We start from the raw sequence: 55240 nt of genomic DNA, 5'->3' as shown, positions 1-55240 counted from the left end.
GCCGCAGGCGAACACCACCAGCGGGGTCTTCTTCTCCAGCGCCGTCTCGGCGGCCTTGATGAAGGCCTCGCCGGCGGCCATGCCGAGCGAGCCGCCCATGAAGTGGAAGTCCTGCACCGCGACCGTCATCGGCAGGCCCTGGACTCGGCCGAAGCCGACCTTGAAGGCGTCGCTCGCTCCGGTCTTGGTGCGGGCGTCCTTGATCCGGTCCGTGTAGCGCTTCTCGTCGCGGAACTTCAGCGGATCGGCCACCGCCTCCGGCAGGGCGACGTCGATCCACTTGCCCTCGTCGAAGGTCAGCCGCAGGCGGTCCTGCGCGGTGACGCGCATATGGTGGTCCGAGCCGGGGATGACCCAGCCATTGGCCTCGACATCCTTATGGAAGACCATCTGCCCGGAATCCGGGCACTTGATCCAGAGATTCTCCGGGGTCTCGCGCTTGAACAGCGTCTTGATGCGCGGACGGACGACTTCGGAAATCCAGTTCATCGGATCATCCTTGAATGACGCAAGCGCAGCCGGCTCAGGCGGTAGCTTTTGCGACCGAGTGGACGCCGGCGGCGAGCTCTGCGACCAGCGAGGTGACAGCCGAAACCGTCTTTTCCGTGGCCTTGCCCTCGCCATCGAGCGAGAGCCGGACGCGATCGACCAGGGCCGAGCCGACGACGACGCCGTCGGCGCCCTTGGCGATCGCGATCGCATCCTCCGGCGTCTTGACGCCGAAGCCGACGGCGACGGGCAGCGTGGTGTGCTGCTTGATCCGGGCGACCGCCGCGCCGACCGCGTCATAGTTCGCGATCGCGCCGCCGGTCACGCCGGTCATCGAGACGTAATAGACGAAGCCGGAGGTGTTCTGCAGCACGCGCGGCAGGCGCTTGTCGTCGGTGGTCGGCGTCGCCAGGCGGATGAAGCTGACGCCCGCGGCGAGCGCCGGCAGGCAGAGCTCCTCGTCCTCCTCCGGCGGCAGGTCGACGACGATCAGCCCGTCGATCCCGGCGGCGCGGGCGTCCTTGAGGAAGGCGGCGACGCCATAGGCCCAGATCGGGTTGTAATAGCCCATCAGCACGATCGGCGTGTCGTGGCCGGCCTTGCGGAAGGCGGCGACCATCGCGAGCGTCTTCTTGAGCGTCTGCCCGGCCTTGAGCGCGCGCTGGCCAGCGAGCTGGACCGGCATGCCGTCGGCCATCGGATCGGTGAAGGGCACGCCGAGCTCGATGATGTCGGCGCCGGCCGCCGGCAAGGCGTTCAGGATCGCGCTGCCGGTGTCGAAGTCGGGATCGCCGGCGGTGACATAGGTCACCAGCGCGGCGCGGCCCGCCGCGGCGCAGGCGGCAAAGCGGGCTTCGATGCGGGCTTGTCCAGTCTCGGTCATGCCGGAGCGGTTAGCATGGCCGCGCCCGGCTGGCGAGAGGGCGTCGGTTCTCGCAGGATCAGGCAAAGCTGGCGCCGCGCTCCGCCAGCAACACGCGCAACACCGAGCGATGGCAATGCGCCTCGTCCTCGCAATAGCAGCCGACCGAGAAATCGCTGCCATGCGAGAGGGTCGCGAGCAGGTCGAGCGCATGGCGCGGCGCCGGCTCGGCCATCTCAGCCTTGAAGGCGCGGGTGAAGCCGGCCCAGTCCTTCTCCGTTTCGGCGGCCTTGGCTTGCGCCATCAATTCGAGCGTCGGCGACAGCACCGGAAACCAGACGTCGAACCAGTTCTCGCTGGCATAGCGCTCCTTGGGCACGCCGCGTGGCACGCGCCGGACCGTACCGATGCGCGTGCCTTCGCCGGCTTCGCGTGCACTGCCGAGACGGACGACGCGGACGCTCATGGCTCTGTCCTTCAGCTCGATCGCGCTTGCATTCCCGCCGCGCGCTATCCATAAATGTAGTGACATCACTACATCGGGGGGCCGTCATGGTGAAGACGGTTTCGGCTGCGCAGGCCAATCGCGAATTCTCCAAGCTGATGAAGCTCGCCGAGAGCGGCGAGCGCGTCGTCGTGACCTCGCGCGGCCAGCCGAAGGTGCAGATCACCCGCGTTGAGGAGCCCGACGCCGAAAAGGCGCGGCGGCGCGAGGCGTTCGACAGGCTGACGACCTGGCTGAACAGCCGGCCGGTCCAGAATTTTCCGAAGCTGACGCGCGACGACTTCTACGACTGATGCTCGTCGCCTTCGACACGAATGTCCTGATCCATGCGGGCCGCTTCAACGATGAGCAGCGGGCGGCCAAGGCGAATGCAGTCCGCGACGCTTTGCCGCCGGAGCAGTCGGTCATTCCCACGCAAGTTATCGGCGAATTCTACCATGCGATTGTCGGCAAGTTCCGGATCGACCGGCGGGAGGCGGCTCGTGCCTGCGAATGGCTGCGCCTCAGCGCCCATGTGCGGGCGGCGACCGAGAGGGATTTCACCGAAGCCCTGTCCCTTTCGGCCACCCATAACCTACAATTCTGGGATGCGCTCATCCTCGTCACGGCCGCGGAGGCCGGCTGCGCGCTGCTTCTGTCCGAAGACATGCAGGACGGGTTCGTCCACCGCGGCGTGACGGTCGCCAATCCCTTCGCCGACCCGCTGCATCCGCTTCTCGCGGATGCCTTGAGGCATCACGGCTGACCAGGACTACGCCACCAAGCTCTTCGGCAGCATGCAATGGATGCCCTTGGAGCCGTTGACGGTCTGGGTGACGCGCAGATCGGCGGCGAGGCTGCAGAGCATATAGGCCTCGTCGCGCGTCAGTTTCGTCCGCGAGGTGATCAGGTCGATCATCTCCCGCAGCGCATCTTTCGCGCAGATGTCGAGATCGGGATCGATGCCCATTGTGATGTGGTGGCTTTTCGTCTCCGCCCGCGGCATCGCATGGGACAGATCCTCGCGCAGATGGAACTCGAACGTGCCTTCCAATGCCGTCTCGATCGCGGTGATGCAGACCTCGCCGTCGCCCTGCGCGCCATGGCCGTCGCCGCAGGAGAACAGCGCGCCCTCGACGAAGACCGGCAGATAGAGCGTCGCGCCGGCGCCGAGTTCCTTGTTGTCGAGATTGCCGCCGAAGGCGCGCGGGATTAGCGAGGTCACCCGGCCCCAATGCGCCGGCGGCGCCGTGCCCATTACCCCGAAGAACGGCGCGAGCGGCAATTCCATGCCCCAGGGCAGCTTGGCGATGTTCCGCTCGCGGTCGAGATGGATGTAGCGGAAGGCGTGATAGTCGAACTCGTCCGGCAGCGTGCCGCCGAGCGGGCGGAACATGGTGTAGCCGTAATCGGTGCGCGGGCTGACGCTCCTGATCTGCACCTCGAGCACCTGGCCGGGTTTGGCCCCCCTCACCGCGATCGGGCCAGTGAGGATGTGGCCGGGCAACATGCGCTCGGCCTTGTCATGGATCTCGTGGATCTCCGGCGGGATCGTCGCGTTGCCCTCGGGCTGATGGGTGGCGCCACCGGTGACGGTGCGGATGGTGACGCTGTCGCCACTCTCGATCTCCAGCACCGGCTTCAGACTGGCGTCGAAATAGCCCCAGTGGCAGGTGGCGAGCGAAGCGTCGAGCTGGTGATGCGCCATGGTCTGTCCGTTGGTCGTCAGGGCGGAGAGGAGAGGTCGGAGCCGGGGTGGCCGCGGGCATTGCGGCGCATGGTGTAGAGCGTCGCGCCGATGACGATGGCGGCGCCGGCCAGCGTCGTCAGCGTCGGCACCTCCGAGAAGAAAACGAAGCCGGTGAAGGCCGCAAGGATCAGGCGGCTGAAATCGAGCGGCGCCAGGGCGGCGGCCTCGCCGACCTGATAAGCCTTGGTGATCAGCCATTGCCCGGCCGTGCCGAACAGGCTGAGCAGCACCAGCCAGAACCATTGCTCAGGCGTAGGCCAGACCCAGAAGGCAAAGGCCGGCCAGGCGAGCACGGCCATCAGGACGAGGCCCTGGTAGATCAGGATCGTCTCGGTGCGCTCGCTGGTGCCGAGGATACGCACGCTGACGGTGATGCCGGCGCCGAACAGCGCCCCGCCGACCGCCATCAGCGCCCAGACGTTCAAGCCCTCGCTCGAGGGGTTGAGCATGATCAGCACGCCGGCGAAGCCGAGGATCGTCGCGATCCAGCGCGCCGCATCGACGCGCTCCTTCAGGATCAGCACCGCTGCGACGGTGACGAACAGCACTTGGCTGAAGCTGATCGCCGTCGCCTGGGCGAGCGGGATGTAGAGCAGGGCGCTGAAGCCGCAGAGCATCGAGGCCAGCGTGGTCAGGCCGCGGAAGATCTGCAGGCCGGGCCGGTCGGTCTTGAAGGCCAATGGCAGGCTGCGGCCAGCGATTATGCAGACTACCGCGCTCATGATGATCTGGCGGATCATCAGCGTCTCGACCAACGGGATCGCCTTGCCCAGATGTTTGAAGGCGCCGACCATCACCGCATAAACCAGCAGCGCCGTGATCATGTAGACGGTGCCGCGCAGGTTCGGGCTCGCGCGGCGCCACCACAGGCGCGCGCGATTGCGGCGCGCGGTGAGCCAACCCTCCCGAGACGGGGCGGACAGGACCGGCGGCAGCGGTCGCTCCGGGGGGAGCGATTCGAGAGGGTCTGCTGGACTGCCGTCTTCGTTCGCGGGCGCAGGCAGCGCTTCAGCGAGGCCGAGGCTTTCGCTGCCGCGACCAGTCGCTTCCGAAAGGCGGTCTTCGCTCATGGCTGCCCCGAGCCGGGCGGACGATGCCGACGGCCTATCAGATATCCTGCAGGATTGGACTGTCGCCGATTTTTCTTCCGTTCGTCAGCGGCTTACGGACATGGCAGGGTTGCTCGTCACGGTTGCCGCCACGTCTCTGCGCTCTGCCGCGATGGCAAGGGCGGCATGCCGACAAAGCCCTGTCATCGCCATGCGAATGGCGTATAGCAGCGCCGTGGCTCTGCCATAGGCATGCGTCCGGGGGAGGTGATCGGGGCAATGCGGGATCTGCTGAGGGATGCGATCGACGGCATCAGCGAATTGTCGCCGCGACGCTTTCCCTGGCGCCGTTTTCTGTTCGCCCTCGCGCTCGGCACCGTAGGCGGCTGGCTCTTTGCCTATTACCGCTTGCCATTGCCCTGGATGCTCGGCTCGATGGTGTTCTGCACCGTGGCCGCAATCGCCCGCTCCCCCGTTGCGGCGCCGCCGGTGATTCGCCCGCCCATGTCGGCGGTAATCGGCGTGATGCTCGGCTCCGGCTTCAAGCCGGAGATCATCGCCCAGATGCCGAACTGGCTGCCGACGATCGGCGGGCTGGTGCTGTTCATGGTCGCCTGCGGCCTGTGCTGCGTCACCTATTTCCGCCGCGTCGCCGGCTATGACCGTATCACCGCCTTCTTTTCAGGGATGCCGGGCGGCCTCGTCGAGATGGTGATCACCGGCGAGGAGAAGGGCGGCGATGCCCGCACCATCGCGCTGATCCACTCAGCTCGCATCCTGCTGGTGGTGATGACGCTGCCCTTCATCGTGCAATGGCTCGAAGGCGTCTCGCTCGGCGTCAACCGCAATCCGGGCCCGTCGATGTTCCAGACGCCGGCCTTGGGTTGGTTCTGGCTGGTCGCCAGCGCGATCGCCGGCGTGATGCTCGCCCATGCGCTGCGCATGCCGGCGAAGCAATTGCTCGGGCCGATGCTGGTCTCGGCGATCGTGCACCTCGTCGGCTTCAGCGATTCCGTGCCGCCCTACGAGATCGTCAACGTCGCCCAGCTCATCCTCGGCGTCACCATCGGCTGCCGCTTCGTCGGCACGCCGCCGCAGGCGATCCTGCGCATCCTGCTGATCTCCGTCGGCTCGACCGTGATCCTGGTGGCGCTGACGCTGGTCTTCGCCTTCGCCGTGGCGCATGTCTCGAGCTACAAGCCGGTGCCGCTGATCCTGGCCTATTCGCCGGGCGGCCTCGCCGAGATGAGCCTGATTGCGCTGGCGCTGCACACCGAGGTCGCCTTCGTCGCGGCCCATCACATCATCCGGGTCTTCCTGGTGATGATCGGCGCCGGCCCGCTCTTCGGCTTCGTTGTCAGAAAGAAGCCGTAAGCGCCCTCAGGCGCTCTGCCTGGCCAGCTTTTGACGCAGCACCCGCATGAGGAAGGCCGGGTTGCCGACGACATAGCGCCGCCAAAGCCGGCGCGGCTCGAGCCAGAGGCGGTAGACCCATTCGACACGCAAGCTACGGAAGGCTTCCGGCGCCCGCGCCACCTCGCCGGCGAGGAAATCGAACAGTGCGCCGATGCCGGCCGCGACCGCGCAATGGCGGGCGTCGATATGATCGGCGATCCATTGTTCCTGCCGCGGATTGCCGAAGGCGACCAGCAGCAGGTCGGGCCGCTCATGCGCAAGCCGGGCGAGCAGGGCCGCCTCCTCGTGCGATCCGAAATAGCCGTGGCTCAGCACCGAGAAGCGATGCTGCGGATGGTCGGCCCGCAGCCGTGCCGCCGCGCGCTCGGCGACGCCCGGCCGGCCGCCGAGCAGCATCACGCGCAGCGGCCGCTTGCGGGTGGCGAGCATGGCCGGCGTGAGGTCGGTGCCGTTGAGATTGGCCGGGAAGGGCGCGCCGTGGAGCAGGCGCGAGGCGATGTCGACGCCGATCCCGTCGGGCAGGACCAAGAACCCGGCGAGACGCTCGCGCAGGCCGGCATCGCCAGCGGCGATGTTGACCAGATTGGCATTGCAATAGGCCAGATGCAGGTGCCCGCCACCGTCGAAAGCATGGTCGATCAGCGCGAGCGCCTCGTCGCGCGTCACTGCCGCGACCGGCACGCCGGCGATGTCGCGGCGCGGCGGTTCGGGAGGGGCGGCCAGGGCCGCCGGTCGCTGCGAGGGTTTGAAGAGAACGACGTTCATCTCGATCGCTGCTGGCGCACGCATCGCCATGCTGACGGCGTAGATCATCGTCTTCGTTGGGTTTCTCGCGAGGGTCAAGCTGAACCCCCTGATAGGATGAACATCGCCTTTCCCTGATCCGATAGCTGGCCTGGCCGCGACAGTCTGCGTCTTGTCTCGCGATGTGTTCCGGAATGGGACATGTCTCGGACATGCTCGGCCTTGATCTGGCCGGATCATGCCGATTCCAGCGCATTTCCTCGAGATTTATCCGTCCGCAGTCACGGCACCGCGCTTGCCATCTCGACCGACGAGGCGGCCGCCGGCGCATCTCCTTGTGCCGATCCGAACCGCCTGTGACCGGCCCCCGACGGTCTTGCAAGCGAGCGCGGTATGATGAGCGTCAACGACCTGAACTATGAAGTCGTTACGGCAGCCGACCAGCGCGCCAATGCGCTGCGGCACTGGATCGGACTGATCACCGCACTGGTCGATGCGGTGACCGTCGCGACCGTGGTCGCCGGCACCTCGATCGCCTATCACTTCGTCGCCTATCGCCATCTCGGCAATGACAAGATCACCGTCGAGCTCGCCTCGATGATCGCCGCGATCTTCGTCTTCACCAATCTGATGCGCGGCCGCTATCGGCTGGAGAATTATCTCTCGACCAAGGGTCAGATCGCCTCGGCCTTCACGGTCTGGAACCTGACGATGATCGCCTTCGTCGCCATCGTCTTCATGGTCAAGATCAACGACCAGTATTCGCGCGCGGTGGTGCTCGCCACCTATGTCGCCGGCGCCCCGCTGATCGCGCTCGCCCGCTCGGCGATCGTGCGGACGATCTCAATGGCCTCGAAGACCGGTCGGATCACCTCCGAGCGGGTCTTCCTGATCGGGCGCGAGAGCGAGGTGATGTCCTTCGTCGCCCGCCACCAGCCCTGGAACATCGGCTTCTCGATCGTCGATGTCGCCTTCCTGCGCAGCAACGACCCACGCCGGATCAATGATCCGCAGGCCGCGCTCGCCGCCGACCTCGCCACCGCCTCGGCCCGCGCCCGCGATCTCAAGCCGGATGCCGTCTTCATCGCTTTGCCCTGGTCTGACCAAGAGACGATCGATGCCTGCATCGATGCCTTCATGAACCTGCCGGTCGCGATCCATCTGACTCCGGAGCGGATCATGGACCGCTTCGACAACCCTCATATCGTGCGGATCGGTTCGCTCGCCTCGCTCAGGCTGACGCGCCCCGCGCTGTCGTTCGGCCAGATCCTGTTCAAGCGTCTCTTCGACATCGTCGCCGCCAGCGCGATCCTCATCGCCAGTCTGCCGGTGCTCCTGCTGATCGCCCTCGCGATCAAGCTCGATTCCAACGGTCCGGTCCTGTTCCTTCAGCGCCGCTACGGCTTCAACCAGGAGCCGTTCCGCATCTTCAAGTTCCGCACCATGACGACGACCGACGATGGCGAGGTGGTCAAGCAGGCGACGCGCAACGATCCTCGCATCACCAGGATCGGCAGCTTCCTGCGGCGCTACAATCTCGACGAATTGCCGCAGCTTCTGAACGTGATCGCCGGGCAGATGTCGCTGGTCGGCCCGCGCCCGCACGCGCTCGCCCATGACCGCGAGTTCCAGCGCAAGATCGCGCTCTATGCCAGGCGCCACAACGTCAAGCCCGGCATCACCGGCTGGGCCCAGGTCAACGGCCTGCGCGGCGAGACCGACACCGACGACAAGATGGCCCGCCGTATCGCCTATGACCACTGGTATATCGACAACTGGTCGTTCTGGCTCGATATCGGCATCTTGCTGCGCACCGCGTTCAGCCCGCGGGCGTTCAAGAATGCGCGCTGAGCGGAAACCTGACGCAACCCTCCCTTGAAGCTATCGCGCCTTTCCGGTTGATGGCTTTCAGCTAGAGTTCGCCGGCCAGCTTCAGGGAGGGGCGTCTTTCAATGAATCAAATCGATTTGAACGGCAGAGTCGCGATCGTCACCGGCGGCGCCCAGGGGATCGGCCGGGCCGTCGCCGAGCGTCTCGCCGCCAGCGGTGCCAAGGTTGCGATCTGGGACCTCGACGGCAAGCTCGCCGATGAGGCGGCCGCCGCGATCGGGCCGGCCGCGAGCGGGCTTTCGATCGATGTGACCGACGCAAAGGCCGTGAACGCCGCCGCCGCCGAGCTGGAGCAGCGCCATGGCAGCGTCGACATCCTCGTCACCAGTGCCGGCATCGCCGGGCCGAACCTGAAGACCTGGGAATACCCGCTCGACGAATGGGCCAGGATCATGCGCCTCAATGTCGACGGCACCCTGCATTGCTGCCAGGCGGTGATTCCCGGCATGATCAAGCGCAATTACGGGCGGCTCGTGCTTGTCGCCTCGATCGCCGGCAAGGAGGGCAACCCCAACGCCTCCGCCTATTCGGCCTCGAAGGCGGCAGTGATCGCGCTGACCAAATCGCTCGGCAAAGAGCTGGCGCAGCAGGATATCGCGGTGAACTGCATCACCCCGGCCGCCGCGCGCACCCGGATATTCGACCAGATGAGCGAGGAGCATATCGGCTACATGCTGGCCAAGATCCCGCGCGGACGCTTCCTGCAGCCCGACGAGGTCGCTTCGATGGTCGCCTTCCTCGCCTCGGCCGAGAACAGCTTCACGACGGGGGCGGTCTTCGATCTCTCGGGCGGGCGCGCGACCTACTGACAGCCAAATCGATCCCACAGCGCTAAAGCGGGCTGGCCACATCCACGGCTGGCCCGCTAGGTTGACCCGATGACCACGACCCTGCCCTCACCCGCCGTCCTCGGCGCCCGCGCCTTCGCTGCCCTCGCCGGCCTCAATCGCTTCAGCGACGAGCCGGGCAAGCTGACCCGGCTCTATCTCTCGCCTTCGCACCGGCAGGGTGCGGAATACGTCAAGGGCGCGATGGAGGTCGCGGGCCTGACCGCCTTCATCGACGCGGCCGGTTCGGTGCAGGGACGGCGCGAGGGCGCGTCCCCAGGCCTGCCGGCGGTGATGATCGGCTCGCATATCGACACGGTCCGCGATGGCGGCCGTTTCGACGGCAATCTCGGCGTCGTCGCCGGCATCCTGGCGGCGCAGGCGATCCGCGACGCCGGCATCACCTTGCCCTTCGCGCTCGAGGTCATCGCCTTCGGCGATGAGGAGACGGTGCGCTTCCCGACCTCGCTCTCGACCTCGGCGGCGCTGACCGGCGGCTATGACCAGGGCTGGCTTACGGCGCGCGATGCCGACGGCGTCGTACTGCGCGATGCCCTCACCGCCTTCGGGGGCGATCCTGCCGGGATCGCCGCGCTCGCCCGCAAGCCGGGTTCGGTTAAGGCCTATCTCGAGGTTCATATCGAGCAGGGACCGGTACTCGAGGCCGAGAACGAGGCGGTCGGCATCGTCACCGCCATCGCGGCGCAGGGCCGCGCGGGCGTGCGCATCACCGGCGAGGCCGGCCATGCCGGCACGGTGCCTATGAAACTGCGCAAGGATGCGCTCGCCGCGGCGGCGGAGATGGCGCTCGCACTGGAGGCTATCGCCCATGAGCATGAGCGCGCGGTCGGTACGGTCGGCGTCTTTCGGCCCGACCCCGGCGCCACCAATGTCGTGCCGGGCGCGGTCGACTTCACCATCGACTTCCGCGCGCCGGAGGGCGCGACCGTCGCCGGCATGGATGCGGAGATCCATCGCCGCTTCGCCGAGATCGCGGCCCGGCGCGGTGTCGGCCTTACGATCACGCCCTATTCGCGCGGCGACGCCGTGCCGATGGACGAGGGCCTGCAGGAGGCGTTCGCCACCGGCATCGCCCGCACCGGCTCGAACCTGACGGCGCGGCGTCTGGCCTCGGGCGCCGGGCACGATGCGATGGAGATGGCCAAGCTCTGCCCCGCCGCCATGCTGTTCGTGCGCTGCGAGAAGGGCATCAGCCATTCGCCGCTGGAGAACATGACCGAGCTCGATGCCGGCATCGCCATCCGCGTCCTGATCGAGACGATCCTGGAACTGGCGCGGCGCGAGGGCTGAGAGCGCGACATTTGCGGGCGAAACCTAGCGCGGACCCGGCGATCCCGGGATAAGGCACTGGCCGGTGCCCCATCCTGCCGAGCATGGCTTGCGCCTTTAAAACTCCCGCGCCCTTCGCCCCTAGGGGGACAGGGAGGCGAAGGGCGCGGCGGCCGCTTCCACCAGCGGTCGTAACGGTCGTCATGGCGGCGGCCAGGGGCCGGGCCCAGGACGCGCCCCCCCCCGGTGATGGCGATAGCCATAGTCGTCGCGATAGCGATGGCGGCGACACCAGCGGTGCTGGCGCTGAATCTCTCGCATCCGATACTCGTGATCGTGGCTGACATCGGTCGCCATGTTTGAAGCACAGTGCTGCGGAACCTTCGCTGAACGGGCCGGTTGGCCGGCGTTCGTTGCGCGCCATGTTTCGCCATTACCCAAGGATGCCGCAATGCCCCTGCCGCCCGACTTCGTCCACGCCTCGCGCGACCTCGAACGCTTCCTCCTCGATGCCCGCGAGCGGCTGAGCCACGCGACCACCCATCAGACGTGGTACTCGGTGCTCGGCGTCTTCGTCACCTTCCGGGCGCGCCTGTCGGTACCGCAGGCTGTCGCTTTCGCGCAGGCGCTGCCGCCGCTCCTCGGCGCGATGTTCCTCTACGAGTGGGACCCGGCGCAGGAGCCGCTGGCCTTCGCACCGCGGGCGGAACTGGCGCGCGAGGCGATGGGATTTCGCATCGAGCACAGCTTTCTGCCGGAGAGCGCGATCGAGGATGTCGCCGCCGCGCTCTGGCGGCATGTCGATCGGCGCGCCTTCGCGCGCATGCTCGACACCCTGCCGCCGGAAGCGCGGGCGTTCTGGGCTTTGCCTGCAGAATCCTGAAGGTCAGGCGTTCGGCCCGCCCTCGATCTCGCTCGCCCAGGCGAGCGCTGCATCGAACTCGCCCGGTTTGAAGCTCCTGACCTGGACGAAGGGCACGAGCGGCCCGGCGATCGCGACCAGCGTCTCGATCCAGCCCTTGTCGGTGACCACGGCCTCGCGCGGAAAGCGCCTGAGCTGCGTCAGCTTGCCGAAGCCGTAGCGCGCATCCTTGAGGCCGGCGCGGAAGGTCATGTCCTCGAAGCCGGTGAGATCGGCGAGGATGCCGAGTTTTTCGTGGCGTTCGAGCTTGCTCTCGATTTCGGCGATCAGCCTGTCGAAATCCGGTTCGGAAAGCGTGCCGGTGATGCGGAAAGCCGCGACATGGTCGGCGGCGGGAAGGATGTCGAGCATGGCGGTCTCCTCGTTGCCAAGGCAACGCGGAAGCCGCCGCCGGGTTCTCGGCCGCTTTATTTCAATGCGATGATCAGCATCAGGAAGACGAGGATGATCAGGACCTGCTTCAGGCTCCAGTTGATCCGCCGAAGCTGTTCGGCGACCGGGTCTTCCGGCTCCTCCGCTTCCTGATCGGGCTGCCCGGACGCAAGAAAGGCCGGGTCGCCAGCCGGGTCCAGCGGGCGCCAGCTGATGCTCTGCACCCGGCCATGCGCCTGTGCCGGGCGGCCATCGGCCTCCGGCGCGAGATGGAAGACCGGTGGCTCTTCGTCGGCATTGCCCTCGCGCAGCCAGAGATTGGTCGTTACGGCGAAGGAGAGATGACCGGCGCGTCCGTCAATGAGGTCCTGTCGCAGCGCTGCGAACAAGGGTTGCGGCACGAAGAGTTCGGCGGCGAGCCGGTCGTCGAGATCGCCCTGTGCCCCGGCGGGCAGGCTCAGCCGCAGCAGCGGCGCGCTCTCCCCGGGGAAGGAGCGGATCGTCAGGGACAGGTCCTGCGCCGGTTCCGGCTGGTCGATCCGGGCGATCCGCGCGCGATCCGGCCGGGCATGGCCCTCGATCCGGGCGGCATCATGCAGCACGCCGTCGCGCCAGTCGTGCCCGGAGACCGCGACGAGCCCATCCGCCATGAAGGCGAGCGGCCGGGCTACGTCCTGCACGAAGGCGCCGGCCACGCCCGGCAGCGTCATCCGCCCGTCCACGATGCTGGCGCTGTTCGTCCTCTCGTTCATCCCATCCCCGCCCTGAGTCGGTGCGGACGATAGCAGGTCGGCCCTTCGAAGCCAGAATGGCATGTTGTTCTACGTCGGGGGAGGAATGGGTCAGGCCGGAAAAGAAAATTTCCTTCTCTGTCCGTTCGACGAAAGGCTCTTCCTGATCGGTGCGTACCTTTAAAAGAACGTTTGGATTGACATGCAGAACGGCTTTTCCTAGATTGCAGATGTCGTCGGGTTACCGATGGCCGCGGAGATTTGAGCGAGCAGCTTGCGCCGCGTCACCAAACGCTAAAGCGCCACGACGTGGTCGTGGGCTCCCCAGCTTGAGGAGATGAACATGACCGGCTCCGTTCTCTGCCCTGTCGAACCGCTCGCCCGTTCGATGATGTGTTGTTGTCGTCGCTGATCCAGCGCTGACGCCGTTCCGCGGCATCAATCCAGACATCACCGTACTCCAGGGCGCCGTAACGCGGCGAAGGTCATCATGTCGTTCCAGTCCCAGGTCATTCCCGGCCCGCCGGCTCGTCAGGCTTATGTCATCGAGATCGGCGAAACCCAGGCGGGTCTCGTCGCCCGTGGCGCCGATGAGCGCTTCTTCACCTTCATCTCGGCATCGGCCGCCTTCGACCGGCTTGAGGGCCAGCGCTTCGCGACGCCGGTTGCGGCCGAACTGGCAGCGCGCCAGCTCGTCCGTTCGCGTCCCGGCCTGCGCTTGGCAGCCTGAGAGCACTTCGGTGACGCTGTTCGAGACGCTGCGCGCTGCATTCGCCGCCTGGTTCGAGCGGGCGGTGCCCGCCGAACCGAGCGAGCCGCGCTGGCTGGAGCGGCCTGTGGCCGAGCTCGGCGCCGAGGAGCGCCACCACTCGATCCGCGAGGTCCCGCTCGAGCAATTGGGCATTGCGCACTGGTCGTGCCACACGCATTTCTGAGGACATGATGAACGCCCCCGTGAAGCCCGGCGCCTTTCGCGTCGAGGACATCCTTCCAGTGCCGCCTGCCGATGCGATCATTCGCTTCGAGGGAGTTGGCAAGATCTTTGTCGGCCGCGACAGCCAGGAGCCGGTGACGGCGCTCGCCGGCATCGACCTTGTCGTGCCGCGCGGCAGCATCGTCGGCGTGATCGGCCGCTCCGGCGCCGGCAAGTCGACGCTGATCCGCCTGGTCAACGGGCTGGAGCGCGCCACCTCCGGCCGCATCCTGATCGAGGGCGAGGACGTCACCAAGCTGACCGAGGCCGGCTGGCGCGAGCGCCGGCGCGCGACCGGCATGGTCTTCCAGCACTTCAACCTGCTCTCCTCGCGCACGGTGTTCGACAATGTCGCGCTGCCGCTGGAGATCGCAGGCGTGCCCAAAGCGAAGATCGAGGCGCAGGTCAGCCGCTTGCTCGATCTGGTCGGGCTTTCCGACAAGCGCGAGCGCTTTCCGGCCGAGCTTTCCGGCGGCCAGAAGCAGCGCGTCGGCATCGCCCGCGCGCTGGCGACCGAGCCGAAGGTGCTGCTCTGCGACGAGGCGACCTCGGCACTCGATCCCGAGACGACCCGCTCGATCCTGGCCCTGCTCAAGCAGGTCAATCGCGAGCTCGGCATCACCATCCTGCTGATCACCCACGAGATTCCGGTGATCAAGGAGATCTGCGACCGCGTCGCGGTGATCGAGGGCGGCCATATCGTCGAGGAGGGCGAGACTTTCGAGGTGATGACCCGGCCGCGCCATCCGACCACGGCGAGCTTCGTCGAGGCGGTGACCGGCGTCGAGGTGCCAGACTATCTCGCCGGCCGTATCCATAGGCAGGCGGTGGCCGGCGACAGCGCCGTGCTGCGCATCGCCTTTACCGGCGAGAACGCGACGACGCCGGTGATCAGCCGCCTCAGCGCCGTGATCGGCGTCGACGTCAACATCCTCGCCGGCCGCATCGATGCGATCGGCGACAAGCCCTTCGGCAGCCTCTTGGTCTCGGTGCCGGCGAGCGAACCCGAGCTCGCCGCTGTGTTCGGCGCGCTGAAATCCCTCGATCTCAAGGCGGAGCTGGTCGGCCATGTCTCCTGAACTCATCCGTCTGATCGTCGAGGCGACCGGCGACACGCTGCTGATGGTCGCGATCGCCGCCGGCCTGGGCACTGCTCTCGGCCTGCCGCTCGGCGTCTTCCTCGCCACCAGCAAGAAGGGCGAGCTCTTCGCCGCGCCTGCGGTCAATGCCGTGCTCGGCGCGCTGGTCAACGCAACGCGCTCGACGCCCTTCATCATCCTCGTCGTCGCGATCATCCCCTTCACCCGGCTGATCGCCGGCACCTCGATCGGGACCTTCGCCGCGACCGTGCCGCTGACCGTCGCAGCGACGCCCTTCATCGCCCGCCTGATCGAGGGGGCGATCCGCGAGGTCGACCAGGGCCTGGTCGAGGCGGCCCGCTCGATGGGCGCGACCCCGCTGCAGATCGTGCGCAAGGTGTTGGTGCCCGAGGCGCTGCCGGCGATCGTGCTCGGCCTGACGCTGGCGCTGGTCAGCCTGCTCGGCTTCTCGGCCATGGTCGGCGCCGTCGGCGGCGGCGGCCTTGGCGATCTCGGCATCCGCTACGGCTATCAGCGCTTCATGCCGGATGTGATGGCGATCGTCGTCGCCGTGCTGATCGTCCTCGTCCAGACCGTGCAGAGCGTCGGCGACCGCCTGTCGCGCCGCCTCAACAAGCGCCTGCGCCACACCTGAACATCGTCTTCCAACCCCGCAGCCCTCATCCTGAGGAGCGATCCGAAAGGATCGCGTCTCGAAGGATGCTCCAGATGTCTCCTGAGCCTCCTGGGCCATCCTTCGAGACGGCCGCTGACGCGACCTCCTCAGGATGAGGGCTGGGGAAACACCAACTCAAGAATCGTAATCAAGGAGCTACCATGTCCAACGCCTTCAGCCGCCGCCTCGCGCTCGGCTTTGCCGCTTCGCTCGTCCTCGCCGCCCCGGCGCTCGCCCAGCAGAACCAGGTCGTCCGCATCGGCGCCTCGCCCGGGCCCCATGCCGAGATCCTCGAGAAGGTGAAACCGATCGCCGCCAAGAACGGGCTCGACCTCAAGATCATCGAGTTCTCCGACTATGTCGTACCGAACCAGGCGCTGGCCGCCGGCGAGCTCGAGGCGAACTCCTTCCAGAACCAGCCCTATCTCGACAACCAGGTGAAGGATCGCGGCTTCAAGCTGGTCAGCGTCGGCCTGACCGTGAACTTCCCGCTCGGCATCTATTCCTCGAAGTACAAGAGCTGGGCCGAGGTGCCGGATGGCGCGACCATCGCGATCCAGAACGACCCGACCAATGGCGGCCGCTCGCTGCTGCTGCTGCAGGACAAGGGCGTGATCAAGCTCAAGGACGGCGTCGGCTTCAAGCCGACCGTCGCCGACATCACCAGCAACCCGAAGAAGCTGAAGATCATCGAGATCGAGGCCGCCCAGACGCCGCGCTCGCTCGCCGACGTCGCTGCCGCCGCGATCAACACCAACTACGCCGTCGACGCCAAGATCGAGCCGACCTCGGCGATCCTCCGCGAGGACCCGAAGGGTCCTTATGTCAACCTGATCGCGGTGCGCGAGGCCGACAAGGACAAGCCTTGGGTCAAGGCGCTGCTCGCGTCCTATCACACCCCCGAGATCAAGGCCTTCGTCGCCGAGCGCTTCAAGGGCTCGGTCCTCGCCGGCTGGTAAGTTCCTCCCCCCAGGCCGTGGTTGCGGCCGGGTACCTGCCCCGGAAGCGAAGCTTCCGGGATTTTTCGTTTCAACCCGTCGTCTTTCCGGGGCAGGCCGAAGGCCTGAGCCCGGAACCCATGAACACCCGCTTTCCGTCATGGTCGGGCTTGTCCCGACCATCCACGTCTTCGTTGGGCGAAGGCCGTGTTCAAGACGTGGATGCTCGCCACAAGGGCGAGCATGACGGACTGGAGCAGCGTCGTGTTCATGGGTTCCGGGTTCGCCGCTACGCGGCGCCCCGGAATGACGATGCGGTTGCTTAAACCGACAGATACTGCGCCCTGACAGCCTCATCCGCCTTGAGCTCGTCCATCGTGCCGGTGAAGCGGATCAGGCCCTTCTCGATGATGGTGGCGCGGTCGGCGACCGAGCCGGCGAAATGCAGGTTCTGCTCGGAGATCAGCACCGAGAGCCCTTCGCTCTTCAGCGCCAGGATGGTCTTGGCCATCTCCTCGACGATGACCGGGGCAAGGCCTTCCGAGGGTTCGTCGAGCAGGACGAGCTTGGGATTGCCCATCAGTGTGCGGGCGATGGTCAGCATCTGCTGCTCCCCGCCCGACATCGCTCCGCCCGGCCGGTCGCGCATGCGCCCGAGATTGGGGAAGAGCTGGAACAGCCGCTCCGGCGTCCAGTGCGGCGCGCCCTCGCGCTTGGGCCGCTGCGCGACCGAGAGGTTCTCCATCACGCTGAGTTCGGAAAAGACGCGCCGTTCCTCCGGCACATAGCCGATGCCGAGGCGGGCGATCTCGAACGGCTCGCGCCCGACGATGGGGTGCCCCTCGAAGGTGACGCGGCCGGCCTGCGGCGGCACCAGCCCCATCACCGCCTTCATCGTGGTCGACTTGCCGGCGCCGTTGCGGCCCATCAGGGCCAGCACCTCGCCGCGCGCCATCGAGAAGCCGACGCCGTGCAGGATATGGGCGCGGCCGTAATAGGCGTTGAGGCCTTCGATCTCGAGCATGGGTTGGGTCATCGCTCGCTTCTCACCGTTCGAAACAAGCTTGGTCGTCCCGGGCGACCGTAGGGAGACCCGGGACCCATTCCGGAACCTCTTTCGGATAAGCTCCGGAATGGATCCCGGATCTCCGCTGCGCTCCGTCCGGGATGACGGCGCAAATGAATGAAAACGATCATTCCTAGTGGCCTCCCGAGGTCGCGCCGGAGCCGAGATAGACCGCGCGCACGGCCGGATCGTTGCGGACCTCCTCGGCCCGGCCCTTGGCGATCAGCTTGCCGCGGTCGAGCACCAGGATCGCGTCGGAATGGGCGAAGACCACGTCCATGTCGTGCTCGGTGAACAGCACGGCGATGCCCCGCTCCCGGGCGATCTCGGCGGTCAGCGCCATCAGCGCGATGCGCTCGCGCGGCGCCATGCCGGCGGTCGGCTCGTCCATCAGCAGGAGTTTTGGCTTGTTGGCGATCGCGACCGCGAGCTCGACCCGCTTCAGATCACCATAGGCGAGGACGCCGCAGGCGCGCTGCGCCTGGTCGAGCATGCCGACCTGCTTCAGGAGCGCGTCCGCCTCGGCGACATGGCGGTCCTTGGCCCGGCCGAACAGCGTCCAGGTCTCGCCGGCATGCGAGATCAGCGCCATCTGCACATTCTCGCGCACGCTCATCGAGGCGAAGGTCGCGGTGATCTGGAAGGTGCGGCCGACGCCGAGCCGCCAGACCTCGCGCGGCTTGAGGCCGGTGATCTTGCGGCCGTCGAAGATCACCTCGCCGCGGTCGGAGGGGAGCTGCCCGTTCAGCATGTTGAAGCAGGTGGTCTTGCCGGCGCCGTTCGGGCCGATCAGCGCCAAGAGCTTGCCGGCATCGACCGAAAAGCTGACATCGTCGACGGCGCGCACGCCGCCGAAGGACTTGCCGAGATTGCGGACTTCCAGGACCGGGCTCATCGGGCGGGCTCCGGCGTGGCGGTGACGGGATGGGCGGGCTCGGCCTCGCGGCGCCGCTCAGTGAAGGCGAGCGCCGTGCCGACGAGGCCGCGCGGGAACAGGATGACGAGCAGGACGATCGAGGCGCCCATGACGAAGCGCCAATACATCGTCGCCTTCATCAACTGCTCCTGCAGGCCCATGAAGGCGAAGGCGCCGACGATCGGGCCCGACACGGTCTGCACGCCGCCGAGCAGCACCATCAGCAGGCCGTCGACCGAGCGCGGGATCGCCAGATAGGTCGGGAAGACCGAGCCCTTGAAGAAGGCGAACAGGGCGCCGGCGATGCCGGCGGCAAAGGCAGCGATAATGAAGGCGATCCACTGGATGCGCATCACCGGCAGGCCGATCGCTTCGGCCCGGAGAGGACTGTCGCGCCCGGCCCGCAAGGCATAGCCGAAGGGCGCGAAGACGACGATGCGCAGGATGAGGATCGCGGCGACGCAGACCGCCAGCGCGAGGTAGTAGTAGACCAGCTTCGGCGCCGCCCAGGCCGCTGGCCAGACACCGAGAATGCCGTTGTCGCCGCCGGTGACGTCGACCCATTGGAAGGCGGTCGCCCAGGAGATCTGGGCGAAGGCGAGCGTCAGCATGGCGAGATAGACGCCCGACAGCCGCACGCAGAACCAGCCGAAGACGAAGCCGGCGATGCCGGCGAGGAAGGGCGCGAAGGCGAGCGCCGGCAGCATCGGCATGCCCAGCCACTTCACCGCCAGCGCCGCGCCATAGGCTCCGAGCCCGAAATAGGCGGCGTGTCCGAAGGAGGCCATGCCGCCGGGGCCCATCATGAAGTGCAGCGACGCCGCGAACAGCGCGAAGATCGAGAGCTCGGTCAGCGTCAGCAGCCAATGGTCGGCGACAATGAAGGGGGCGACCAGCAGCACGATAAGCGCCGCGAGCCCGATCAGCTTGACGTTGGCGCTGGCCGGCAGCAGCAGCGGCTCGACCGGGCCATGGGCATGGGCGCTGCCGACCGGGCGCTTGCCCATCAGCCCGTAGGGCTTGATCACCAGCACGACGGCCATCACCAGGAAGACCAGCACCAGGGTGATCTTCGGGAAGATCAGGATGCCGAAGGCGTGGATGATGCCGATCAGCACCGCGGCGAGATAGGCGCCGGTGACGCTGCCGAGCCCGCCGACGACCACGACGACGAAGGCCTCCGAGATCATCGAGAGGTCCATGTGCAGGTTCACCGCCTCGCGCGGCAGCTGCAGCGCGCCGCCGAGCGCGGCGAGGCCGGCGCCGAAGGCGAAGACCGAGGTGAAGAGCAGGCGCTGGTTGACGCCGAGGGCGCCGACCATCTCGCGGTCCTGCGTCGCGGCGCGCACCAGCGTGCCCCAGCGCGTCTTCTGGAACAGGAACCAGAGCAGGCCAAGCATGATCGGCCCGACCACGATCAGGAAGAGCTCGTAGCTCGGAAAGCGGCTGCCCATCAGCACGACGAAGCTCTTGAAGCCGGGCGCGCGCGGGCCGAGCTTGTCCTCCGGCCCCCAGATGCCGAGGGCGATGTCCTGCACCATCAGCACGAGGCCGAAGGTGGCGAGCAGCTGGAACAGCTCGGGCGCCTGGTAGATCCGGCGCAGGATCACGATCTCGACGAGGGCGCCGAGTGCCGCGACGATGACAGCCGCCAGCAGCACGCCGCCCCAGAAGCCGAGCGCGTCGGCCGGCCCGAAACGGGTGACCAGCGTGAAGGCGAGATAGGCGCCCAGCATGTAGAAGGAGCCATGCGCGAAGTTCACGATCCGCGTCACGCCGAAGATGATCGACAGCCCGCAGGCGACGAGGAAGAGCGACGAGGCCGAGGCCAGGCCGTTGAGCGTCTGCGCGAAGATCAGATCGATCATGCGAGGTTCCGTCGAAACAACCGAAAAAGGGCGCAGTCTTCCTGCGGCCGCAGCGTTCCGCCGCGGCCGGGTCAGCCATAGTCTAGGTCAGGTCGAAGCCTGGTGCTTCAGCCCGCCGGGCGAAGCGTCTTCACCTCTGCATCGGACGGCAGGTATTTCGCGCCGTCGGCATAGCGCCAGTCGACCATCACGCCCTTGCCGTCCTTGACCGCGGTCTTGCCGACATAGGCGCCGAGCGTCGCCTGGTGGTCGGAGGCGCGGAACTCCACCGGGCCGAAGGCCGAGGTGAACTTCAACCCCTTCATGGCGTCGATGAGCTTCTCGTTGTCGGTCGTGCCAGCCTTGGCGATGCCGGCGGCGATGGCATTCATCGTGTCGTAGCCGACGACCGAGCCGAGGCGCGGATAGTCGTTGTACTTCGCCTTGTAGGCATCGCGGAACTTGACGTGATCCGGAGTCTGGATGTCGGCATGCGGATAGCCGGTCACGATCCAGCCGACCGGCGCCTCGGCGCCGAGCGGGTCGAGATATTCAGGCTCGCCGGTCAGCATCGAGACCACCGTCCGACCTTCGAACAGGCCGCGGGTGTTGCCCTGGCGCACGAAGTTCGAGAGGTCGGCGGCGAAGGTGACGTTGAAGATCGCATCGGGCTTGGCGGCTTCGAGCGCCTGCACGGTGGCGCCGGCATCGATGCGCCCGAGCGCCGGGAACTGCTCGGCGACGAACTCGACGTCGGGCTTGGCCTTCTTCAGCAGTTCCTTGAACCACTTCACCGCCGACTGGCCGTATTCGTAGTTCGGCGCCACGGTCGCCCATTTCTTGGCCGGGAGCTTGGCCGCTTCCTCGACCAGCATCGCCGCCTGCATGTAGGTCGACGGCCGCAGGCGGAAGGTGTAGCGATTGCCCTTGGCCCAGACGATCGCGTCCGAAAGCGGCTCTGAGGCGACATAGAGACGCTTGTTCTGCAGGGCGTAGTCGGCGATGGCGAGGCCGACATTGGAGAGGAAGCCGCCCGACAGCAGGTCGACCTTCTCGGCATTGATCAGTTCGCCGGCGAGGCGCACCGAATCCTCGGGCTTGCCGGCATCGTCGCGGAACAGGGTTTCGACCTTGCGGCCGAGCACGCCGCCGGCGGCATTGACCTGCTCCAGCGCCAGCTCCCAGCCCTGGCGATAGGGCTTCAGGAAGGCGGGCTGCGAAGTGTAGCTGTTGATCTCGCCGATCTTGATCGGCGCGCCCTGGGCGCGCAGCAGCGACGGCGTGGTCAGCGCGACGGCGCCGAGCGCAGCTCCGCTGACGAATTGGCGACGGTCCATCTGATGGCTCTCCCGTGACTCGCTGGCCTTACGCATCCACAGCCCCTCGCTGCGCGATTTCCTACCCTAGGCCACTGCAGTGCGCTGCAACAAGCCAGGGCGGAAATTCGTTTGTATGCGTATGAAATTTCGACTGCGTTTCGCAGTTTGTCAATCGTCGAAATACAGGTTCCTTTGCCGCCGGCTTGGGCAGCGCCATGTCAGGGCCGGCCGAGCGGACCTCAGGCGGACTGCTTCGCGCTCTGCCGGGCCGTGAGCGTCGCCTCGATCGCTTCGACCACGCCGACGAGCTCGGCGATGCTGTCGATTACATAGTCGGCCCCGGCCGCGCGTAGCTTCGCCGCCGCCTCGCCGCGCAGCTTCTGCTGTTCGAGCAGCGGCAGCTCGTTCCACTCGGCCAGTGACAGGCCAACGCAATTGCCGGAGACAGCGAGCCCGACGGTCCAGGTTCCGGCGGCGACGCCCTCGGCGATGCCGGGCTCGGTGTCGTCGACCTTGATCACGCTGGAGGGCGGATAGACGCCGAGATCGGCGAAGCAGCGATACATCATCAGCGGGCTCGGGCGGCCTTCGACGAGATCGCCGGCACAGACGAGGTTGTCGGGCTGATAGCCCTGTGCCGCCGCGACCGTTAGCAAACGCTCCATGATCTCGCGGGTATAGCCGGTGGTCGAGCCGATCTTGAGGCCACGTCGGCGCAGGTTCGCGATGCTGTCTGCGGCGCCGGGGATGAGGTCGGCATAGTCGGTGACGACGGCGGCATTGAGCGGCACGAACTCAGCATAGACCGCGTCGATCGCCGCTTCGCCCGGCATCTCGCCATGGGCAGCGCGCCAGGCCTCGGCGATCGCCGGCTCGGCCAGCAGCGCCGCGATATGGGCGCGCTTGGGCAGGCCCATGGGCCCGCGCGCCTGCGCGATCGTAATGGTGACGCCGAAGCGGGCGAAGACCTCGACGAAGGCGCCCATCGGCGCGCGCGAGCCAAAATCGACGACCGTGCCGGCCCAATCGAGCACCACCGCCTTGACGGTCTGGAAGGGAAGCAAGGACAGCGCGCTCATCCGAACATCTCCGCAATGGTTTCCTCGCCGATGGCGAAGGAGGTGGACGCTCCCGTCCCTGAGGTGACGATGACCAGCCCGACGCGGTCAGCGACCCATTCGCGCAGCATCGCCCGGTCGGGCAGGCTGGCATAAGTGCCGAGCCAGCGCGTCTCGACCAGCGGGCGGGCGCCGAACACGGCCTCGTATTCATCGAGGATCAAGTCATCGACCTTCGTGTCGCCGAACGGATCGGGCGTTGCGGCATAGTGATGGGAATCGCCGACGACGCGGGTGCCGTCGGCCGAGGCGACCGTGATCAGATGGATACCGTTGGCGAGCTGCTCGGGCTGCTCGCGCTCGAGACGGGCGCGCAGGGCAGCCGCCTCCGGCAGTTCCGCATAGCCGAGATAGCGCACCAGCGAGAGGTCGGACATCACCGCGCAAGGCAGATCTGGCCCGGTGGAGGCGGTGCGAACCCGCAGCATCTGCAGTTTGCAGCGCGTCAGCGCGGGATAGGCGGCCTTGAGCGCGTCGGCATAAAGACCGGTGAAATCATCGCCCGGGCAGATGATCGCAGCGTCCGCTCGCAGGACCCCGTTCGAGGTCTCGATCACCGGCAAGGCCACGCCGCGCACAGTCGTCTTGCGCAGGATGGTGACGCCCCAATCGCGTTCGAGATGCGCGGCGAGCAGCGGGATCGCCTCGCGCGATTCGACGCGCAGATCATGCGGGCTCCACAGCGCCGCCTGCTGGCCGGCGAGGAAGGGGAAGCGCTCGCCGAGCGCATTGCCGATCACCAGCTCGCAGCCTTCGCCCATCTCGGTCCTGAGGAAGGCTTCGAGCACGGCGGTCGCTTCCGGCCGGCGCGAGGTCGTGCAGAGCCCGGCATGGGCGATGGCTATGCCGGCTTTGGGCGCAATCTCGGCCCAGACATCGCGCGAGCGCTTCGCCCGCCGCCAGGTCTCGCCGGCCTGCTGGCCGGTCACAGTGATGAAGCCGAAATTGCGGATCGAGGCGCCGTTCGCCTGCGCATCGCGGTCGATCACCACCACCTTCAGCCCGCGCCGCGCCGCTGCGAGCGCATGGGCGAGGCCGACGATGCCGGCGCCGACGATGGCGAGATCGAAACTGCGCTCCACGAACTTTCCTCCCGGCGCATTTTGATTCGCGCCATGCCAATCGGGGCCGCTTAAGGCCTCCGCAATGCAGAACTGTGACGAAGCACGGTTCGCAGCCGGCTCAATGCACGCAATGCGCGCATTTAGCGGAGGTCAGGAGCGGCCGCCGTCGACCGAGAGGATCTGGCCGGTGATCCAGCCCGCCTGCTCGGAGAGGAAGAACAGGCTGGCATGGGCGATATCCTGAGGTGTGCCGAGCCGGCGAGTATGGATGCCCTCGATCAATCGCTTCTGGCCGTCCGGACCATAGGATTCCCATTGCCGCTCGGTCGCCGGGTTGGAGCGGACGAAGCCGGGCGCGACCGAGTTGACGGTGACGCCGTGCGGGCCGAACTCCCAGGCGAGCTGCCTGGTCAAACCGACCAGCGCGTGCTTGGCGCTGGCATAGGCCTGGATGCCGGTGAGGCTCGGCCGCAGGCCGGCGCCGGAGGAGATGTTGACGATGCGGCCATATCCGGCCTGCTTCATCGCCGGTGCGGCCGCCTGCGACAGGAAGAAGGCGGCATCGACATTGGCGGCGAAGACGGCGCGCCAGTCGCTCTCGGAAATCTCCTCGATCGGCCGGCCGACCTGGCCACGCACGCCGCCCGCTGCGTTGACCAGGAGGTCGAGCCGACCCTCGGCTTTCAGGATCGTGCCGACCAGTTCCTGTGCGGTTTCCGGGCTGCCGAGATCGGCGACATGCGCGCTTGCACCGAGCGCCTTGGCGCTCGCGGTGACGCCGTCCGCATCGAGATCGGCGAGATGAACCCTCGCTCCGGCGTCGACGAGCGCGGCGGCGATGGCGCGGCCGATCCCTTGTGCGGCGCCGGTGACGAGGGCTACGCGGCCGTCGAAGCGGATTTGCATTGCTCGATCAATACCTTCAGTGTCTCGAACGACATCGGGCGGCGGCCCTCCTCGATATCCTGAATCAGGGCGACCAGCAGCTCGAGTGCCGGCGTGGCGACACCGACCTCGCGGCCGAGCCTCGAGATGATGCCGATCTGCGGCTGACCCTCGGTCTTGCGCTTGCGCACGGCAAGATCGCGCCAAATGCCGGAATGGGTTTTTGCTGTCTTCGAGGTATAGTCGGCGAGCCAGCGAATAGTCTCGACCTGCGGACCCTCCGGAGCACCCGGCGCGAACACGGCGGGGTCGAACGCACCGAAGCCGAGCGAGGTGACGCCGCGTGCCGCCGCGACCGCGCCGACCTCGCGCCCCAGTGTCAGCCAGACCGGCAGGCGCTGCGGGTCGGCGAAATTCGCCGACATCGAATCGTTGGTCAGAGCGGTGCCGAACAGCATCGCGCCATAGGCGAGCTTGCCCCAGAGATAGCCGTAGATGTTGTCGGTCAGGACCGCGTCCGGCTCGAAGATCGCGAGGAGACGGTGCATCTCCCTTACGCGCTCGCTCATCGCCCCATTGAGCTCGCCGACGACCACGGCGCCGCGATTGCCGTAGAGAATTTCGCCCGGCCCGTGCCAGTCGGCGCCGAAATTGACGAAGCAGCCCATCGTCCGCGCTTCACCGACCGTCTTGGCGATGGTGATCTCGTTGAGCCCGTTCTGGGCCGAGAGCACGAAGCCATCGGAAACGAGATGCGGCGTCAGCGCGGCCAACGCGGCTTCGGTCGCGCCGGCCTTCACGGCCAGCACGATGCGTGAGTAGGTGCCGGTCAGCTCCTGCGGCGTCACCGCCGGTACGACCTGACGGAACTCCTCGACCGGTCCGGTGATCGATAGGCCCGTGGTCCGGCAGGCCTCGACATGCTCAGGCACGATGTCGACCAGCAGCACCGGCACCCCGGCGCGCGCCCAATAGGCGCCGAGCGTGCCGCCGATCGCGCCGGCGCCCCAGATCAGGATGGGTTCGCCGCTCATGCCTGCCCCATCACCTCGACATCGGCATGGGTTCCGACATGGACGAGCCCGTCCGGCGTCACCCAGCCCCGATACATGCCATCGGTATTGTAGGGCGCGACGATCGCGCCGTCGGCCCCAACGGCGACGAGCCCGGCGCCGATCTTGTGCGTGCTCAGCTCGGCGATGGCGCGGTCGGATGCATCTTTCAGCGAGAGGCCGGCATAGCCGATCAGCGATGCGATCTCATGGCCGACGCAGTAGCGGATGAAGAACTCGCCCTTGCCGGTGCCCGAGACCGCGCAGCGGCCGTCGCGGGCATAGGTGCCGGCGCCGATGATCGGGGAATCGCCGACACGGCCGGGCGGCTTGTTGGTGTAGCCGCCGGTCGAGGTCGCCGCCGCCAGATGGCCGTGGGAATCGAGCGCAACCGCGCCGACCGTGCCGTGCTTCTCGGCCTCGCTCGCCTCATCGGCCGTGCCGACGAGCTCGCGGATCTTCATCGAGGCGAGGTTCTTGCGTCGTCGCTCGGTCGAGAAATACTCGTTCTCGACGATATCGAGCCCCTCGCTCTGGGCGAAGGCGTCGCCTGCGGGGCCGGTCAGCAAGAGCGGGTCGCCGCGATGCATCAGCGCCTTGGCGGCGCTGACCGGGTTGCGGATGTGCTTGACCGCGCAGAGCGCCCCGGCGGCCAATGTCGCGCCGTCCATGATCGAGGCGTCGAGCTCGTGCTCGCCATCGGCATTGAGGGCGGCGCCGTGGCCGGCGTTGAAATGAACGGAATCCTCCATCACCAACACGGCGGCCTCGACTGCATCGACAGCGCTGCCACCCTTGGCGAGGATCGCCCAGCCGGCCCGCAGCGACTTGGCGAGATGGGCCTTGGCGTCGGCCCATTCGGCGTCGGACATCTCGGCCTTGGGCAAGGTGCCGCAGCCGCCGTGGATGGCGAGGGCGATGGTCATGACTGTCATCCTGGCTTCACTTAGGCTGTCGCGAAGGTGCACCGCGCCGTCATGGTCGGGCCTGTCCCGACCATCCACGTCTTCGTCTTGCGCAGCCCGATGTTCAAGACATGGATGCTCGCCCGAAGGGCGAGCATGACGGCCTTGGCTGGGCTCACTTCGCCGGCTTGATGTCCATCGCCAGCGTGTCCTCGTCGACGCGCGGGCGAATCGTCACCTTGGCCTTCTGCATCGCCCAGGCTGAGCCGACGGCGAGGATCGGCAGGCGCGGCCGGTCCTTGGCGACGATGGCGTTGGCCTGCGAGAGCAGGTCGTTGCGCTTGGCCTCGTCCATCTCGATCGCGGCGTCTTCGATCAGCTTGTCGAGCTCGGCGTTCTTGTAGCCGAGCACGTTGAAGGCGCCGAGCTTCTTGGCCGGGTCGTTCGAGTGGACGACCGAGGAAAGCGTGTAGTTCGCCTCGCCCGTCAGCGTGCCCCAGCCGGACATCGCCAGCGAGAACTCGCCGCGGGTTCGGGCCGGGAAGAAGACGGCGCCGGGCTGGGCGTTGGCGTTCACCTCGATGCCGATCCGCGCCAGCATCTGTGCGATCGAGGTACCGACCTGGCGGTCGCCCGGCAGGCGGTCATTGGTGAAGGAGAACGAGACCTTGAAGCCGTTGGGATAGCCGGCCTCCTCCATCAGCTTCTTCGCCTTGGCGAGATCCGGCTTCAGCGGCGGCAGGCTCTTGTTGAAGCCAGCGATATCGGGTGTCACCAGCTGGTTGGCCGGGGCGCCGAGACCTTCCATCGCGATCTCCACCAGCGCCGGCCGGTCGATGGCGAGGTCGATCGCCTCGCGCACCTTGGCGTCCTGCAGCGGATTCTTGGGCAGGGCCGAGCCGTCCTTGGCGCTGATCTGCGGGGACTTGTCCCGCATGTCGAGTTCCATGTTGAAGACATAGACCGTGTCGATCGTGGCGACGGTGAGCTTGGCGTCGCGCTTCAGCGTCGGCACGTCGGAGGCCGGGGCGCGTACGATGATGTCGACCTGGCCGGCCTTGAGCTGCGCGACGCGGGCGGCGTCGTTCGGCAGCTCCTTGCGCAGCACGCGCTGCCACGGCTCCTTCTCGCCCCAGTAGCCGTCGAAGCGCTCGAGCACGAGCTGGTCCTTCGGCGTCCAGGACACGAACTTGTAGGGGCCGGTGCCGATCGCCGCCTTGCCGGTATTGAAGGCGTCGTTGGCATTGTCCTTGGTCAGCCCGGCCGCCGCCTTGTGCGAGACGATGAACAGGCGGATGAAATCGTTCGGCAGGTTCGGCGCCGGCCCGTCGGTGACGATGTGGACGGTGAGCGGATCGACGATCTTCACCTCCTTGACGCGCCGGACATAGATCGTCGTCGGATTCGGGCCGGCGACCACCGGGATGCGCTCGATCGAGAACTTGACGTCCTCGGCGGTGAAGTCGGAGCCGTCATGGAACTTGACGCCCGGGCGCAGCTTGAACTCCCAGACCGAGGGCTCGATCGCCTTCCAGCTCGTGGCGAGGCGCGGCTCGATCTGGAGCTTGTCGCCCGACCAGGTCAGGGTGTCGAAGACATGCTTCAGCGCTTCGGCATGGGTGCCGGTCGCTGTGAAATGCGGATCGATTGATTCAGGTCCCGCGCGCACGCCGATCGTCAGCGTCTGCGCTGTTGCCGCACCGGAGAGCGGCAGGCCGATCAGGGCGGCGAGGGCCACGGTCCGCCAGAGCGGGGACCGGTGCGACAGCGGCTTGGTCATGTTGAGGTCCCTTCGGGTTCGAGATCGGCAGGCCAGCTCGGGGAGGCGATCACCATCTTGTCCATCAGCTCGCAGAGCTGCTTCTGCTCGGCCTCGCTCAGCACCGAGAGCATCGCGGTCTGCTGGTCCACCATCATCGGCATGGTCTCGTCGAAGATGGCGCGCCCGGCCGGCGTCAGCGCCAGCACATAGCTGCGCAGATCGTCCGGATCGGTCTCGCGCTTGAGCAGGCGCCGCTGCAGCAGCTTCTGGATCGCGCGCGAGAGCGTGTTCTTCGGCAGGCCGGAGGAGGAGACAATGTTCTTGGCGGCGACGCCGCCCTTGAGTCCGACGGCGTAAAGCGCGACGAACTCCGGCCGTACCAGCCCATAGCGCGTCTCGATCCAGCGATAGACCGGATCGTTGAAGCGGAAGGCGATGAAATTGAGCCGGAAGGACAGCCAGCAGGGATTGTCCCAGAGCTTGGTGACGGTGAGCGGGTCGAGCTCGCGCAGCGCAGCCTCGCGGTCGCGGTCGAGCTTGGACAAGGAGGTCGGGGCGCGGGCCATCTCGGACATCCAATTTAGTTCCATATGGAACTTGACGGTCACTGATGCGACTGTCAAGGATGACTTGGTTTTGCCGAAACGCAAGGATCAGGCCGTGCTCGTCGCCCGGATGAACTGGATGCAGATCGAGGACCAGGCGAAGCGTGACGATCGCTGCGTTCTGCCGCTCGGCTGCATCGAGCAACACGCATATCTGAGCCTCGCCACCGACGCGATCCTGTCCGAACGCATCGCAGGAGAAGCGGCCGAGCCGCTCGGCATCCCGGTCTTCCCGGTGCTGGCCTATGGCATGACGCCGGGTTTCACCGCTTATCCCGGCACGATCTCGCTCAGGATGACCACCTATATCGCACTGATCGAAGATCTGCTCGAAGGCGTCTACCGCTCCGGCTTCCGCCGCATCGTGCTGGTCAACGGCCATGGCGGCAATTCGCCGGTGATGACTGCGGTGACCGAGTGGATGGGCCGGCGCCCCGACGCCAGCGTCAAGATGCACAACTGGTGGGCAGGGCCGCGCTTCCAGAAGGCGGTCCGGGCAGTCGACATGGCTGCCTCGCACGCCTCCTGGATGGAGAATTTCCCCTGGACCCGGCTGGAGGGCGTGACGTTGCCGGATACGGTGAAGCCACCCTTCGATCCCGCGCTCTACCAGGCGGCGAATCCGCAACGGAAGCGCGAGATTCTCGGCGACGGAAATTTCCACGGCCGCTATCAGCGGCCGGACGAGGAGATGCTGGCGCTCTGGGCGGTCGGCGTCGAGGAGACACGCGCGGTGATGGTCGAGAGCTGGCCGTGAGATCAGCAATGGGACGGCCTAGATGCTGACCCATGTCATCGAGCGCATCCTGCAGGCGCTCGCCGTCATGCTGGTCATGTCGGCGCTGGTCTTCGTTGGCGTCTACGCCATCGGCAACCCGATCGACGTGCTGATCGGTCCCGATGTCAGCCAGGACATCAGGCTCGACACCATCGCCCGCTACGGGCTCGATAAGCCGCTCTGGGAGCAGTACTTCACCTTTCTCGGCCGCGTCCTGCATGGTGATTTCGGTCGTTCCTTCGTCTTCGGCATGCCGGTGCTCGATCTCATCCTGTCGCGGCTGCCGGCGACGCTGGAATTGACGCTGGCGGCCGTGTTCGGCGCGGCGCTGATCGGCATCCCCGCTGGCATCTATGCCGGCTACCGGCCTGACACCCCGCTCTCCAAGCTCATCATGGCGCTGTCCATCCTCGGCTTCTCCGTGCCGACCTTCTGGATCGGCCTCGTCCTGATCATGACCTTCGCCGTCGAGCTGCAATGGCTGCCGGCCGGCGGGCGTGGCGAGACCGCCTCCCTTTTCGGCGTCGAATGGAGCGTCCTGACGCTGAACGGCCTCTCGCATCTCTTCCTGCCGGCGCTGAACCTCGCCTTCTTCAAGCTCGCGCTGATGACGCGGCTGGCGCGGGCCGGCACGCGCGAGGTCATGCTGACCGACACGGTGAAGTTCGCCCGCGCCGCCGGCATCTCCGAGGGCGTCATCCTGCGCCGGCACGTGCTGCGCCTGATCTCGATCCCGCTTGTCACCGTCTTCGGGCTGGAGTTTGCCTCGACGCTCGCCTTCGCGGTGGTGACCGAGACGATCTTCTCCTGGCCCGGCATCGGCAAGCTGATCATCGACTCCATCCAGTCGCTCGACCGGCCGGTGATGGTCGCCTATCTGATGCTGGTCGCCTTCGTCTTCATCATGATCAACTTTCTGGTCGACCTGACCTATTTCGCGCTCGACCCGCGCTTGCGGAAGGGCCGGTCGTGATGAAGACCGAAACGCCCATCGCCCGCTTCTGGAGCGAGTTCAGGGAGAGCCGCATCGCGGTCGCGGCGCTCGTCGTCGTCGTCCTGATGATCGGCGTCGCCGTGCTCGCACCGCTGATCGCGCCGCAGAATCCTTACGACCTCGCCAATCTCGTTCTGTCCGACGCCCGCCGTCCGCCGGGCTATGTCGGCTCCAGCGGCTATACCCATTGGCTCGGCACCGACGCGCAGGGGCGCGACCTGCTCTCGGCCATCCTCTATGGCCTGCGCATCTCCCTGCAGATGGGGCTGGTCGCCGGCGCGGTCGCCTTCGCCATCGGCGTCACGCTCGGCATCGCCGCCGCCTACCTCGGCGGCCGGCGCGAGGCCTTCATCATGCGCGTGATCGACCTGCAGCTCGCCTTCCCGGCGATTCTGCTGGCGCTGGTGATCTCGGCCCTGCTCGGGCAGGGCAAGGCGCAGCTCATCGCCGCGCTGGTCGCGGCGCAATACGCCTATTTCGCCCGCACCGCCCATGGCGCCGCCTCGGCCGAACGCGGCAAGGACTATGTCGAGGCGGCGCTGTCGACGCCATTGCCGGCCCGGCAGGTGGTCTGGCGGCACATCCTGCCGAACTGCCTGCCGCCGCTGATCGTGGTCGCGACCGTGCAGGTCGCCAACGCCATCGCCCTGGAGGCGACATTGTCCTTCCTCGGTGTCGGCCTGCCGGTGACCGAGCCGTCGCTGGGCTCCCTGATCGCTAACGGCTTCCAGTACATGCTGTCGGGCCGCTACTGGATCTCGATCTATCCGGGGCTCGCTTTGATCCTGCTGATCGTCGCGATCAACCTTGTCGGCGACCAGATCCGCGACCAGGTCAATCCGAGGCTGAAGCGATGAGGGCGGGTGTGAACCCACTTCGTCATGGTCGGGCTTGTCCCGACCATCCACGTCTTCGTCGATCGAGGACCGTGTTCAAGACGTGGATGCTCGGCACAAGGCCGAGCATGACAGGGGAGGCGCGCCCATGACCGACGCCCCCCTCCTCGACGTCCGCGATCTCACCACCCAATTCTTCACCCGCGCGGGCGTGGTCAAGGCGGTCGACGGCGTCTCCTTCTCGTTGCGCCGCGGCGAGGTGATGGGGCTCGTCGGTGAATCCGGCTCCGGCAAGAGCGTCACCGGCTTCTCGATCATCGGCCTGATCGACCCGCCCGGCCGCGTCGCCGGCGGCTCGGTCAAGCTCGAGGGGCGCGAACTCGTCGGCCTGCCGGCGGACGAGCTGCGAGGCTTGCGCGGCCGCGTCGTCTCGATGGTCTTCCAGGACCCGTTGATGACGCTGAACCCGGTCCTGACCATCGGCGAGCAGATCAGGCTGGCGATCGAGGCGCACCAATCCATGTCCGCTGCCGAGGCGCGCCTGCGCGCCATGGCCGGCCTCGCCCAGGTCCGGATTCCGCGCCCCGAGGCGACCGTCGACTTTTATCCGCACCAGCTCTCCGGTGGCATGCGCCAGCGGGTCGCCATCGCGATCGCGCTGCTGCACCGGCCGAAGCTGATCATCTGCGACGAGCCGACGACGGCACTCGACGTCTCCATCCAGGCCGAGATCCTCGCCGAGATGAAGGAGCTCGTCGCCGAGCTCGGCACCGCGCTGATCTGGATCAGTCATGATCTCGCGACCGTCGCCTCGATCGCCCAGCATGTCGCGGTGATGCGGCTCGGCAAGATCGTCGAGGCCGGCCCGACGCTCGATGTGCTGACGCGCCCGCAGCACGCCTATACCCGTGCCCTGCTCGACGCATTGCCCTCGCGCGCCAAACCCGGCGAATTCCTGCTGCGCGGCGGCGGCGTGCCTGATGCGGCCCCGCCCGCCCGCAAGCCAGCGGCAGCTGTTGCCGCGCCAGTTCCTGGCGCGCCCTATTTCGTCGCCGATCGCGTCAGCAAGCGTTTCGTGACACGGCCCGGCGCGCTGCGCGGGCTCGGCGTTAAACTCGGCCTCGTGCAGCCGCTGCCCGCCGTGATGGCGGTCGACGAGGTCAGCCTGACCGTGCCACGCGGCGAGGCGCTCGGGTTGGTCGGCGAATCCGGCTCGGGCAAGTCTACGCTAGGTCGCATGGCTGCCGGCATCTATGCGCCTACCTCGGGGACGGTCCGCTTCGAGGGCCGGCCGGTGATGAGCGAAGGGCCCGAACCGAAGAAGCTGACCACCCGCGTCCAGACGATCTTCCAGGACCCGTTCGCCTCGCTCAATCCGCGCATGCGCATCGGCGAGGGCATCGCCGAGGGTCCGCTCGCCCATGGCCTCGTCAGCAGGGCTGATAGCGGAGCTTACGTCCGTGACTGGCTCGCCGCCGTCGGGCTCGATCCGGCTTTCGCCGAGCGCTACCCGCACCAGTTCTCCGGCGGCCAGCGCCAGCGCGTCGCCATCGCCCGCGCGCTCGCCATGCAGCCCGACCTCGTCGTTTGCGACGAGCCGGTCGCCTCGCTCGACGTCTCGATCCAGGCCCAGATCATCAACCTCTTGATGCGCCTGCGGGCCGAGCTCGGCCTGACCCTGATCTTCATCTCGCACGACCTTTCGGTGGTCCGGCATCTCTGCGACCGGGTCGCGGTGATGTATCGCGGCCGCATCGTCGAGGAAGGGCCGGCAGGCGAGGTCTACGACAACCCGCAACACGACTACACCAGGCGGCTGCTCGCGGCCGTGCCGGTGCTGCCCGAAGCGGCAGCCTGATCTCAGGAGGAACGCCATGACCGAACTGAAGCCCTGGCAATGGCCGGAGGAGACCTGGCGCGGCAAGGTCGAGCAGGTCCGCGCTGGCCGCAACCTCAAGCCGAAGGTGTGGCCGGGCGGGGCGCGCTGCGCCGTGGCACTCTCCTTCGACGTCGACCACGAGACCAACGAGCTGCGCGACGGCGGCAAGTCGGTCGGCCGGCTCTCCTGGGGCCAGTACGGCAACCGCGCCGGCATGCCGCGCATCCTGTCGATGCTGGCGCGCGAGCAGATCAAGGCGAGCTTCTTCGTGCCGGCGGTGACCGCGCTGCTCTATCCCGACGAGCAGCGCCGCGTCGTGGCGGAAGGCCATGAGATCGGCCTGCATGGCTGGATCCATGAGGTCAACACCGCCGTGCCGCCCGACCAGGAGCGCGAACTCCATCTGCGCTCGGCCGATACGCTGGAGACGATCACCGGCGTCCGGCCGGTCGGCATGCGCACCCCGTCCTGGGATTTTTCGGAGGTGACGCTCGCCGTTGAGCGCGAGCTCGGCCTGATCTACGATTCATCGCTCTTCGCCGATGACGATCCGTACGAGCTGATCGAGAAGGGCGAGCCGACCGGCATGGTCGAGTTGCCGGTCGAATGGATCCGCGACGACGCGGTCTATTTCAACATGAACCGCTTCCAGGCGCTGCGGCCCTACACGCCGCCCGAGGCGGTGTTCGACATCTTCAAGCGCGAGTTCGACGGCGCCTACGCCGAGGGCGGGCTCTTCCTTTTGACCATGCATCCGCATGTCATCACCTACCGCTCGCGCTTCTGGATCCTCGAGGAGCTGGTGCGTCACGCCAAGGGGAAGGGCGATGTCTGGTTCGCCACGCATGCCGAAATCGCGGCCTATGTGAAGGCGCAAGCGGGGCTCTGACGCGGGCGTGATTTTCGAGCCGGTTGCCCCGGCGTCAGCGGAACCGTGCCCGATTTCGGCCGTTTTCGGTTCATTCGGAATTCAGGGCGCGGGGGCGTTCATCTCCGGAAGAACAACTGGAAACGGATGTCATGATGCGTACCAAGAACCTGCTCCTGCTCGGCACCCTCATCCCCGCCATCGCGCTGTCGCAGGGCAGTTTCGCCGCTCCATCGCTCCAGCTCGCCCAGGCCCAGTCGGGCGATGACGACCGGCAGGATCCACGCCGCCAGCGGCCGCCCGGCGGCCAGGAGCGTCCAGCCCCCGGCGCTCGCCCTGCGCCCGGGCAGCCGCCCGCACCCGGTCAGCCGCCGGCCGCTCGCCCGGCCGCGCCGGAACGTCCCGCCGGAGCGGCGCCGAGCGCGCCCCGTCCACCTGTTACGCCACAGGCCGCACCTCCGGCAGGCCGGGCCGAGCCCGAGCAGCCGCGTCGCCCGGCCCCGCCTCCGGGTCCCGCACCCGGACAGGTCGCCCCGCCTGCGCCGCAAGGCGCGCCGCGCCCACCCTCGGCTGCGCCGAGCACGCCGCCGCGTCCGGCTCCCGGCCAGATCGCGCCGCAGCCGTCGCCCGCCCGCCCGACAGCACCGCCAGCTCAGCCCAACGCCTCCGGCGCTCCATCCGGCGATAGCGCTCCGCGCCGTCCGGCCGCCCCGCAGACCGCTCCCGGCCAGCCGCCGGCCGCCGCGCCCTCGTTGCCGGCCGCGCCGCGTCCTGTTCCGGGTCAGCCCGCCCCTGGTGGCAGCGTTCAGCCGCAACCCGGCCAGCCCGCCACCGCGCCAGGTGGAGGCCGGCCGCCGGGTGCCGCGCCACAGCCCGGAACGGCTCCCTCGCAGCCCGCGCCGGGGGCGCCCCGCCCCCCCGGGCAGGCGGCTCCGGCCCAGCCGCCGGCAACCGCGCCATCCTCTCCGGCGACGCCTCCTCGCGCCGCGCCGGGTCAGGTCGTCCCGGGCGGCACTCAGCCTCAACCTGGCCAACCTTCGGCCGTGCCGCCGGCCGGTCGCGCGCCGGTAGCCCCGACGCAGCCCAACGTTGCGCCTTCGCAGCCCGGTGCTGCGGCGCCGGCGCCGACCGCCCCGGCTCAACCGGCGCCGGCGCAGCCCGGAGCGGCGCCTGCACAACCCACGCCCGGCGTCGGCCAGCAGCCCGGCGCGCCTCTACGGCCTGGCGTTGCGCCCGGACAGGCACAGCCGCCGCAAACCCTGCCGCCGGCTGGCCAACCTGCGCCTGACCGGCAGGGTCGTCGCGGCGGCATCGGCCTCGGCGGCGCGGCCGCGATCGGCCTCGGCGCCGCCGCGATCGGCGGCATCATGGCGACGCAGGGCGCGAGCCGGCTCGACGACATCCGGAGCCGGCGTGAGGAGCGTCGGGAGGGCGACGTCACCATCATCCGCGAGCCCGGCCGCACCATCATCCGCGGCGACGACGATCGCGTAATCATCCGCCGCGACGAGACCCAGCGCTTCCGCGATCTCGGCCTCGACACCCGCAGCGAGCGCCGCGGCGAGGAGACGGTGACGGTCTATGACCGCCCCGACGGCACGCAGATCGTCACGGTGACCGACGCCGAAGGCCGGCTGATTCGCCGCACGCGACGCGAGCGCGACGGCGGCGAATTCGTCATCATCGACAATGTCCGCCGGGACGGGCCGCAGGCCCGCTTCGCCGAGGAGGTGGTGGTGTTGCCACCTCCGCCGCTGCGCATCCCGCGCGAGCGCTATATCGTCGACGCCGAGCGTGCCGACGAGCGGCTGATCTACGAGACGATCACCGCCCCGCCGGTCGCGCCGGTGCCACGCCGCTATACGCTCGACGAGGTCCGCTACTCGCCCGATCTGCGCGCCCATATGCGCAGCGTCGACATCGACACGATTAACTTCGATTCCGGCTCCTGGACGGTCACACCCGATCAGGCCGGGCGCCTGCGGGTCATTGCCGACGCGGTGCGCCAGGCGGTCGAGCGCGCGCCCAACGAGGTCTTCATGGTCGAGGGCCATACCGACGCGGTCGGCTCCGATGTCGACAACCTGTCGCTCTCGGATCGCCGTGCTCAATCCGTCGCCGAGATCCTGACGCGCGATTTCGGGATTCCCGCCGAGAATCTGACGACGCAGGGCTATGGCGAGCAGTATCCAAAGGTTCAGACCCAGGATGCGGCGCGCGAGAACCGGCGGGTGACCTTGCGCCGGATTACGCCGCTGCTCACCGGCCAGAACCAGCAGTGACGCCGGACGGGGCGGCTTCGGCCGCTCCGGCTTTTGTGATCGGCAAACCGGAACAATCCCCAGGTCGCTCCTGTTCTCGAGTCGGGCGGGCTCGTCTTTGCCTGCCCGACAGGAGGAATGCCATGCGCAAGAACTCATGGATTCTGCTCGGATCGCTCGCCATGGGGCTGCTGGCGGCGGAAGCCGCAGCCGCTCAGTCGGTGTCTCCGGAGATGCCGCGTCAGCGCGCACCCGGTGTGCCGATGGCGCCGAATGCGGGCGAAGTGCAGAAGCTCGAGCCGCGTTCCGATCGCATCGAGGCGCGGCGCGAGCGGCAGCAGCTTGCACGCGATCGTTCCAGCCCGACGGAACCGAACCGCGAGATACCGATGCCGAAGCCGGTGCCGTCGATCATCGCACCGACTCGTTAGAGCCTGCCGCTTCGGGTTTAGATTCGGGTAAGGCTCGCGGCCTATGGTTCGCGACGAGGAGCTATGCCCATGAGCGAGATGTCGGTCGCGATCGCCCAGAGCCTGATCAGCATGAAGTCGGCTGCGACGCAGCAGGCGCTGCAGCTGGAAATGGTCAAGCAGAACGCTGATTCCGATCAGGCGCTGGTCGCCATGCTGCAGCAGGCGGCCGAGCTGCAGCAGGCCGCGCTTCCCGCGGGTCAGGGCGGCAATCTCGATATCACCCTCTGATTTTTTCGTTTCGGCCAACGGTGTTGTTTCCTGCGCATGGCAGCATGGCGATGGGCTGTGGTCCTTTGCCAGTTGCGCTGAGATCACGACGGTTCTAACCTTCGCCCTGTTCCGAGGGGTGCTCGATAAGAGCTGAGATGGCCTGACGGCTGAACCCATCGAACCTGATCCGGGTCATACCGGCGGAGGGACTGGAACGCGGCTGCGCCACACATGCATCCGCAGACAGCGACTGGACCGTCAGACGCCCCGGATCTCCTGGACCTGCAAGGGAGGAGATCCTTTCGATGAACGCCCACACCAAGCCGCAGAAGAACAGCGTCAAGGCCGCACCGCAAACGGTGACGACCGGCCCGATCATCGGCTCGCGCAAGATCTATGTCGCTGCGCCCGAGCATCCCGACATGCGCGTGCCCTTCCGCGAGGTCGTGCTGACCACCGATGCCGAGCCGCCGGTGCGCATCTACGACCCGTCCGGCCCCTATACCGAGACCGATGCGAAGATCGACCTCAACGCCGGTCTGGTGCAGCCGCGCCGTGCCTGGCTCGATGCGCGCGGCTTCGAGATGGTCGAGGGCCGCGCGGTCACCGCTGCCGACAACGGCAACATCTCGGCCGAGCAGCTCGTGCCGGCCTGCCCGGCGCAGCGCCCGATCCTGCAGGCGAAGCCCGGCCAGATGACGACGCAATACGAGTTCGCCCGGGCCGGCATCGTCACGCCCGAGATGATCTATGTGGCGCACCGGGAAAACCTCGGCCGCGCCGCCATGCTGGACGGTGCCCGCGAGCGTCATGCCGACGGCGAGAGCTTCGGCGCCTCGGTCCCGGAATTCGTCACGCCGGAATTCGTCCGCGACGAGATCGCCCGCGGCCGCGCCATCATCCCCGCCAACATCAACCACCCCGAGCTTGAGCCGATGGCGATCGGCCGCAACTTCCTGGTCAAGATCAATGCCAATATCGGCAATTCGGCCGTGACCTCGGGCGCCGCCGAAGAGGTCGAGAAACTGGTCTGGGCGATCCGCTGGGGCGCCGACACGGTCATGGACCTCTCGACCGGCCGCAATATCCACAACATCCGCTCCTGGATACTCAGAAACTCGCCGGTCCCGATCGGGACGGTGCCGGTCTACCAGGCGCTGGAGAAGGTCGGCGGCGATCCGATCAAGCTCGACTGGGAGGTGTTCAAGGATACCCTCATCGAACAGGCCGAGCAGGGCGTCGACTATTTCACCATCCATGCCGGCGTCAGGTTGCCCTATGTGCCGCTGACTGCCAGCCGCGTCACCGGCATCGTCTCGCGCGGCGGCTCGATCATGGCGCGCTGGTGCCTGGCGCATCACAAGGAGAGCTTCCTCTACGAGCGCTTTGACGAGATCTGCGAGATCATGCGGCGCTACGACGTCTCCTTCTCGCTCGGCGACGGCCTGCGTCCGGGCTCGATCGCCGACGCAAACGACCGCGCCCAGTTCGCCGAGCTGGAGACGCTGGGCGAGCTCACCAAGGTCGCCTGGGACAAGGGCTGCCAGGTGATGATCGAGGGCCCCGGCCATGTGCCGATGCACAAGATCAAGGAGAACATGGACAAGCAGTTGCGCGAATGCGGCGAAGCCCCGTTCTACACATTGGGACCGCTGACCACCGACATCGCACCGGGCTACGACCACATCACCTCCGGCATCGGAGCGGCGATGATCGGCTGGTTCGGCTGCGCCATGCTCTGCTACGTCACGCCGAAGGAGCATCTCGGCCTGCCCGATCGCGACGACGTCAAGACCGGCGTCATCACCTACCGGATCGCCGCCCATGCCGCCGACCTCGCCAAAGGCCACCCGGCGGCCAAGCTCAGGGACGACGCGCTCTCGCGCGCCCGTTTCGATTTCCGCTGGGAGGACCAGTTCAACCTGGCGCTCGACCCGGATACGGCCCGCGCCTTCCACGACGAGACCTTGCCGAAGGACGCCCACAAGGTCGCGCATTTCTGCTCGATGTGCGGCCCCAAGTTCTGCTCGATGAAGATCACTCAGGATCTGCGCGCCGAGGTGCAGGCGATGGGCGACAATGAGCGCGCGGCGCTCGAAGCCATGGCTTCCCAGGGGATGGCGGAGAAGTCGCAGGAGTTCCTGAGGAAGGGCGGCAATCTCTATCTGCCGGCGGCGGAGTAGCGACCATGCGTGTCGCTGTGATCGGGGCCGGCGTCGCTGGCCTCGTGACGGCGCTTGAGCTGGCCAAGCGGGGCATCGCGGTCGACGTGTTCGAACGCAGTGCGGCGCTCGGCGAGCAGGCCTGCTCCTGGGCAGCCGGCGGCATGCTGGCATCCTGGTGCGAGCGCGAGAGCGCCGAGGAAGCGGTCGTCACTTTGGGCCGGCAGGCGCTCGACTGGTGGCCGCGCCATTACGCCGGCACGCTCGCCCAAGGCACGCTCGTGCTCGCTCCTGCCCGCGATGCCGGCGAGCTGACGCGTTTCGCGGCGCGGACGTCCGGATACGAACGGCTCGACGGCGATGGCGTCGCGGCGCTGGAGCCCGATCTCGCCGGCCGCTTCCGGCAGGGCCTGTTCTTCGCGCAGGAGGCTCATCTCGATCCGCGCCGCGCCATGGCGGCTCTAGTCGAGGCGCTGCAGGCGGCCGGCGTGGCGATCCACTACGGTGTCGAGGCAGACGAGACGGCGCTCGATGCCGACCGGATCATTGATTGCCGTGGCCTCACGGCACGCGACCGTCTGAGCGCATTGCGTGGGGTCCGCGGCGAGATGCTGGTGCTGCGCACGGACGAGATCAGGCTGAGCCGCCCGGTCCGGCTGCTGCATCCGCGCATTCCGCTCTATGTTGTGCCGCGCTCCGACGGGCATCTCATGATCGGCGCGACGATGATCGAGAGCGATGATCGCCGCCGCGTCAGCGCCCGCTCGGCGATCGAACTGCTCAGCGCCGGCTATGCGCTGCATCCGGCCCTCAGTGAGGCCGAGATCGTCGAATTGCGCGCTGATGTCCGCCCGGCCTTTCCCGACAACCTGCCGGGGATCGTCGAGGATGGCCGGACCTTACGCGTCAACGGCCTGTTCCGCCACGGTTTCCTGCTCTCGCCGGCCCTGGCCGGGCAGGTGGCCGATCGTCTCCTCGCATCAAGGGAGCTGCCCGATGCGCATCATCGTCAACGGCGACACGCGTGAGGTCGCCGCCCGCGTTTTGGCCGAGGTGCTGGCCGAATTGGGCTATGCCGACGCGGTCGTCGCCACCGCCGTGAACGAAGCCTTCGTGCCTGCTGCCGTGCGGGCGCAAACGGTTCTGGCGGACGGCGACCGGCTCGAGGTCCTCGCGCCGATGCAGGGAGGCTGAACGATGGATTTCTACGGCTTCACCCCGCGCTCGCGCCTCTTCCTCGGCACGGCGCAGTATCCGTCCCCGGCCGTGCTGCAGCGAGCGGTCGAAGCGGCCGGCGTCGATGTCGTCACGGTCTCGCTGCGGCGCGAGGCCGGCCGGCTCGGCGGCGGCCAGGATTTCTGGGCGCTGATCCGCAGCCTCGGTGTCAGGGTGCTGCCGAACACCGCCGGCTGCCACTCGGTGAAGGAAGCGGTGACCACGGCGCAGATGGCGCGCGAGGTTTTTGGTACGCCCTGGATCAAGCTCGAGGTGATCGGCGAGGCCGACACGCTCCAGCCGGATGTCTTCGGGCTGGTCGAGGCCGCACGCATCCTTTGCGCCGACGGCTTCGAGGTCTTCCCCTACATGACCGAGGACCTCGTCGTGGCCGAGCGGCTGGTCGAGGCCGGCTGCCGGGTGCTGATGCCCTGGGGGGCGCCGATCGGCACCGGCAAGGGCCTGAACAACCCCTATGGCCTGCGGGCGCTGCGGGCGCATTTCCCCGATATCCCGCTCGTCGTCGACGCCGGCATCGGCCTGCCCTCGCATGCGGCCGCGGCGATGGAGCTTGGCTACGACGCGGTGCTGCTCAACACCGCCGTGGCCAAGGCCGGCGATCCCGCCGCGATGGCAGCCGCCTTCGCCCGTGCCGTCGAGGCCGGACGCCTCGCCTTCGAAGCCGGGCCGATGGAGCCGCGCGACATGGCCGCGCCCTCGACTCCGGTGCTCGGCCGGGCCCTGCTCGGCTGACAAGGAGGGAACAATGACCGATCGCTATGCCCGCCAGATCGTCATGCCGGAGATCGGCCCCGAGGGACAGGCGCGGCTGGCGCGCGCGCGCATCCTCGTCGTCGGGGCCGGCGGGCTCGGCTGCCCCGTATCCTCCTATCTGGTTGGCGCCGGCATCGGGCGATTGCTGCTGGTCGATCCCGACCGCGTCGAGGAGAGCAATCTGCACCGCCAGCCGCTCTATCGGATGAGCGATGTCGGACGGCCGAAGGTCGAGGCGGCGCGCGAGGCGCTCGCCGCCTATAGTCCTGGCGTCGAGATCGAGGCGCTGGCGCTCAGGCTCGCGCCCGACAACGTCAGCGAACTGGTGGCGCGGGCCGATATCGTCGTCGATGCCGCCGACAGTTTCGCTGCGACCTATGTCCTGAGCGATGCCTGTCACGCTGCCGGCAAACCATTGGTCAGCGCCTCGATCGTCGGCCTTGCCGGCTATGTCGGCGCCTTCTGCGGTGGCGGGCCGAGCTATCGCGCCGTCTTTCCGGAAATGCCGGCCCGCGCCGCCGATTGTGCCACGGCCGGCGTGCTCGGCCCGGCCGTCGCCACCCTCGGCCTGCTGCAGGCGCAGATGGCCTTGCTGCTGGCGCTGGGCCTGGAGCCGTCACCGCTCGGTCGCATGATCAGCTTCGATGCACGCCGCCTCGGCTTCGGCGGCTTCTCCTTCGTCGGGGCGCCGGAGCCACTTTCGGGTTCTTTTCCCTTCATCGCGCCCTCGCAGCTGTCGGCCGGTGATATCGTGGTCGAGCTACGCGGTGTCGAGGAGGCACCGGTTGCGGCCGCTCCGGATGCGATCAGGCTGACGGTCGATGAGGTAGACCGGCTGTCGCTGAATGACGTTGAGGGCCGGCGCGTGGTGCTCTGCTGTCGCAGTGGTATCAGGGCGGCGCGCGCGGCCGTTCGGCTCGCCGCGCGCGGCACCACCGACCTTGCCCTGATGGCGCTGGGCTAGATTGCGTCCCATATCCCTTGCCCATATCCCTTGGCGAGCCCGATGGAGACAAGATGACGAGCGACACCACCGAGATCACGCTGGCGCGAACCCTGCAGCCGCAGGAGGTCGCCTCCGTTCTCGCGCGCGTGACGGAGATCCGCCCGCGCGTGCAGTGCCTGACCAACACGGTGGCGCAGAACCTCACCGCCAACATGCTGCTCGCCTTCGGCGCGATCCCCTCGATGGCGATCCATGTCGACGAGGTCGCGGCGATGGCGGAGGGCGCCGGCGCGATCCTGATTAATATCGGCACGATCAACGCGGAGAGCGAGCTCGCCATCCCCAAGCTGCTGGAAGTGGCGCGTGATCATAGGAAGCCTGTGGTCTTCGACCCGGTCTTCGTCGAGCTCTCGCCGCTGCGCCGGCACATCGCCGGGCAGGTGCTGCGCCTGCCCGACACCCTGGTGCGCGGCAACGCCACCGAGATGGCGGCGCTGTCCTTCGATCTTGCTGCGGCAAAGGGTGTCACCCGCGTCACCACCGGCAAGGTTGACCGCATCGAGAGCGGGCAAGCGAGCTTCGCCGTCGCGCACGGCCATCCGCTGATGACCAGGGTCACTGGCATCGGCTGCGCGGCCGGGGCGCTGATCGCAGCCTGCTGCGCGGTCGAGGCGAACAAGGCGGTCGCGGCGGCGGCGGCCTTGACCGCCTATGGCATTGCCGGCGAAATCGCCGCCGAGCGCTGCCGCGGCCCGGGCAGCTTCGAGGTCGAATTGATCGACGCGGTCGCGGCGATGGACGCGGCGACACTGGCTGCACGAATGGGAAGCGGACGATGAGCGTCGATATCACCCTCTACGGCATCGTCGATCCGCAGATCGCCAAGGGCCGCTCCATGGCCGACATGGCGCGCGCCGCCGTCGAGGGCGGCGCCACGCTGATCCAGCTTCGCGCCAAGACCGAGACGACGCGCGAGATGGTGCGCGAGGCGCGCGCCATCCGCTCGGCCCTGCACGGCACCAATGTGCCGCTGCTGATCAACGATCGCGTCGATGTCGCGCTCGCGTCCGGTGCCGACGGCGTCCATCTCGGCGCCGACGACATGAAGCTGGTCGACGCTCGCCGCTTGCTCGGCCCGCGCGCGATCATCGGCGCAACGCTGAAGCATGAGAGCGAGCTGCCCGAGCTGGCCTCGGCGAAGATCGACTATGCCTGCATCGGCGGCGTCTTTGCGACCACGCACAAGGACAATGCCGGCGCGGCGCTCGGCGTCGACGGGCTCAAAGCCTTGCGCCAGGCGGCAGCGCGCGTGCTCGGCGCCTTGCCGATCGCCGCCATCGCCGGCATCACCGCCGCAAATGCCGGCTCGGTGATCGCTGCAGGCGCCGATGGCGTCGCGGTGATCGGCGCGCTCTTCGGCGGCGACGACATCAGCGAGGCGGCGCGGGACCTGCGGCTCGCGATCGAGACCGCGCTGTCGGAGCGGGTCGCCGCGAGCGCCTGATCTAGAGCATTTTCGAGCGAAGTGGACACCGGTTCGCGTAAAGAAAATGCGATAAAACAAGGACCTAGAACATTTTCGCGATTCGAAGAATTGCGGAAATGCTCTAGCCGGCGATCTCGGCGAAGCGCCTCGGCAGGGCAAAGCCGTGGCCGAGCGGATCGTCCGCCTCGATGACGAAGGAGCCTTCGCCAGCAAGGTGCCCGCGGCCGCCGACCTCGACCGTGACGGCGCCCGCTGCCGGGAAATCGGCCGGGCCGATCACTTTTCCGGTGAAGGTGCCGCCGGTGATGCTGCGGATCCTGCGGCCCTGGCCGGCGGCAATCAGCCCCTTGGCATGGTCGAGCGCCATCCGGGCGGTGACGCCCGAGCCGGTCGGCGAACGATCGATCTGGCGCTCGGCGAAGACGCAGAGATTGAAGCTGTCCTCGCCCGGCCCGGCCTCGTCGGTGACGATCGTGCCATAGAGAAAGCCGAGATCGGGTTCGGTCGGATGGGTGATCCTGCGGCTCGTCCGGACCTGGTCGGTCAGCGCGCCCGCTGCCGCGACGATCTCCTCGACCGGCGTCTGCATCAGGTCGAGCCCGAAGCGCGAGGCCGGCAGGATGCAGTAATAGGCGCCGCCATAGGCGATGTCGGTGGCGACATCGCCGTAGCCCGGCACTGTGACGACGAGGTCGCGCGCCTCGACGAAGGCCGGCACGCTCTCGAAGCTGACGTCGCCGATCTTGTTGCCCTCGACCTCGCAGGAAAGCCGCAGCAGCCCGCAGGGCGCTTCGATGGCGAAGCGGGTGATAGGCACGCTCGCCTTCACCAGCCCCTGTTCGATCGCATAGCGGCCGAGCGCGATGGTCGCGTGGCCGCACATGGTCGAATAGCCTTCGTTATGCGTGAACAGCACGCCGAAGGCGGCCTCGGGATGGCTCGCCGCCACCGGGATGACGCCATACATGCCGTCATGCCCGCGCGGCTCCAGCATCATCGCGCGGCGCAGGTGATCATGCTGCTCGCGGGCCTGCCGGCGCTTGTCGAGAATGCTCCCGCCGGCGAGCTGCGGATAGCCTGACGTGACGATGCGCACCGGCTCGCCGCAGGTGTGGTAGTCGATATAGCTCAGACGCATGGATGCTCGTTCATCAGTCACGGGCGGAAGGCGGGTCGAGCCGCGGCGGATTGCAGCCCTGTTGGGCGCAGGTTTCGGCTGCCACCACGACGGCAAAGCCGAGAGCGGCGGCGCAGAGTTCGGCCGGCAGGTTTCTCAGCACCGGGCCGAGGCCGCCATTGCGCCAGAGCGACGCGAGGAAGGCGCCCATGAAACTGTCACCTGCGCCGATCGTATCGACGACCTCCTGGGCGAGGGCAGGGAACACCATGGGCTCGCGGCGGGCCGGCAGGAGATAGCCACCCTTCTCGCCATCGGTGACCAGCAGCAGCCGGTCCCCATGGGCAAGCCAGCGCGCTAAGGGATGTCCGAACTCGGTGCCATGAACTGTCCGTGCATCATCCGTGCTGCATTTCAACAGATCGCATAGGGCCGCCCGCTCCTCGATGGCGCGACGCGCTTCATCGAGTGCCGGCAGCACGGCCGGCCTGACATTGAGATCATAGCTGACGCTGAGGCCGGCCTTGCGCGCGCGTTGCATCAGTTCCAATGCCGCCTCGCCCGACGTGCCGAGCGTCGCGCCGAAGGAGGTGACGTGCAGATGCGCGAAGCCGTCCAGCTCCGTCGGGGCGGGCGGCGCGGTATCGAAGGCCGTGCCGTTCAATGAGAAACGGTAGGTCGCGGCACCATCAGAGCCGATTGAGGTGACCGTGGCGGAGGGCGTCGGTGCATCGCAGACGCCCACGAGGCGCTGGTCGATGCTCTCCTCTGCCAGGCGCTGGAGGAAGAGTTCGCCGAACCCGTCCCGCGACAGGCTGACATTATAGGTGACCGGCGCGCCGCAACGCGCTAGCGCCAGCGCGGTGTTGAAGCCGGAGCCGCCCAGCACGGCCTCGCTTCGCCCGGCGCTGCCGGGCACGAAATCGACCAGCGCCTCGCCATAGACGAGGACGCCCTTGCCCGTCACAGCAGCCCGCGCTTGGCCAGGTTGCGCATCAGATGCGAGGCGCCGAAGCGCCAGGGCTCGCATTCGTCGGTGCGGCGCATCCGGTTGACCAGGGCGCCGAGCTCGGGCGCCGAGATGGTAACGACGTCGCCGTATTTGTGGGTGAAGCCGCCGCCCGGCGCGTCGCGATCCTTGATCGGCGCGAACATCGTGCCGAGATAGAGCGCCGCCCCGTCCGGATACTGATGGTTCGGGCCGAGCATCTGCGCGGCGAGGTCGGCCGGGTCGCGGCTGATCATCGCGATCGAGGACGAGCCTTCCAGCGTGAAGCCGTCCTCGCCCACGACGGTTAGGCTCACCGTCGTCTTGCGGACATGGTCGAGCGAGAAGTCGCTGTCGAAGAAGCGGATGAACGGGCCGATGGCGGCGGCCGCGTTGTTGTCCTTGGCCTTGCCGAGCAGCAGGGCCGAGCGGCCCTCGAAGTCGCGCAGGTTGACGTCGTTGCCGAGGCTGGCGCCGACGATCCGGCCATCCGAGGCGACAATGATCACGATCTCCGGCTCGGGATTGTTCCAGCTCGAACCCGGATGCAGGCCGGCATCGGCGCCGGTGCCGACCGCCGACATCGGCGGCGCCTTGGTGAAGATCTCGGCGTCCGGCCCGATGCCGACCTCGAGATACTGGCTCCAGCTGTTCTGGGCGATCAGCACCTCTTTCAGCTTCATCGCCTCGGGCGAGCCGGGCTTGAGCTTGGAGAGGTCGTCGCCGATGAGCTTGCCGATCTCGGACCTGATCGCGGCCGCAGCCGCCGGATTGCCGCGCGCCTTCTCCTCGATGACGCGCTCCAGCATCGACACCGCGAAGGTGACGCCGGCGGCCTTCACCGCCTGCAGATCGACCGGGGCGAGCAGCCAGGGATTGCCGTCATTGCGGCTGGCCGCCGAGCTGTTTGCGAGGAGATCGGCGAGCGAGCCGAGGCTCTCGCCATCGGCGGCGCGCAGCGCTGTCGCCGGATCGGCGGTCTCGCAGAGGTCGCGCATGGTCGGGAAGGTGGCGGTCACGTCGACCACCTCGCTGCCCTGCAGCTTGACCACCGACGGCCCGGCAAGATCGGGGCGCCAGACGCGGCCGGCCAGCGCGGCGCGATCGGCATCGGCCGGCAGGGTGTTGGCGGGCGTGAGCGAGAGCGAGGCCATGGCTGATCCAGCTTGTGTGCAGTGTACAGGACGGGCTGCGAAGAACAGCCGCTTCCGCGGGAAATCGCAAGTGCGCGGATGCGCGTCCACAGCGGGGCGGAAATGTCATCGTTTTGTCATTGAACTGTCGCCCCGGCTTCATGCTAGCTTGCGCACCAACGACAAGAACGCCCGCGCATACCGGGGGCTGATAGGGAGCTGATCATGACCTTCAAATTCAAGACCCTGACCGCGGCCGGCGTGTTCGCAATCGCGGCTGCTTCGCCGGCTCTGGCACAGACCGAAATCCAGTGGTGGCACGCCATGACCGGCGCCAACAACGACGTCGTCGTCAAGCTGGCCGAGGAGTTCAACGCCTCGCAGAAGGACTACAAGGTCGTCGTCGCCTATAAGGGTTCCTATCCCGACACGCTGAACGCCGGCATCGCCGCCTTCCGTGCCGGCAATGCCCCGCACATCATGCAGGTCTTCGAGGTTGGCACCGCGACGATGATGTCGGCCAAGGGCGCGATCAAGCCGGTCGCCGAACTGATGAAGGAAGCTGGCGAAGCATTCGATCCGAAGAGCTATCTGCCGGCAATCACCGGCTACTATTCGACGACGAAGGGCGAGATGCTGTCCTTCCCGTTCAACTCGTCCTCGATGGTGATGTGGTACAACAAGGACGCGCTGAAGAAGGCCGGCCTGCCGGAAGTCCCGCCGAAGACCTGGCCCGAAGTGTTCGAGGCCGCCAGGAAGCTGAAGGCCGCCGGCTTCGACAAGTGCGGTTTCTCGACCGCCTGGACGACCTGGGCCAATATCGAGCAGCTCGGCGCCTGGCACAACGTGCCGGTCGGCACCAAGGCCAACGGCTTCGACGGCTTCGACACCGAGTTCCGCATCAACAGCGACCTCTTCGTCAAGCACCTGACCAACCTCGCCAACCTGCAGAAGGAAGGCGTGTTCTCCTATTCCGGCCGCACCAACACCGGCGAGGGTCGCTTCACCTCGGGCGAATGCCCGCTGTTCCTGACCTCCTCGGCCTTCTTCGGCAACGTCAAGGCCAACGCCAAGTTCGACTGGTCGAACGCGCCGATGCCTTATTATCCGGATGTTGCCGGCGCCCCGCAGAACTCGATCATCGGCGGTGCTTCGCTCTGGGTCATGGGCGGCAAGAAGGCCGACGAGTACAAGGGCGTCGCCAAGTTCTTCACCTTCCTCTCCGACGTCGACCGGCAGGTGAAGCTGCACACCGAGTCCGGCTATCTGCCGATCACCAAGGCGGCCTATGAGAAAGTCAAGGCCTCGGGCTTCTACAAGCAGAATCCGTATCTCGAGACCCCGCTGCTCGAGCTCAATAACAAGGAACCGACCGACAACTCCCGCGGCGTGCGCTTCGGCGGCCTGGTCCAGATCCGCGACATCTGGTCGGAGGAGATCGAGGCGGCACTGAACGGCCAGAAGACGCCGAAGGCGGCCCTCGACGCGGCCAATGAGCGTGGCAACCAGGCGCTTCGCCAGTTCGAGCGCACTGCAGCCCGCTGATCCCGACATCAAGAAGGCCGGAGCCGAGAGCTCCGGCCTTTCCCGCTTTGGCCGCCGATGCAGAAATACGCTCACTTCAACGGGCTGACGATCCCGCTGCTGCTGCTCCTGCCGCAGCTCGCGATCACGGTCGTTTTTTTCTACTGGCCGGCGAGCCAGGCGGTCTGGCAGAGCTTCCTGCTCCAGGACGCCTTTGGCATCTCTACGGAATTCGTCTGGTTCGAGAACTATCGCGACCTGTTCTCGAAGCCGGAATACTACAAGGCGCTGATCAACACCGGCATCTTCTCGGTCTTCGTCGCGCTGCTATCGCTCTCGCTGGCGCTGCTCTTCGCGGTCATGGCGGATCGCGCCATCCGGGGCGCCGAGATCTACAAGACGCTGCTGATCTGGCCCTATGCCGTCGCACCCGCGATCGCCGGCGTGCTCTGGATCTTCATGTTCGACCCGTCGCTCGGCATGCTTGCCCGCGGCCTGCAGTCGCTGGGGGTCAACTGGAATCCGCGCCTCAACGGCAATGACGCGATGACGCTGGTGATCCTGGCGGCGACCTGGAAGCAGATCTCCTACAACTTCCTGTTCTTCCTCGCCGGCCTGCAGTCGATCCCGAGGAGCGTGATCGAGGCGGCGGTGATCGACGGCGCCCGGCCGATGCGGCGCTTCTGGACCATCGTCTTCCCGCTGCTCTCGCCGACGACCTTCTTCCTGCTGGTCGTCAACCTCGTCTACGTCTTCTTCGACACCTTCGGCATCATCGACACCGTCAGCGGCGGCGGCCCCTCGGGCGCGACCGAAACGCTGGTCTACAAGGTCTATTCCGACGGCAAGGGCGGCACCAATCTCGGCGGCTCGGCGGCGCAGTCGGTGATCCTGCTCGCCATGGTCATCGCCATGACCGCCTTCCAATTCCGCTTCATCGAGCGGAAGGTGAACTACTGATGCGGTGGGGTCGCCGCCTCGGCTTGGCAGCGCTCGCAACCCTCTGCCTCGCGCCGGCTCCGGTCTCGGCGCAGGGCCGGGTGATCGACGCCTGGCAGGGCATCGTGCTGAATTGCGGCCCGGGTACGGAGCTGGCCTGGGCCGACCGCATCTGCAAGCTGCTGATCGGCGAGATGCGCAAGCAGGCCGAGGCGGCGAAGATCGCCTTCGTCGCGGTGCCGACGCCATCCGACGACGTGACGCTCGACCGCCGCGCCTCGGAGGAGGGGCTCGACATCTTCAGCATCATCCATGTCCGCTTCGGCATATCGCCGCCGACAGGCAGCCTGAAGAATCGCGACCTCACTCTCGTCCTGCGCTCCTTGACCGCCGGCTCGCTGTTCGAGATGCGCAAGGACGGGCACTACAAGGTGCTGAGCTATACGCCGATGATCTCGATCAACGAGGGCGAGGCCGCCGCGCGGGCGCCCTGGGTGGCGCAGGCTTTGGCGGAGCTCTTTTTCATCCCGATGCTGAAGGCGCGGCCATGACCTCGGTGCTCTGGCAGGATCTCACCGCCGAGGAATTGCGCGAGAAGGCGGCACGCGACGCCGTCGTCGTGATGCCGGTCGCCTCGATGGAGCAGCACGGCCCGCATCTGCCGGTTGGCGTCGACACCATTCTGTGCAGCGGCGTCTGCAAGCTCGCAGCCGAGCGGGCCGAAGGGGTCGAGGTCGTCGTCGCGCCGACCTTATGGTGCGGCATGGCCGAGCATCACATGGCCTTCGGCGGCACCTTCACCTTCGACATCCCGACCTATCGCGCCGTGCTGCTCGCTCTGCTGAAGAGCCTCGAGCGCCACGGCTTCCACCGCGTCGTCATCGTCAACGGCCATGGCGGCAACATCGCCGCGCTCGCCGCCTTCCTGCCGGACTTCGCCAGGGAGACCTCGCTCCAGATCCGCGCCACCACCTATTTCCTGCTGGCACAGGAGGCGATGGCGCCGTTCATGGACGACCAGGTCAGCGTGCTGCACGCCTGCGAGGTCGAGACCTCGATGATGATGGTGCTGGCGCCGGAGACGGTCCGGCAGGATCGCTTGCCGGAAGCGTTCGGCATGCTCGATGCCGACCTGACCGCGCTGACCCGCCCGACCGTCGGTCGCTACCGGCCTTTCCGCGAGATGACGCAGACCGGCGTGATCGGCGACGCCCGCAAGGCGACGGCGCAGAAGGGCAAGGCCTTCCTCGACGCTTCGGCGGATGCGCTGGCGAAACTGTTGAGCGAGCGGGGAGGGCAGGGCTGATGGTCGAGGACCGCCGCCTGGGCGATGCGATCGCCTATGTCATCCTGACGATCGGCGTGCTGATCGTCGCCTTCCCGGTCTGGCTGACCTTCGTCGCCTCGACCTGGGACAACGCCACCATCATCAACGGACAGTTGCCGCTCTATCCCGGGCCGCACTTCTTCGACAACTACTACCGCATCCTCTTCGTCGGCACCTCCGGCTCGACCCGCGAGCCGGTGGCGAGCATGATGCTGAACTCCTTCGTGATGGCGATGACCATCGCGATCGGGAAGATCTTCATCTCGGTGCTCTCGGCCTACGCCATCGTCTATTACCGCTTCCCGTTCCGGATGGCGGCGTTCTGGATCATCTTCGTCACGCTGATGCTCCCGGTCGAGGTCCGCATCTTCCCGACCTTCAAGATCGTCTCCGACCTCGGCATGCTCGACAGCTATCAGGGCCTCGCCGTGCCGCTGATCGCCTCGGCGACCGGGACCCTGCTGTTCCGGCAGTTCTTCATGACCATTCCGGACGAGCTGCTGGAGGCCTCGAAGATCGACGGCGCCGGCCCGTTCAAGTTCTTCAAGGACACGGTGCTGCCGCTCTCGCTGACGACGATCGCGGCGCTGTTCGTCATCCAGTTCATCTATGGCTGGAACCAGTATCTCTGGCCGCTGCTGATCACGACCAAAGACTCGATGCAGACCATCGTGATCGGCATCCGCAAGATGATCACCACCTCCGACGCCCTGACCGAATGGCAGCTCGCCATGGCCACCGCCATGCTTGCCATGCTGCCCCCGGTCTTCGTCGTCATCGCCATGCAGAGGCTCTTCGTGAAGGGCCTCGTCGAGACAGAGAAGTAGCCCGCCAATGGCTCAGGTCACGCTCAACAACGTCAAGAAGATCTATGCCGGCGGCGTCGAGGCGGTGAAGGGCGTCTCCTTCGACATCCCCGATGGCGGCTTCTGCGTCCTCGTCGGCCCCTCCGGCTGCGGCAAGTCGACCTTGCTGCGCATGGTCGCCGGGCTGGAGACGATCTCGGCCGGCGAGGTCGCGATCGGCGCCCGAGTCGTCAACCAGGTCGAGCCGGCCGACCGCGACATCGCCATGGTCTTCCAGAATTACGCGCTCTACCCGCATATGAGCGTCTACGACAACATGGCCTATGGCCTGCGCAATCGCGGCACACCCAAGGACGAGATCGACAAGCGCGTGCAGGAAGCGGCGCGCATCCTCGCGATCGAGCCGTTCCTGCAGCGCCGCCCGCGCCAGCTCTCCGGCGGCCAGCGCCAGCGCGTCGCCATGGGCCGCGCCATCGTGCGCAAGCCGCAGGTCTTCCTGTTCGACGAGCCGCTCTCCAATCTCGACGCCAAGCTGCGCGTGCAGATGCGCGTCGAGATCAAGAAGCTGCAGCGGGCGCTGGGCGTCACCGCGATCTACGTCACCCACGACCAGGTCGAGGCGATGACGCTCTCCGACAAGCTGGTGGTGATGAATGGCGGCCAGGTCGAGCAGATCGGCGTGCCGGCCGAGGTCTACCGCAAACCGGCGAGCCGCTTCGTCGCCACCTTCATCGGCTCGCCGCCGATGAACCTGCTGCCGGCCAAGCTCGATGGGCACGGCATCATCGCGCTCGGCGATGCCCTGCTGCAGGCGCGCGATTTGCGCGAGGACCTGGCCAGCGGCACCGCGGTCGAGGTCGGCTTGCGGCCCGAGGACATCGAGATCGCCTCGGAAGGTGCGGCCGGTTCGCTGCCCTTCGACGTCGAGTTCATCGAGGAACTCGGGGCGACCCAGCTCTTCCACGGCCAGCTCGCCGGAAAACCCTTCGTCATGCAGGCGGCGACCGGCGAGGTCGCGGCCCAGGCCGGCAGGCTCTGGATCAGCGTCGACCCCGACAAGGTCCATGTCTTCGACGCGGAAAGCGGTGTCCGGCTCGGGAAGGGCTGAGGTAGCACTGCGGGACACGAGGGCCTCCAGTTGAGCCCCTTCTCCCCTCGGGGGAGAAGGTCCGGCAGGGGATGAGGGCGGGACGACTGGGTGAGACGCCCAGCGTCGTGCTGGACTTCCCTCATCCGTCAGCGCTTCGCGCTGCCACCTTCTCCCCCGAGGGGAGAAGGAAGAGCGCAAACGCCATCCCCGCCCGCAGGCTGATCCTGCGGGCGTTGTCGCCTATGAGGGGCAGCGGAGCGCCGCGAGGCGCTGGTTTTGTGATCCGCTTCCATTGAGCCAGGAAGCGGCGCGGATGGATTGAGCCACCATCCGCACGCCCCGTGGCGCTCCGCCTGGCGGCGATTTGAAAACTCCGGGCCGCGCTTCTGTCACGCCGGTGTGAGCCGGCGCGGTCTAGCGAGCTCCTCGCGCAGGGATCGTAGTGTCCCCAGGTCGGTTCCCGAAGCCTCCCGGGACCGGGTTGCAAGCCCGGCCGCAGGCGCCGCACCCACCCCGCCAAACGACATGCCTCCGGTCGGCCGCCCCTCGGGGATGGGATGCGCGGCATTGTACGGGCGGTTGGGAGGGCGGGGATAAGTCTACGGCCTGTCCCTGTAGGATACGGGAACGCCGAAGGCTGTCTCCTCTCTCAAAGCGAGCCGGCCGCTCTCACGGAATTGAGGAATTGATACTCGAGTGAACGCCGCACTTGGCAGTCCGAGCCGAATGGCTATTCTGCGATCGGAATAATGTGGACCGAAAAACCGAGGTTGACTGTGGCACGAATTGAGGGGTTTCGAGTCAGAAATTACAGGGCTCTTAAGGATGTCACCCTCGGCCGGCTTTGGAATTTGCGTGATCAAGAGCCGTTGACTCCCCTCACAGCGGTCATTGGCAAGAACGGGGTGGGAAAGAGCACTCTCTTTGATGCTTTCGGATTTCTCTCCGACTGCCTACGGCTGGGTGTTGAAGAGGCTTGCGATCAACATGGAAGGGGTGGGTTTGAGCGCATTAGAACCCAAGGTGTAAAAGAACCTATTGAGTTTGATATTTACTATAAAGAGGACATAAATTCTAGACCTATTACTTACGAAGTGGCTATTGATCTAGATCATTATGGTCGACCATACGTATCGAGAGAGAGATTGCGACAGAGAAGAAAAGGAGCGCCGACTGGCTGGCCTTTTTCCTTTCTAATTTTGAACGCGGGCAGAGGAGTGGCTTGGAAAGGGGAAGAGGAGGGACTTAAGGAAGAGAATCGAGACATCGATATTGATGATTTGCTCAGCTTAGTAGCGAGATCGGAGAGTCGTGAGGAGACTGCTGAAACTGAAGTTGTCGAACTCGACGACATTCGGCGACTCGGAATATCGACTCTGGGATCGTTGAAGCAGCACCCCCGAATTGCAGCTTTCCGTCGATTTATTGAAGGTTGGCATCTAAGCTATTTTACCCCTGACGCCGCCCGAGGCTTGCCTATGGCAGGACCTCAACGTCACTTAAACGTCCACGGTGACAATCTTGGTAACGTTGTGCAATTTCTTGAACGCGAGCATCCCAAATTGTTTCGCGACATCCTAAGTAGAATATCTAATAAAATCCCGGGAATATCTAAGATTGAAACGCATAGAACTGAGGACGGACGACTGCTATTACGCTTTAACGATAAAGGATTTTCTGATCCTTTCTTTGCCCAACAAATGTCAGATGGAACGTTAAAGATATTTGCTTATCTACTTCTACTAGAAGACCCAGATCCTCCGCCATTTCTCTGTATCGAAGAGCCTGAAAATGGTCTTTATCATAAATTACTTGAATCATTGGCCGCCGAGTTCCGCTCTCATGCGACTGGCCGGAGAAATACGTCCCAGATATTTGTCACAACCCATCAACCATATTTTGTTGATGCCTTGAGACCAGAAGAAGTTTGGCTCATGGAAAAGGGCAATGACGGCCTGTCTACGGTGAAGAGGGCGAGCTCAAATGAGCTAATTAAAGGGATGGTAGCGGAGGGAATACCTCTCGGAAGCCTTTGGTACAGCGAATACCTAGACTAAAATGATACATTTCGAATTACTCGTGGAAGATTCGTCCGGCAAGATTGCCATTGAAGCAATTCTGTCAAAGATCGATGGAGAATTTACCCATCGAGTAAAATCTTATCGCGGCATCGGAAGGATACCTCCCGGGCTACGCCCGGGCAGTGATGCCAAAAAGAGGATATTGCTGGATCAGATACCACGCCTAGCTGCGGGATACGGGAGGGCATTTGCTAACGACCCTCCCGAGTACAAGCGGGTCGTTATTGTAGTATGCGACCTTGATACCCGCGATAAGAAAAAATTCCTAACCGAAATTCGAGCTGCAATCGATGCAAGCCAACCTTCACCGTTCTACTATGTC

At 66.8% G+C, this 55240-nt stretch carries 57 protein-coding genes and 1 riboswitch (2 of these 58 cut by a window edge); of the genes, 35 read left to right on the top strand and 22 right to left on the bottom strand.

Annotated features, from left to right (window positions below):
* The 3 genes in view from accD to ACFPOB_RS13505 are tightly spaced (at most 58 nt apart) and all read right to left on the bottom strand, a layout consistent with a single transcriptional unit that may run on beyond the window.
* Positions 1-489, bottom strand: the 5' portion of a protein-coding gene (gene accD, locus ACFPOB_RS13515) for an acetyl-CoA carboxylase, carboxyltransferase subunit beta (RefSeq protein ID WP_092158084.1). The gene continues 408 nt to the left of window position 1, outside the view; the window shows 489 of its 897 coding nt (coding positions 1-489); the start codon lies at positions 487-489; the stop codon falls past the left edge of the window.
* A 34-nt stretch (positions 490-523) separates the two neighbouring features.
* A complete protein-coding gene (gene trpA, locus ACFPOB_RS13510) occupies positions 524-1372 on the bottom strand; it encodes a tryptophan synthase subunit alpha (RefSeq protein WP_377798987.1) in 849 nt (282 codons plus the stop codon).
* Between the two features lie 58 nt (positions 1373-1430).
* Entirely contained in the window at positions 1431-1817 is a 387-nt protein-coding gene (locus ACFPOB_RS13505; protein ID WP_377798986.1) for a DUF488 domain-containing protein, read from the bottom strand.
* A gap of 86 nt (positions 1818-1903) precedes the next feature.
* On the opposite strand from ACFPOB_RS13505, the gene ACFPOB_RS13500 reads away from it, so the two are divergent.
* Together ACFPOB_RS13500 and ACFPOB_RS13495 are read left to right on the top strand one after the other, a co-directional pair.
* The gene (locus ACFPOB_RS13500; RefSeq protein WP_091835302.1) at positions 1904-2149 is read left to right on the top strand and encodes a type II toxin-antitoxin system Phd/YefM family antitoxin; all 246 of its coding nucleotides are present in this window, start codon (positions 1904-1906) and stop codon (positions 2147-2149) included.
* Positions 2149-2601, top strand: a complete 453-nt coding sequence (locus ACFPOB_RS13495) for a PIN domain-containing protein (protein WP_377798985.1) — start codon at positions 2149-2151, stop codon at positions 2599-2601. The genes ACFPOB_RS13500 and ACFPOB_RS13495 overlap by 1 nt, the downstream gene beginning before the upstream one ends.
* A 6-nt stretch (positions 2602-2607) precedes the next feature.
* On the opposite strand, the gene ACFPOB_RS13490 is transcribed toward ACFPOB_RS13495, so the two are convergent.
* Entirely contained in the window at positions 2608-3543 is a 936-nt protein-coding gene (locus tag ACFPOB_RS13490) for an acetamidase/formamidase family protein (RefSeq protein WP_377798984.1), read from the bottom strand.
* Positions 3544-3560: 17 nt separating this feature from the next.
* Complete coding sequence (locus ACFPOB_RS13485) at positions 3561-4655, bottom strand: DMT family transporter (protein ID WP_377798983.1); 1095 nt, start codon at positions 4653-4655, stop codon at positions 3561-3563.
* Positions 4656-4913: 258 nt separating this feature from the next.
* Here ACFPOB_RS13485 and ACFPOB_RS13480 point away from each other — a divergent pair, with 258 nt between their 5' ends.
* Positions 4914-6008 (top strand): AbrB family transcriptional regulator, encoded by a 1095-nt coding sequence (locus ACFPOB_RS13480; protein WP_377798982.1) that lies wholly within the window; start codon positions 4914-4916, stop codon positions 6006-6008.
* Between the two features lie 6 nt (positions 6009-6014).
* Here ACFPOB_RS13480 and ACFPOB_RS13475 read toward each other — a convergent pair whose 3' ends face one another.
* Positions 6015-6893 (bottom strand): WecB/TagA/CpsF family glycosyltransferase, encoded by an 879-nt coding sequence (locus ACFPOB_RS13475; RefSeq protein WP_377798981.1) that lies wholly within the window; start codon positions 6891-6893, stop codon positions 6015-6017.
* A gap of 297 nt (positions 6894-7190) precedes the next feature.
* Between ACFPOB_RS13475 and ACFPOB_RS13470 the strand changes: the two genes are divergently transcribed.
* From ACFPOB_RS13470 to ACFPOB_RS13455, 4 genes are all read left to right on the top strand, one after another.
* A complete protein-coding gene (locus ACFPOB_RS13470) occupies positions 7191-8645 on the top strand; it encodes an undecaprenyl-phosphate glucose phosphotransferase (protein ID WP_377798980.1) in 1455 nt (484 codons plus the stop codon).
* Between the two features lie 101 nt (positions 8646-8746).
* On the top strand, positions 8747-9493 hold the full coding sequence (locus ACFPOB_RS13465; protein WP_377798979.1) for an SDR family NAD(P)-dependent oxidoreductase: 747 nt from the start codon (positions 8747-8749) through the stop codon (positions 9491-9493).
* A gap of 69 nt (positions 9494-9562) precedes the next feature.
* A complete protein-coding gene (locus ACFPOB_RS13460; RefSeq protein WP_377798978.1) occupies positions 9563-10822 on the top strand; it encodes an allantoate amidohydrolase in 1260 nt (419 codons plus the stop codon).
* Positions 10823-11252: 430 nt separating this feature from the next.
* The gene (locus ACFPOB_RS13455; RefSeq protein WP_377798977.1) at positions 11253-11684 is read left to right on the top strand and encodes a DUF2267 domain-containing protein; all 432 of its coding nucleotides are present in this window, start codon (positions 11253-11255) and stop codon (positions 11682-11684) included.
* A gap of 3 nt (positions 11685-11687) precedes the next feature.
* Here the strand turns inward: ACFPOB_RS13455 and ACFPOB_RS13450 are convergent, their stop codons facing one another.
* Entirely contained in the window at positions 11688-12074 is a 387-nt protein-coding gene (locus ACFPOB_RS13450) for a SpoIIAA family protein (protein ID WP_377798976.1), read from the bottom strand.
* 56 nt (positions 12075-12130) lie between these two features.
* The gene (locus tag ACFPOB_RS13445) at positions 12131-12847 is read right to left on the bottom strand and encodes a hypothetical protein (RefSeq protein WP_377798975.1); all 717 of its coding nucleotides are present in this window, start codon (positions 12845-12847) and stop codon (positions 12131-12133) included.
* Positions 12848-13316: 469 nt separating this feature from the next.
* Between ACFPOB_RS13445 and ACFPOB_RS13440 the strand changes: the two genes are divergently transcribed.
* From ACFPOB_RS13440 to ACFPOB_RS13420, 5 genes are all read left to right on the top strand, one after another.
* A complete protein-coding gene (locus ACFPOB_RS13440; RefSeq protein ID WP_377798974.1) occupies positions 13317-13556 on the top strand; it encodes a hypothetical protein in 240 nt (79 codons plus the stop codon).
* Positions 13557-13566: 10 nt separating this feature from the next.
* On the top strand, positions 13567-13761 hold the full coding sequence (locus ACFPOB_RS13435; protein WP_377798973.1) for a hypothetical protein: 195 nt from the start codon (positions 13567-13569) through the stop codon (positions 13759-13761).
* A 7-nt stretch (positions 13762-13768) separates the two neighbouring features.
* Positions 13769-14878 carry a methionine ABC transporter ATP-binding protein gene (locus tag ACFPOB_RS13430; RefSeq protein ID WP_377798972.1) on the top strand — a complete coding sequence of 370 codons (1110 nt, stop codon included), beginning with the start codon at positions 13769-13771 and terminating at the stop codon, positions 14876-14878.
* The gene (locus ACFPOB_RS13425) at positions 14868-15533 is read left to right on the top strand and encodes a methionine ABC transporter permease (protein WP_377798971.1); all 666 of its coding nucleotides are present in this window, start codon (positions 14868-14870) and stop codon (positions 15531-15533) included. Before ACFPOB_RS13430 ends, ACFPOB_RS13425 begins: the two co-directional genes overlap by 11 nt.
* A 182-nt stretch (positions 15534-15715) precedes the next feature.
* Positions 15716-16513 carry a MetQ/NlpA family ABC transporter substrate-binding protein gene (locus ACFPOB_RS13420; RefSeq protein WP_377798970.1) on the top strand — a complete coding sequence of 266 codons (798 nt, stop codon included), beginning with the start codon at positions 15716-15718 and terminating at the stop codon, positions 16511-16513.
* 301 nt (positions 16514-16814) lie between these two features.
* On the opposite strand, the gene ACFPOB_RS13415 is transcribed toward ACFPOB_RS13420, so the two are convergent.
* The 11 genes from ACFPOB_RS13415 to ACFPOB_RS13365 all read right to left on the bottom strand — a co-directional run bounded on the left by ACFPOB_RS13415 (position 16815) and on the right by ACFPOB_RS13365 (position 29001).
* Positions 16815-17528, bottom strand: coding sequence for an ABC transporter ATP-binding protein (locus ACFPOB_RS13415; protein WP_377798969.1), 714 nt, complete (start codon positions 17526-17528; stop codon positions 16815-16817).
* A 163-nt stretch (positions 17529-17691) separates the two neighbouring features.
* Positions 17692-18453, bottom strand: a complete 762-nt coding sequence (locus tag ACFPOB_RS13410) for an ABC transporter ATP-binding protein (RefSeq protein ID WP_377798968.1) — start codon at positions 18451-18453, stop codon at positions 17692-17694.
* On the bottom strand, positions 18450-20339 hold the full coding sequence (locus ACFPOB_RS13405; RefSeq protein WP_377799068.1) for an ABC transporter permease: 1890 nt from the start codon (positions 20337-20339) through the stop codon (positions 18450-18452). The genes ACFPOB_RS13410 and ACFPOB_RS13405 overlap by 4 nt, the downstream gene beginning before the upstream one ends.
* A 110-nt stretch (positions 20340-20449) precedes the next feature.
* Positions 20450-21658, bottom strand: a complete 1209-nt coding sequence (locus tag ACFPOB_RS13400) for an ABC transporter substrate-binding protein (protein ID WP_377798967.1) — start codon at positions 21656-21658, stop codon at positions 20450-20452.
* A gap of 221 nt (positions 21659-21879) precedes the next feature.
* On the bottom strand, positions 21880-22719 hold the full coding sequence (phnX, locus tag ACFPOB_RS13395) for a phosphonoacetaldehyde hydrolase (protein ID WP_377798966.1): 840 nt from the start codon (positions 22717-22719) through the stop codon (positions 21880-21882).
* Positions 22716-23840, bottom strand: a complete 1125-nt coding sequence (locus tag ACFPOB_RS13390; protein WP_377798965.1) for a TIGR03364 family FAD-dependent oxidoreductase — start codon at positions 23838-23840, stop codon at positions 22716-22718. The genes phnX and ACFPOB_RS13390 overlap by 4 nt, the downstream gene beginning before the upstream one ends.
* 132 nt (positions 23841-23972) lie before the next feature.
* Complete coding sequence (locus tag ACFPOB_RS13385) at positions 23973-24728, bottom strand: SDR family NAD(P)-dependent oxidoreductase (protein ID WP_377798964.1); 756 nt, start codon at positions 24726-24728, stop codon at positions 23973-23975.
* Positions 24701-25741 (bottom strand): ketopantoate reductase family protein, encoded by a 1041-nt coding sequence (locus tag ACFPOB_RS13380; protein ID WP_377798963.1) that lies wholly within the window; start codon positions 25739-25741, stop codon positions 24701-24703. The genes ACFPOB_RS13385 and ACFPOB_RS13380 overlap by 28 nt, the downstream gene beginning before the upstream one ends.
* Positions 25738-26685 (bottom strand): isoaspartyl peptidase/L-asparaginase family protein, encoded by a 948-nt coding sequence (locus ACFPOB_RS13375; RefSeq protein WP_377798962.1) that lies wholly within the window; start codon positions 26683-26685, stop codon positions 25738-25740. Before ACFPOB_RS13375 ends, ACFPOB_RS13380 begins: the two co-directional genes overlap by 4 nt.
* Positions 26686-26839: 154 nt before the next feature.
* Complete coding sequence (locus ACFPOB_RS13370; RefSeq protein WP_377798961.1) at positions 26840-28444, bottom strand: ABC transporter substrate-binding protein; 1605 nt, start codon at positions 28442-28444, stop codon at positions 26840-26842.
* Positions 28441-29001, bottom strand: coding sequence for a MarR family winged helix-turn-helix transcriptional regulator (locus ACFPOB_RS13365; protein WP_377798960.1), 561 nt, complete (start codon positions 28999-29001; stop codon positions 28441-28443). The genes ACFPOB_RS13370 and ACFPOB_RS13365 overlap by 4 nt, the downstream gene beginning before the upstream one ends.
* A gap of 61 nt (positions 29002-29062) precedes the next feature.
* On the opposite strand from ACFPOB_RS13365, the gene ACFPOB_RS13360 reads away from it, so the two are divergent.
* The 15 genes from ACFPOB_RS13360 (at position 29063) to thiE (ending at position 43931) form a co-directional block, all read left to right on the top strand.
* Positions 29063-29788 carry a creatininase family protein gene (locus tag ACFPOB_RS13360; RefSeq protein WP_377798959.1) on the top strand — a complete coding sequence of 242 codons (726 nt, stop codon included), beginning with the start codon at positions 29063-29065 and terminating at the stop codon, positions 29786-29788.
* 22 nt (positions 29789-29810) lie between these two features.
* A complete protein-coding gene (locus tag ACFPOB_RS13355; RefSeq protein WP_377798958.1) occupies positions 29811-30782 on the top strand; it encodes an ABC transporter permease in 972 nt (323 codons plus the stop codon).
* Positions 30782-31660: an ABC transporter permease gene (locus tag ACFPOB_RS13350; RefSeq protein ID WP_377799067.1), complete on the top strand. Its 879-nt coding sequence runs from the start codon at positions 30782-30784 to the stop codon at positions 31658-31660. The genes ACFPOB_RS13355 and ACFPOB_RS13350 overlap by 1 nt, the downstream gene beginning before the upstream one ends.
* A 127-nt stretch (positions 31661-31787) precedes the next feature.
* Entirely contained in the window at positions 31788-33497 is a 1710-nt protein-coding gene (locus ACFPOB_RS13345) for a dipeptide ABC transporter ATP-binding protein (RefSeq protein ID WP_377798957.1), read from the top strand.
* 16 nt (positions 33498-33513) lie between these two features.
* Positions 33514-34407, top strand: coding sequence for a polysaccharide deacetylase family protein (locus ACFPOB_RS13340; protein WP_377798956.1), 894 nt, complete (start codon positions 33514-33516; stop codon positions 34405-34407).
* A 1022-nt stretch (positions 34408-35429) separates the two neighbouring features.
* Positions 35430-36668 carry an OmpA family protein gene (locus tag ACFPOB_RS13335; protein WP_377798955.1) on the top strand — a complete coding sequence of 413 codons (1239 nt, stop codon included), beginning with the start codon at positions 35430-35432 and terminating at the stop codon, positions 36666-36668.
* A gap of 161 nt (positions 36669-36829) precedes the next feature.
* The gene (locus ACFPOB_RS13330; RefSeq protein ID WP_377798954.1) at positions 36830-37078 is read left to right on the top strand and encodes a hypothetical protein; all 249 of its coding nucleotides are present in this window, start codon (positions 36830-36832) and stop codon (positions 37076-37078) included.
* A 69-nt stretch (positions 37079-37147) separates the two neighbouring features.
* Positions 37148-37348: a putative motility protein gene (locus ACFPOB_RS13325; protein ID WP_377798953.1), complete on the top strand. Its 201-nt coding sequence runs from the start codon at positions 37148-37150 to the stop codon at positions 37346-37348.
* Positions 37349-37452: 104 nt separating this feature from the next.
* Positions 37453-37557, top strand: a riboswitch (TPP riboswitch).
* A 78-nt stretch (positions 37558-37635) separates the two neighbouring features.
* Positions 37636-39513 carry a phosphomethylpyrimidine synthase ThiC gene (gene thiC, locus ACFPOB_RS13320; protein WP_377798952.1) on the top strand — a complete coding sequence of 626 codons (1878 nt, stop codon included), beginning with the start codon at positions 37636-37638 and terminating at the stop codon, positions 39511-39513.
* Positions 39514-39518: 5 nt separating this feature from the next.
* Positions 39519-40520, top strand: coding sequence for a glycine oxidase ThiO (thiO, locus tag ACFPOB_RS13315; RefSeq protein WP_377798951.1), 1002 nt, complete (start codon positions 39519-39521; stop codon positions 40518-40520).
* A complete protein-coding gene (gene thiS / locus ACFPOB_RS13310) occupies positions 40489-40686 on the top strand; it encodes a sulfur carrier protein ThiS (protein ID WP_377798950.1) in 198 nt (65 codons plus the stop codon). The genes thiO and thiS overlap by 32 nt, the downstream gene beginning before the upstream one ends.
* 3 nt (positions 40687-40689) lie before the next feature.
* Complete coding sequence (locus tag ACFPOB_RS13305) at positions 40690-41460, top strand: thiazole synthase (RefSeq protein ID WP_377798949.1); 771 nt, start codon at positions 40690-40692, stop codon at positions 41458-41460.
* Between the two features lie 13 nt (positions 41461-41473).
* Positions 41474-42445: a HesA/MoeB/ThiF family protein gene (locus ACFPOB_RS13300; RefSeq protein ID WP_377798948.1), complete on the top strand. Its 972-nt coding sequence runs from the start codon at positions 41474-41476 to the stop codon at positions 42443-42445.
* A gap of 53 nt (positions 42446-42498) precedes the next feature.
* Positions 42499-43266: a hydroxyethylthiazole kinase gene (locus tag ACFPOB_RS13295; protein WP_377798947.1), complete on the top strand. Its 768-nt coding sequence runs from the start codon at positions 42499-42501 to the stop codon at positions 43264-43266.
* The gene (gene thiE, locus ACFPOB_RS13290; RefSeq protein WP_377798946.1) at positions 43263-43931 is read left to right on the top strand and encodes a thiamine phosphate synthase; all 669 of its coding nucleotides are present in this window, start codon (positions 43263-43265) and stop codon (positions 43929-43931) included. The genes ACFPOB_RS13295 and thiE overlap by 4 nt, the downstream gene beginning before the upstream one ends.
* A gap of 103 nt (positions 43932-44034) precedes the next feature.
* Here the strand turns inward: thiE and ACFPOB_RS13285 are convergent, their stop codons facing one another.
* The 3 genes from ACFPOB_RS13285 to ACFPOB_RS13275 are packed head-to-tail and all read right to left on the bottom strand — an operon-like array spanning position 44035 to position 47172.
* Positions 44035-45051, bottom strand: coding sequence for a proline racemase family protein (locus ACFPOB_RS13285; RefSeq protein WP_377798945.1), 1017 nt, complete (start codon positions 45049-45051; stop codon positions 44035-44037).
* 13 nt (positions 45052-45064) lie between these two features.
* Entirely contained in the window at positions 45065-45997 is a 933-nt protein-coding gene (locus tag ACFPOB_RS13280; protein WP_377798944.1) for a PfkB family carbohydrate kinase, read from the bottom strand.
* The gene (locus tag ACFPOB_RS13275; RefSeq protein ID WP_377798943.1) at positions 45994-47172 is read right to left on the bottom strand and encodes a fumarylacetoacetate hydrolase family protein; all 1179 of its coding nucleotides are present in this window, start codon (positions 47170-47172) and stop codon (positions 45994-45996) included. Before ACFPOB_RS13275 ends, ACFPOB_RS13280 begins: the two co-directional genes overlap by 4 nt.
* Positions 47173-47376: 204 nt before the next feature.
* Here ACFPOB_RS13275 and ugpB point away from each other — a divergent pair, with 204 nt between their 5' ends.
* The 8 genes from ugpB to ACFPOB_RS13235 form a co-directional block, all read left to right on the top strand.
* On the top strand, positions 47377-48696 hold the full coding sequence (gene ugpB / locus ACFPOB_RS13270) for a sn-glycerol-3-phosphate ABC transporter substrate-binding protein UgpB (RefSeq protein WP_377798942.1): 1320 nt from the start codon (positions 47377-47379) through the stop codon (positions 48694-48696).
* Between the two features lie 57 nt (positions 48697-48753).
* Positions 48754-49635, top strand: coding sequence for a sn-glycerol-3-phosphate ABC transporter permease UgpA (ugpA, locus tag ACFPOB_RS13265; protein ID WP_377798941.1), 882 nt, complete (start codon positions 48754-48756; stop codon positions 49633-49635).
* Positions 49635-50165, top strand: a complete 531-nt coding sequence (locus ACFPOB_RS13260; protein WP_377798940.1) for a hypothetical protein — start codon at positions 49635-49637, stop codon at positions 50163-50165. The genes ugpA and ACFPOB_RS13260 overlap by 1 nt, the downstream gene beginning before the upstream one ends.
* A complete protein-coding gene (locus ACFPOB_RS13255) occupies positions 50162-50920 on the top strand; it encodes a creatininase family protein (RefSeq protein ID WP_377798939.1) in 759 nt (252 codons plus the stop codon). The genes ACFPOB_RS13260 and ACFPOB_RS13255 overlap by 4 nt, the downstream gene beginning before the upstream one ends.
* Positions 50920-51768: a sn-glycerol-3-phosphate ABC transporter permease UgpE gene (gene ugpE / locus ACFPOB_RS13250; RefSeq protein ID WP_377798938.1), complete on the top strand. Its 849-nt coding sequence runs from the start codon at positions 50920-50922 to the stop codon at positions 51766-51768. The genes ACFPOB_RS13255 and ugpE overlap by 1 nt, the downstream gene beginning before the upstream one ends.
* A gap of 7 nt (positions 51769-51775) precedes the next feature.
* Positions 51776-52855: a sn-glycerol-3-phosphate import ATP-binding protein UgpC gene (locus ACFPOB_RS13245; RefSeq protein ID WP_377798937.1), complete on the top strand. Its 1080-nt coding sequence runs from the start codon at positions 51776-51778 to the stop codon at positions 52853-52855.
* Between the two features lie 833 nt (positions 52856-53688).
* On the top strand, positions 53689-54894 hold the full coding sequence (locus ACFPOB_RS13240; protein ID WP_377798936.1) for an AAA family ATPase: 1206 nt from the start codon (positions 53689-53691) through the stop codon (positions 54892-54894).
* A gap of 22 nt (positions 54895-54916) precedes the next feature.
* On the top strand, positions 54917-55240 hold the 5' portion of the coding sequence (locus tag ACFPOB_RS13235) for a hypothetical protein (RefSeq protein ID WP_377798935.1). Its footprint extends 321 nt past the window's final position; the window shows 324 of its 645 coding nt (coding positions 1-324); the start codon lies at positions 54917-54919; its stop codon lies off the right edge, out of view.

The sequence above is a fragment of the Allobosea eneae genome (assembly GCF_042657265.1).
GTDB lineage: Bacteria > Pseudomonadota > Alphaproteobacteria > Rhizobiales > Beijerinckiaceae > Allobosea > Allobosea eneae.
The sequence above is the reverse complement of the archived record's forward strand: the minus strand, read 5'-3'. Positions and strand labels throughout refer to the sequence as shown.

Coding starts and splice junctions, on each gene's coding strand:
- trpA (WP_377798987.1), bottom strand. CDS start 1,372: ATGACCGAGACTGGACAAGCCCGCATCGAAGCCCGCTTTGCCGCCTGC.
- ACFPOB_RS13505 (WP_377798986.1), bottom strand. CDS start 1,817: ATGAGCGTCCGCGTCGTCCGTCTCGGCAGTGCACGCGAAGCCGGCGAA.
- ACFPOB_RS13500 (WP_091835302.1), top strand. CDS start 1,904: ATGGTGAAGACGGTTTCGGCTGCGCAGGCCAATCGCGAATTCTCCAAG.
- ACFPOB_RS13495 (WP_377798985.1), top strand. CDS start 2,149: ATGCTCGTCGCCTTCGACACGAATGTCCTGATCCATGCGGGCCGCTTC.
- ACFPOB_RS13490 (WP_377798984.1), bottom strand. CDS start 3,543: ATGGCGCATCACCAGCTCGACGCTTCGCTCGCCACCTGCCACTGGGGC.
- ACFPOB_RS13485 (WP_377798983.1), bottom strand. CDS start 4,655: ATGAGCGAAGACCGCCTTTCGGAAGCGACTGGTCGCGGCAGCGAAAGC.
- ACFPOB_RS13480 (WP_377798982.1), top strand. CDS start 4,914: ATGCGGGATCTGCTGAGGGATGCGATCGACGGCATCAGCGAATTGTCG.
- ACFPOB_RS13470 (WP_377798980.1), top strand. CDS start 7,191: ATGAGCGTCAACGACCTGAACTATGAAGTCGTTACGGCAGCCGACCAG.
- ACFPOB_RS13465 (WP_377798979.1), top strand. CDS start 8,747: ATGAATCAAATCGATTTGAACGGCAGAGTCGCGATCGTCACCGGCGGC.
- ACFPOB_RS13460 (WP_377798978.1), top strand. CDS start 9,563: ATGACCACGACCCTGCCCTCACCCGCCGTCCTCGGCGCCCGCGCCTTC.
- ACFPOB_RS13455 (WP_377798977.1), top strand. CDS start 11,253: ATGCCCCTGCCGCCCGACTTCGTCCACGCCTCGCGCGACCTCGAACGC.
- ACFPOB_RS13450 (WP_377798976.1), bottom strand. CDS start 12,074: ATGCTCGACATCCTTCCCGCCGCCGACCATGTCGCGGCTTTCCGCATC.
- ACFPOB_RS13445 (WP_377798975.1), bottom strand. CDS start 12,847: ATGAACGAGAGGACGAACAGCGCCAGCATCGTGGACGGGCGGATGACG.
- ACFPOB_RS13440 (WP_377798974.1), top strand. CDS start 13,317: ATGTCGTTCCAGTCCCAGGTCATTCCCGGCCCGCCGGCTCGTCAGGCT.
- ACFPOB_RS13430 (WP_377798972.1), top strand. CDS start 13,769: ATGAACGCCCCCGTGAAGCCCGGCGCCTTTCGCGTCGAGGACATCCTT.
- ACFPOB_RS13425 (WP_377798971.1), top strand. CDS start 14,868: ATGTCTCCTGAACTCATCCGTCTGATCGTCGAGGCGACCGGCGACACG.
- ACFPOB_RS13420 (WP_377798970.1), top strand. CDS start 15,716: ATGTCCAACGCCTTCAGCCGCCGCCTCGCGCTCGGCTTTGCCGCTTCG.
- ACFPOB_RS13415 (WP_377798969.1), bottom strand. CDS start 17,528: ATGACCCAACCCATGCTCGAGATCGAAGGCCTCAACGCCTATTACGGC.
- ACFPOB_RS13410 (WP_377798968.1), bottom strand. CDS start 18,453: ATGAGCCCGGTCCTGGAAGTCCGCAATCTCGGCAAGTCCTTCGGCGGC.
- ACFPOB_RS13400 (WP_377798967.1), bottom strand. CDS start 21,658: ATGGACCGTCGCCAATTCGTCAGCGGAGCTGCGCTCGGCGCCGTCGCG.
- phnX (WP_377798966.1), bottom strand. CDS start 22,719: ATGAGCGCGCTGTCCTTGCTTCCCTTCCAGACCGTCAAGGCGGTGGTG.
- ACFPOB_RS13385 (WP_377798964.1), bottom strand. CDS start 24,728: ATGCAAATCCGCTTCGACGGCCGCGTAGCCCTCGTCACCGGCGCCGCA.
- ACFPOB_RS13380 (WP_377798963.1), bottom strand. CDS start 25,741: ATGAGCGGCGAACCCATCCTGATCTGGGGCGCCGGCGCGATCGGCGGC.
- ACFPOB_RS13375 (WP_377798962.1), bottom strand. CDS start 26,685: ATGACCATCGCCCTCGCCATCCACGGCGGCTGCGGCACCTTGCCCAAG.
- ACFPOB_RS13370 (WP_377798961.1), bottom strand. CDS start 28,444: ATGACCAAGCCGCTGTCGCACCGGTCCCCGCTCTGGCGGACCGTGGCC.
- ACFPOB_RS13365 (WP_377798960.1), bottom strand. CDS start 29,001: ATGTCCGAGATGGCCCGCGCCCCGACCTCCTTGTCCAAGCTCGACCGC.
- ACFPOB_RS13355 (WP_377798958.1), top strand. CDS start 29,811: ATGCTGACCCATGTCATCGAGCGCATCCTGCAGGCGCTCGCCGTCATG.
- ACFPOB_RS13350 (WP_377799067.1), top strand. CDS start 30,782: ATGAAGACCGAAACGCCCATCGCCCGCTTCTGGAGCGAGTTCAGGGAG.
- ACFPOB_RS13345 (WP_377798957.1), top strand. CDS start 31,788: ATGACCGACGCCCCCCTCCTCGACGTCCGCGATCTCACCACCCAATTC.
- ACFPOB_RS13340 (WP_377798956.1), top strand. CDS start 33,514: ATGACCGAACTGAAGCCCTGGCAATGGCCGGAGGAGACCTGGCGCGGC.
- ACFPOB_RS13330 (WP_377798954.1), top strand. CDS start 36,830: ATGGGGCTGCTGGCGGCGGAAGCCGCAGCCGCTCAGTCGGTGTCTCCG.
- ACFPOB_RS13325 (WP_377798953.1), top strand. CDS start 37,148: ATGAGCGAGATGTCGGTCGCGATCGCCCAGAGCCTGATCAGCATGAAG.
- thiC (WP_377798952.1), top strand. CDS start 37,636: ATGAACGCCCACACCAAGCCGCAGAAGAACAGCGTCAAGGCCGCACCG.
- thiO (WP_377798951.1), top strand. CDS start 39,519: ATGCGTGTCGCTGTGATCGGGGCCGGCGTCGCTGGCCTCGTGACGGCG.
- thiS (WP_377798950.1), top strand. CDS start 40,489: ATGCGCATCATCGTCAACGGCGACACGCGTGAGGTCGCCGCCCGCGTT.
- ACFPOB_RS13305 (WP_377798949.1), top strand. CDS start 40,690: ATGGATTTCTACGGCTTCACCCCGCGCTCGCGCCTCTTCCTCGGCACG.
- ACFPOB_RS13300 (WP_377798948.1), top strand. CDS start 41,474: ATGACCGATCGCTATGCCCGCCAGATCGTCATGCCGGAGATCGGCCCC.
- ACFPOB_RS13295 (WP_377798947.1), top strand. CDS start 42,499: ATGACGAGCGACACCACCGAGATCACGCTGGCGCGAACCCTGCAGCCG.
- thiE (WP_377798946.1), top strand. CDS start 43,263: ATGAGCGTCGATATCACCCTCTACGGCATCGTCGATCCGCAGATCGCC.
- ACFPOB_RS13285 (WP_377798945.1), bottom strand. CDS start 45,051: ATGCGTCTGAGCTATATCGACTACCACACCTGCGGCGAGCCGGTGCGC.
- ACFPOB_RS13275 (WP_377798943.1), bottom strand. CDS start 47,172: ATGGCCTCGCTCTCGCTCACGCCCGCCAACACCCTGCCGGCCGATGCC.
- ugpB (WP_377798942.1), top strand. CDS start 47,377: ATGACCTTCAAATTCAAGACCCTGACCGCGGCCGGCGTGTTCGCAATC.
- ugpA (WP_377798941.1), top strand. CDS start 48,754: ATGCAGAAATACGCTCACTTCAACGGGCTGACGATCCCGCTGCTGCTG.
- ACFPOB_RS13260 (WP_377798940.1), top strand. CDS start 49,635: ATGCGGTGGGGTCGCCGCCTCGGCTTGGCAGCGCTCGCAACCCTCTGC.
- ACFPOB_RS13255 (WP_377798939.1), top strand. CDS start 50,162: ATGACCTCGGTGCTCTGGCAGGATCTCACCGCCGAGGAATTGCGCGAG.
- ugpE (WP_377798938.1), top strand. CDS start 50,920: ATGGTCGAGGACCGCCGCCTGGGCGATGCGATCGCCTATGTCATCCTG.
- ACFPOB_RS13245 (WP_377798937.1), top strand. CDS start 51,776: ATGGCTCAGGTCACGCTCAACAACGTCAAGAAGATCTATGCCGGCGGC.